General features: G+C 73.1%; 50 protein-coding genes and 3 tRNA genes (2 of these 53 cut by a window edge). 17 read left to right on the forward strand and 36 right to left on the reverse strand.

Going from position 1 to position 57,671, the window contains the following annotated elements; genetic code table 11:
* The 9 genes from DNL40_RS05960 to DNL40_RS06000 form a co-directional block, all read right to left on the reverse strand.
* Window positions 1-257, reverse strand: the start of a protein-coding gene (locus tag DNL40_RS05960) for an iron-siderophore ABC transporter substrate-binding protein (protein WP_111250557.1). 790 nt of this gene lie to the left of the window's left edge; the window shows 257 of its 1,047 coding nt (coding positions 1-257); its start codon is at window positions 255-257; the stop codon falls past the left edge of the window.
* A gap of 105 nt (window positions 258-362) precedes the next feature.
* Window positions 363-1,175 (reverse strand): ABC transporter ATP-binding protein, encoded by an 813-nt coding sequence (locus DNL40_RS05965; protein ID WP_111250343.1) that lies wholly within the window; start codon window positions 1,173-1,175, stop codon window positions 363-365.
* The gene (locus DNL40_RS05970) at window positions 1,172-2,230 is read right to left on the reverse strand and encodes a FecCD family ABC transporter permease (RefSeq protein ID WP_111250344.1); all 1,059 of its coding nucleotides are present in this window, start codon (window positions 2,228-2,230) and stop codon (window positions 1,172-1,174) included. Before DNL40_RS05970 ends, DNL40_RS05965 begins: the two co-directional genes overlap by 4 nt.
* Window position 2,231: 1 nt before the next feature.
* Window positions 2,232-3,281, reverse strand: a complete 1,050-nt coding sequence (locus DNL40_RS05975) for a FecCD family ABC transporter permease (protein ID WP_111250345.1) — start codon at window positions 3,279-3,281, stop codon at window positions 2,232-2,234.
* Between the two features lie 30 nt (window positions 3,282-3,311).
* Entirely contained in the window at window positions 3,312-3,836 is a 525-nt protein-coding gene (locus tag DNL40_RS05980; RefSeq protein WP_111250346.1) for a DedA family protein, read from the reverse strand.
* A gap of 7 nt (window positions 3,837-3,843) precedes the next feature.
* On the reverse strand, window positions 3,844-4,248 hold the full coding sequence (locus tag DNL40_RS05985) for a Fur family transcriptional regulator (RefSeq protein WP_111250347.1): 405 nt from the start codon (window positions 4,246-4,248) through the stop codon (window positions 3,844-3,846).
* Window positions 4,245-5,201 carry a metal ABC transporter permease gene (locus tag DNL40_RS05990; RefSeq protein WP_111250348.1) on the reverse strand — a complete coding sequence of 319 codons (957 nt, stop codon included), beginning with the start codon at window positions 5,199-5,201 and terminating at the stop codon, window positions 4,245-4,247. The genes DNL40_RS05985 and DNL40_RS05990 overlap by 4 nt, the downstream gene beginning before the upstream one ends.
* The gene (locus tag DNL40_RS05995; RefSeq protein ID WP_111250349.1) at window positions 5,198-6,037 is read right to left on the reverse strand and encodes a metal ABC transporter ATP-binding protein; all 840 of its coding nucleotides are present in this window, start codon (window positions 6,035-6,037) and stop codon (window positions 5,198-5,200) included. The genes DNL40_RS05990 and DNL40_RS05995 overlap by 4 nt, the downstream gene beginning before the upstream one ends.
* Entirely contained in the window at window positions 6,034-7,074 is a 1,041-nt protein-coding gene (locus tag DNL40_RS06000; RefSeq protein WP_111250350.1) for a metal ABC transporter substrate-binding protein, read from the reverse strand. The genes DNL40_RS05995 and DNL40_RS06000 overlap by 4 nt, the downstream gene beginning before the upstream one ends.
* Window positions 7,075-7,262: 188 nt before the next feature.
* On the opposite strand from DNL40_RS06000, the gene DNL40_RS06005 reads away from it, so the two are divergent.
* Complete coding sequence (locus DNL40_RS06005; RefSeq protein WP_111250351.1) at window positions 7,263-8,663, forward strand: glycine--tRNA ligase; 1,401 nt, start codon at window positions 7,263-7,265, stop codon at window positions 8,661-8,663.
* A gap of 110 nt (window positions 8,664-8,773) precedes the next feature.
* On the opposite strand, the gene DNL40_RS16380 is transcribed toward DNL40_RS06005, so the two are convergent.
* From DNL40_RS16380 to DNL40_RS06030, 5 genes are all read right to left on the reverse strand, one after another.
* Window positions 8,774-8,926 carry a hypothetical protein gene (locus DNL40_RS16380; RefSeq protein ID WP_179950967.1) on the reverse strand — a complete coding sequence of 51 codons (153 nt, stop codon included), beginning with the start codon at window positions 8,924-8,926 and terminating at the stop codon, window positions 8,774-8,776.
* Between the two features lie 103 nt (window positions 8,927-9,029).
* Entirely contained in the window at window positions 9,030-10,490 is a 1,461-nt protein-coding gene (locus tag DNL40_RS06015) for an MFS transporter (protein WP_111250353.1), read from the reverse strand.
* Between the two features lie 226 nt (window positions 10,491-10,716).
* Entirely contained in the window at window positions 10,717-11,457 is a 741-nt protein-coding gene (locus DNL40_RS06020; RefSeq protein WP_111250354.1) for an amino acid ABC transporter ATP-binding protein, read from the reverse strand.
* Window positions 11,457-12,419, reverse strand: coding sequence for an amino acid ABC transporter permease (locus DNL40_RS06025; protein ID WP_245885709.1), 963 nt, complete (start codon window positions 12,417-12,419; stop codon window positions 11,457-11,459). The genes DNL40_RS06020 and DNL40_RS06025 overlap by 1 nt, the downstream gene beginning before the upstream one ends.
* Entirely contained in the window at window positions 12,416-13,246 is an 831-nt protein-coding gene (locus DNL40_RS06030; protein WP_111250355.1) for an ABC transporter substrate-binding protein, read from the reverse strand. Before DNL40_RS06030 ends, DNL40_RS06025 begins: the two co-directional genes overlap by 4 nt.
* Before the next feature lie 84 nt (window positions 13,247-13,330).
* Here DNL40_RS06030 and DNL40_RS06035 point away from each other — a divergent pair, with 84 nt between their 5' ends.
* Together DNL40_RS06035 and dusB are read left to right on the forward strand one after the other, a co-directional pair.
* Window positions 13,331-14,821, forward strand: coding sequence for an alanine/glycine:cation symporter family protein (locus tag DNL40_RS06035; RefSeq protein WP_245885710.1), 1,491 nt, complete (start codon window positions 13,331-13,333; stop codon window positions 14,819-14,821).
* A 30-nt stretch (window positions 14,822-14,851) separates the two neighbouring features.
* The gene (gene dusB / locus DNL40_RS06040) at window positions 14,852-16,075 is read left to right on the forward strand and encodes a tRNA dihydrouridine synthase DusB (RefSeq protein WP_111250357.1); all 1,224 of its coding nucleotides are present in this window, start codon (window positions 14,852-14,854) and stop codon (window positions 16,073-16,075) included.
* Window positions 16,076-16,233: 158 nt separating this feature from the next.
* Here dusB and DNL40_RS06045 read toward each other — a convergent pair whose 3' ends face one another.
* From DNL40_RS06045 to DNL40_RS06055, 3 genes are all read right to left on the reverse strand, one after another.
* On the reverse strand, window positions 16,234-18,003 hold the full coding sequence (locus DNL40_RS06045; RefSeq protein ID WP_111250358.1) for a bifunctional metallophosphatase/5'-nucleotidase: 1,770 nt from the start codon (window positions 18,001-18,003) through the stop codon (window positions 16,234-16,236).
* A gap of 149 nt (window positions 18,004-18,152) precedes the next feature.
* Window positions 18,153-19,886 carry a glycoside hydrolase family 13 protein gene (locus DNL40_RS06050; protein ID WP_111250359.1) on the reverse strand — a complete coding sequence of 578 codons (1,734 nt, stop codon included), beginning with the start codon at window positions 19,884-19,886 and terminating at the stop codon, window positions 18,153-18,155.
* Window positions 19,887-19,950: 64 nt separating this feature from the next.
* Window positions 19,951-21,003 carry a LacI family DNA-binding transcriptional regulator gene (locus tag DNL40_RS06055; RefSeq protein ID WP_111250360.1) on the reverse strand — a complete coding sequence of 351 codons (1,053 nt, stop codon included), beginning with the start codon at window positions 21,001-21,003 and terminating at the stop codon, window positions 19,951-19,953.
* A gap of 202 nt (window positions 21,004-21,205) precedes the next feature.
* Between DNL40_RS06055 and DNL40_RS06060 the strand changes: the two genes are divergently transcribed.
* From DNL40_RS06060 to dnaG, 6 genes are all read left to right on the forward strand, one after another.
* Window positions 21,206-22,438 carry a sugar ABC transporter substrate-binding protein gene (locus tag DNL40_RS06060; RefSeq protein WP_111250361.1) on the forward strand — a complete coding sequence of 411 codons (1,233 nt, stop codon included), beginning with the start codon at window positions 21,206-21,208 and terminating at the stop codon, window positions 22,436-22,438.
* Window positions 22,439-22,514: 76 nt separating this feature from the next.
* Window positions 22,515-24,104 carry an ABC transporter permease subunit gene (locus tag DNL40_RS06065; protein WP_245885711.1) on the forward strand — a complete coding sequence of 530 codons (1,590 nt, stop codon included), beginning with the start codon at window positions 22,515-22,517 and terminating at the stop codon, window positions 24,102-24,104.
* 41 nt (window positions 24,105-24,145) lie between these two features.
* Window positions 24,146-24,994, forward strand: coding sequence for a sugar ABC transporter permease (locus DNL40_RS06070; RefSeq protein WP_111250559.1), 849 nt, complete (start codon window positions 24,146-24,148; stop codon window positions 24,992-24,994).
* A 10-nt stretch (window positions 24,995-25,004) separates the two neighbouring features.
* Window positions 25,005-26,906, forward strand: coding sequence for a glycoside hydrolase family 13 protein (locus DNL40_RS06075; RefSeq protein WP_111250362.1), 1,902 nt, complete (start codon window positions 25,005-25,007; stop codon window positions 26,904-26,906).
* Window positions 26,907-26,978: 72 nt separating this feature from the next.
* A complete protein-coding gene (locus tag DNL40_RS06080) occupies window positions 26,979-28,256 on the forward strand; it encodes a deoxyguanosinetriphosphate triphosphohydrolase (RefSeq protein WP_179950987.1) in 1,278 nt (425 codons plus the stop codon).
* A gap of 50 nt (window positions 28,257-28,306) precedes the next feature.
* Entirely contained in the window at window positions 28,307-30,253 is a 1,947-nt protein-coding gene (gene dnaG, locus DNL40_RS06085; RefSeq protein WP_111250364.1) for a DNA primase, read from the forward strand.
* An 85-nt stretch (window positions 30,254-30,338) separates the two neighbouring features.
* On the opposite strand, the gene DNL40_RS06090 is transcribed toward dnaG, so the two are convergent.
* The 8 genes from DNL40_RS06090 to DNL40_RS06125 form a co-directional block, all read right to left on the reverse strand.
* Entirely contained in the window at window positions 30,339-31,805 is a 1,467-nt protein-coding gene (locus DNL40_RS06090) for an MDR family MFS transporter (protein ID WP_425450764.1), read from the reverse strand.
* Window positions 31,806-31,834: 29 nt separating this feature from the next.
* Complete coding sequence (locus tag DNL40_RS06095) at window positions 31,835-32,725, reverse strand: CE1 family esterase (RefSeq protein WP_111250365.1); 891 nt, start codon at window positions 32,723-32,725, stop codon at window positions 31,835-31,837.
* Window positions 32,726-32,840: 115 nt separating this feature from the next.
* Window positions 32,841-34,013, reverse strand: coding sequence for a cobalamin-independent methionine synthase II family protein (locus DNL40_RS06100; RefSeq protein ID WP_111250366.1), 1,173 nt, complete (start codon window positions 34,011-34,013; stop codon window positions 32,841-32,843).
* A 70-nt stretch (window positions 34,014-34,083) separates the two neighbouring features.
* On the reverse strand, window positions 34,084-35,022 hold the full coding sequence (locus DNL40_RS06105; RefSeq protein ID WP_218926005.1) for a LysR family transcriptional regulator: 939 nt from the start codon (window positions 35,020-35,022) through the stop codon (window positions 34,084-34,086).
* Between the two features lie 31 nt (window positions 35,023-35,053).
* Window positions 35,054-35,614 carry a hypothetical protein gene (locus DNL40_RS06110; protein ID WP_146252029.1) on the reverse strand — a complete coding sequence of 187 codons (561 nt, stop codon included), beginning with the start codon at window positions 35,612-35,614 and terminating at the stop codon, window positions 35,054-35,056.
* Window positions 35,615-35,839: 225 nt separating this feature from the next.
* Window positions 35,840-35,912: transfer RNA gene (locus tag DNL40_RS06115), tRNA-Asn, on the reverse strand.
* Between the two features lie 86 nt (window positions 35,913-35,998).
* Complete coding sequence (locus DNL40_RS06120; RefSeq protein WP_111250368.1) at window positions 35,999-36,511, reverse strand: hypothetical protein; 513 nt, start codon at window positions 36,509-36,511, stop codon at window positions 35,999-36,001.
* Window positions 36,512-36,587: 76 nt separating this feature from the next.
* Window positions 36,588-36,661: transfer RNA gene (locus DNL40_RS06125), tRNA-Ile, on the reverse strand.
* A 317-nt stretch (window positions 36,662-36,978) separates the two neighbouring features.
* Here DNL40_RS06125 and def point away from each other — a divergent pair.
* Window positions 36,979-37,464, forward strand: coding sequence for a peptide deformylase (def, locus tag DNL40_RS06130; RefSeq protein WP_111250563.1), 486 nt, complete (start codon window positions 36,979-36,981; stop codon window positions 37,462-37,464).
* A gap of 196 nt (window positions 37,465-37,660) precedes the next feature.
* Window positions 37,661-38,158 carry a DUF3145 domain-containing protein gene (locus tag DNL40_RS06135; protein WP_111250369.1) on the forward strand — a complete coding sequence of 166 codons (498 nt, stop codon included), beginning with the start codon at window positions 37,661-37,663 and terminating at the stop codon, window positions 38,156-38,158.
* A 73-nt stretch (window positions 38,159-38,231) separates the two neighbouring features.
* On the opposite strand, the gene DNL40_RS06140 is transcribed toward DNL40_RS06135, so the two are convergent.
* The 6 genes from DNL40_RS06140 to DNL40_RS06165 form a co-directional block, all read right to left on the reverse strand.
* A complete protein-coding gene (locus tag DNL40_RS06140) occupies window positions 38,232-42,959 on the reverse strand; it encodes a choice-of-anchor G family protein (RefSeq protein ID WP_146252030.1) in 4,728 nt (1,575 codons plus the stop codon).
* Window positions 42,960-43,239: 280 nt separating this feature from the next.
* The gene (locus DNL40_RS06145) at window positions 43,240-44,484 is read right to left on the reverse strand and encodes a beta-ketoacyl-[acyl-carrier-protein] synthase family protein (RefSeq protein WP_111250371.1); all 1,245 of its coding nucleotides are present in this window, start codon (window positions 44,482-44,484) and stop codon (window positions 43,240-43,242) included.
* An 87-nt stretch (window positions 44,485-44,571) separates the two neighbouring features.
* On the reverse strand, window positions 44,572-44,820 hold the full coding sequence (locus DNL40_RS06150; protein ID WP_111250372.1) for an acyl carrier protein: 249 nt from the start codon (window positions 44,818-44,820) through the stop codon (window positions 44,572-44,574).
* Between the two features lie 95 nt (window positions 44,821-44,915).
* On the reverse strand, window positions 44,916-45,920 hold the full coding sequence (locus DNL40_RS06155; protein WP_111250373.1) for a beta-ketoacyl-ACP synthase III: 1,005 nt from the start codon (window positions 45,918-45,920) through the stop codon (window positions 44,916-44,918).
* 1 nt (window position 45,921) lies between these two features.
* A complete protein-coding gene (locus tag DNL40_RS06160) occupies window positions 45,922-46,932 on the reverse strand; it encodes an ACP S-malonyltransferase (protein ID WP_111250374.1) in 1,011 nt (336 codons plus the stop codon).
* A gap of 211 nt (window positions 46,933-47,143) precedes the next feature.
* Window positions 47,144-48,319, reverse strand: coding sequence for a PucR family transcriptional regulator (locus DNL40_RS06165; protein WP_111250375.1), 1,176 nt, complete (start codon window positions 48,317-48,319; stop codon window positions 47,144-47,146).
* Between the two features lie 148 nt (window positions 48,320-48,467).
* On the opposite strand from DNL40_RS06165, the gene DNL40_RS06170 reads away from it, so the two are divergent.
* Window positions 48,468-49,169: a hypothetical protein gene (locus DNL40_RS06170; protein ID WP_111250376.1), complete on the forward strand. Its 702-nt coding sequence runs from the start codon at window positions 48,468-48,470 to the stop codon at window positions 49,167-49,169.
* Between the two features lie 102 nt (window positions 49,170-49,271).
* Here DNL40_RS06170 and aceE read toward each other — a convergent pair whose 3' ends face one another.
* Entirely contained in the window at window positions 49,272-52,019 is a 2,748-nt protein-coding gene (gene aceE, locus DNL40_RS06175; RefSeq protein WP_111250377.1) for a pyruvate dehydrogenase (acetyl-transferring), homodimeric type, read from the reverse strand.
* A gap of 381 nt (window positions 52,020-52,400) precedes the next feature.
* Between aceE and DNL40_RS06180 the strand changes: the two genes are divergently transcribed.
* From DNL40_RS06180 to DNL40_RS06195, 4 genes are all read left to right on the forward strand, one after another.
* Window positions 52,401-52,811, forward strand: coding sequence for a DUF3052 domain-containing protein (locus DNL40_RS06180; RefSeq protein ID WP_111250378.1), 411 nt, complete (start codon window positions 52,401-52,403; stop codon window positions 52,809-52,811).
* A 34-nt stretch (window positions 52,812-52,845) separates the two neighbouring features.
* A complete protein-coding gene (locus DNL40_RS06185; protein WP_111250379.1) occupies window positions 52,846-53,301 on the forward strand; it encodes a peroxiredoxin in 456 nt (151 codons plus the stop codon).
* 40 nt (window positions 53,302-53,341) lie between these two features.
* Window positions 53,342-53,414, forward strand: a tRNA-Val gene (locus DNL40_RS06190).
* Between the two features lie 176 nt (window positions 53,415-53,590).
* The gene (locus tag DNL40_RS06195) at window positions 53,591-53,836 is read left to right on the forward strand and encodes a hypothetical protein (RefSeq protein WP_146252031.1); all 246 of its coding nucleotides are present in this window, start codon (window positions 53,591-53,593) and stop codon (window positions 53,834-53,836) included.
* A 41-nt stretch (window positions 53,837-53,877) separates the two neighbouring features.
* On the opposite strand, the gene DNL40_RS06200 is transcribed toward DNL40_RS06195, so the two are convergent.
* From DNL40_RS06200 to DNL40_RS06215, 4 genes are all read right to left on the reverse strand, one after another.
* Complete coding sequence (locus DNL40_RS06200) at window positions 53,878-54,708, reverse strand: helix-turn-helix transcriptional regulator (RefSeq protein ID WP_111250381.1); 831 nt, start codon at window positions 54,706-54,708, stop codon at window positions 53,878-53,880.
* A 9-nt stretch (window positions 54,709-54,717) separates the two neighbouring features.
* Window positions 54,718-55,479 carry an SDR family oxidoreductase gene (locus tag DNL40_RS06205; RefSeq protein WP_111250382.1) on the reverse strand — a complete coding sequence of 254 codons (762 nt, stop codon included), beginning with the start codon at window positions 55,477-55,479 and terminating at the stop codon, window positions 54,718-54,720.
* A 66-nt stretch (window positions 55,480-55,545) separates the two neighbouring features.
* Complete coding sequence (locus DNL40_RS06210) at window positions 55,546-55,806, reverse strand: hypothetical protein (protein ID WP_111250383.1); 261 nt, start codon at window positions 55,804-55,806, stop codon at window positions 55,546-55,548.
* 76 nt (window positions 55,807-55,882) lie between these two features.
* Window positions 55,883-56,455 carry a GNAT family N-acetyltransferase gene (locus DNL40_RS06215; RefSeq protein WP_179950968.1) on the reverse strand — a complete coding sequence of 191 codons (573 nt, stop codon included), beginning with the start codon at window positions 56,453-56,455 and terminating at the stop codon, window positions 55,883-55,885.
* 105 nt (window positions 56,456-56,560) lie between these two features.
* Between DNL40_RS06215 and DNL40_RS06220 the strand changes: the two genes are divergently transcribed.
* Window positions 56,561-57,671 carry the 5' portion of a bifunctional 3'-5' exonuclease/DNA polymerase gene (locus tag DNL40_RS06220; protein WP_111250384.1) on the forward strand. Its footprint extends 566 nt past the window's final position, so the window shows 1,111 of its 1,677 coding nt (coding positions 1-1,111); the start codon lies at window positions 56,561-56,563; the stop codon falls past the right edge of the window.

Raw genomic sequence — 57,671 nt, forward strand, 5'->3', positions numbered from 1 at the left:
TAGACGCCCACGGCGATGGCGGCCTCGGTGGACCCCCAGCCCCAGGTGGCCACGCGCTGCGGCTCGGACTCGATCGTGACGTCGCCGAGGGCGGACTCGACGGTCACGGGGAAGGAGTCGGTGGCACCGCTGGTGCTGGTCGCCGCCGCGGAGGGGGCGCCGTCGGCGGTGGAGGTGGACGACGAGCAGCCGGCGAGGGCCAGGGCAGCCGTCGCGACCAGGCCGGCCGCGACGGTGAGGGAACGGCGAAGACGCACGTGCACTCCTCGGTGAGCTCGCGGCACCGCCGCGAGACGTGAACAGTGAGGTAAGGCTAACCTGCTGCTCGCGAATTCCGAAACGGCCGTGTCACGTAATGCAGGTCACATCTCGCGGCGTGATCGACCCACCGGCACCACCATCGGGGAGCCGGCCACCGGGTCGGGCACCACCTTGGCCTCGAGCCCGAACGCGTCGAGCACGGACGACTCCGTGAGCACCTGCGCCGGGGCGCCCTGCGCCACCACGCGCCCCGCACGCATGACCACCAGGTGGTCGGCGTAGCGAGCCGCCAGGTTGAGCTCGTGCAGCACCATCACCACCGTGGTGCCGCGCTCGGCGTTGAGGTCGGAGAGCAGGTCGAGGAGCTCCACCTGGTGGGCGACGTCGAGGTACGTGGTCGGCTCGTCCAGCAGCACGACGTCGGTCTCCTGGGCCAGCACCATCGCGATCCAGACACGCTGGCGCTGCCCCCCGGAGAGCTCGGCGACGGGGCGGTCCGCCAGCTCCGCCACGCCGGTGGCCTCCATCGCGCGCGCCACGACGGCGTCGTCGTCGCTCGAGTGCCGCCCGAACCACCCCTGGTGGGGGTAGCGCCCGCGGCCCACCAGCTCGGCGACGCGGACGCCGTCGGGCGCGATCGAGGACTGCGGCAGCACCCCCACGACCTGTGCCAGCTCCTTGCGGGACAGGCTCGCCACGTCGCGCTCGCCGAGCAGCACGGTGCCGCCGTCCAGCGGGTGCAGGCGTGCCAGGCCGCGCAGCAGCGTCGACTTGCCGCAGGCGTTGGGGCCCACGATGGCGGTGACCTTGCCGGCCGGCAGGTCGAGGTCCAGGCCCTCGATGACCCGCAGGCCGTCGTAGCCGATGTGCACGCCCTGGGCGCGCAGGGCCCAGGGCGTCGCTCCGTCCGTCACGCGCGGACCTTCCTTCCGAGGTTCGAGCGGCCGCTGAGCAGCCACAGCAGGTAGGGGGCGCCCACGAGCCCCGTGACCACGCCGGCGGGGGCGGTCAGCGGTGCCAGGGCGTGCTGCCCGACGACGTCGGCCGTGAGCACCAGCAGGGCCCCGACGGCGGCGGACGCGAGCAGGTCGGCCCCGCCGTCGTCGACCAGCCGCCGCGCGATCGCGGGGGAGACCAGCGCGACGAACGCGATGGGGCCCGCGGCCGAGGTCGCGGTGGCGACGAGGGCCACGGCGAGCAGCAGCGTGGTGACGCGGGCGACGTGCACGCGCACACCGAGGGCGGTGGCGTTGTCGTCGCCCAGGGCGAGGGGCCCCTGGGTCCGTGAGACCAGCGCGACGCACGCGCCGAGGCCGAGCACCCCGACGGCGAGGAGGGTCAGCGTGGTGCCGCGGACGTCCGCGACGGAGCCGATCGTCCACAGCAGGGCCGTCTGCGCCTGCCGCACCTCGGTACGGGTCAGCAGCCAGCTCAGCAGCGAACCGCACACGTAGGAGATGCCGACGCCCACCAGCACGAACCGGATCGAGTGCAGCCCCCGGCGCCAGGCGAGCAGCCAGATCGCCAGTGCGGCGGCCAACGCACCGCCGAACGCCCAGCCGGCCACGGCGGCGCCCTGCAGCCCCAGCCCCAGCAGCGCCCACACGGCACCGAGGCTGGCACCGGTCGAGACGCCCAGGATGTCGGGGCTGGCAAGCGGGTTGCGCAGGGTGGACTGGAACAGGGCCCCGGCCAGGGCGAAGGCGGCACCGGCCAGCAGTGCCGCGAGCACCCGCGGCAGGCGCAGGCGGTGGACGACGAAGACGTCGCCCGGGTCCCCGGCTCCCACGAGAGCGGCCAGCACCCGGCCGGGCGTCAGCCCCGCCGCGCCGAGCAGGAGCGCGACGACGACGAGCGCCAGGGTCAGGGCGAGGGTCACCGTCAGCACCAGGGCATAGCGGCGGCGGCGGGCGGTGCGCACCGCCGCGACGAGGTGGACCACCGCGGCGGTGGTCGTGGTCTGGGCCATGTCAGACCCCCGCCACGGAACGGCCGCGAGCGACGGCGATCAGCACGGGGGCACCGATGAACGCGGCCACGACGCCGGCCTCGATCTCCGAGCCCGGTACGACGAGCCGCCCCACGACGTCCGCCCCCAGCAGCACCACGGGCCCGAGCAGCGCGGCGAGCGGCGTGATCCAGCGGTAGTCGGTCCCCACGAGCCGGCGGGCGGCGTGCGGCACCACGAGGCCCACGAGGGCGATGGGGCCCGCGAACGCTGTCGCCGTGCCGGCGAGGAGCACGATCGTGGCGGCGGCCATGGCGCGCGTGAGGCCCACGTTCTGGCCGAGCGCCCTGGCGACGTCGTCGCCCATCGCGAGCAGCGTGAGGCGGGGAGCCAGCACGGCGGCGAGCAGCACGCCGACCACGAGGAACGGCCACAGGGCCTCGGCCGTCTCCAGCCCGCGGCCGGTCAGGGAACCCACCGCCCAGAACCGGTACTGGTTGAACGCGTTGACGTCACGCAGCAGCACCAGGGCGATCACCGGGGTCACGAACGCCGTGAGGGCCGCACCGACGAGCGCCAGCCGCACGGGCTGGGCGCGCCCGATCGAGAAGACGACGAGCGCGGCCAGCGCGGCACCGAGGAACGCGAACCACACGAACCCCAGGGGGGTGGTCACCCCGGCGAACGACACGGCGCTGACCACGGCGAGCGAGGCGCCGGGCGTGATGCCGAGCAGCCCCGGGTCGGCGATCGGGTTGCGCGTGACGCCCTGGATCACCGTGCCGACGCAGCCGAGCGCCAGCCCGGCCAGCAGGCCCAGCACGGTGCGGGGCACGCGGAGCTGGGCGACGACGCTCTGGTCGGGGTCACCGAGATCGTGTCCAGGGGCGGACGGCACCAGCGCGGTCCACACCTTGGCCGGGTCCACGGACCGGACGCCGAGCAGCAGGCTGGCGGCCACCACGGCCGCCAGGAGCAGGAGGGCGCCGGCCAGGACGACGGTGGCGCGGCGCGAGCGGCGTGCGCGCGTCGGCGGCCGCTCCGCGACGTCGTGCGCCGGCGAGGTAAGCATTACCTAAGAATGGCACAGGCGAGGGTGTGCTCAAACACCCCGGCGCGGATCGTGCGCCGCACGGGCCTCCGCGCGCCGGGCCGCGCGCCGGGCCAGGAGCCACCAGACGAGCGTCCCCGCTGCCACGAGGAGCACCACGAGGCCGACCGGGCTGCGCGCGGCCAGCGCCAGCGCGGCGTTGACCGCCACGGTCCCGACCGTCGTCCAGATCGCTGCCCAGGCCAGGCAGCCGGGCACCATGCCCAGCAGGTAGCGGGCGAACGGCATGCGCAGGTACCCGGCGCCGAGGTTGACCGCCGTCTGCACCCCCACCGTGAAGAACGACAGGGTCACGGCCACCGGGCCCCACCGGTGCACCCGGTCGAGGGCTGCCGCAGCCCGCTCCGACGCCAGGACGGTGGCGACCCGGGTGCTCGCGGTGCCGCGGGCGACCCCGCGGCCGGCCCAGTACGTCGCCTGGGCGCGCACGATGACGACGCCGAGCGCGGCCAGGTAGACGACGGCGAACGGCACGCCCTCGATCGCGAAGACGCCGTGGCCTGCCGCGGCGCTCATGCCCGCCTCAGGCCTCGCGGCAGTCGCGGCAGGTGCCCCACAGCTCGACAGTGTGCTCGATCTCGCCGAACCCGTGCTCCGCCCCCACCATCGCGGCCCATGCCTCCACGGTGGGGCCGTCGATCTCGACCGTGCGGCCGCACCGCCGGCACACGAGGTGGTGGTGGTGCTCGCGTCGAGCGCAGCGCCGGTAGAGGCTCTCGCCGTCCTCCGTGCGCAGCACGTCGACCTCGCCGCCGTCCACCAGCGCCTGCAGCGTCCGGTACACGGTCGCGAGCCCCACGGCGTCGCCCCGGGTGCGGAGCGTCTCGTGGAGCTGCTGGGCGCTGCGGAACTCGTCGGTGCCCTCGAGGGCGTCGGCGACGGCGGCACGCTGCCGGGTCATGCGCACCGGTGCGCTGGACGTGCTCATCGTTCGCACTCCTTCCCGCCGGTGGCGCCACCGGCCAGGGCCGGGGCCGGCGCGACCGCGACGTCGTCGGGGATGTCCGGGTGGGGGTCGTGCGGGGGCCTGCGCCGGGCCAGCAGAGGCCGGGCCAGCGCCGCCACGACGTACACCCCGATGGCGAGGACCACGATCGTGGCACCCGGCGACACATTCTGCCAGTACGTGATGCTCAGGCCGGCGACGCACACCACCACGCCCACCACCGACGCGAGCGTCATCGTGCGCCGGAACGCGTGGGTGAGCTGCTGCGCCACGGCGACCGGCACGATCATCAGCGCGGACACCAGCAGCAGCCCCACCACGCGCATCGCCACCGTCACGGTCAGCGCCGCCACCACGGCCACCGCCATGTTCAGCAGCCACACCGGCAGCCCGGACGCCACCGCGAACTCCTCGTCGTGGCTCACCGCGAACAGCGCCGTGCGCAGGCCCAGGCCGATCGCGAGGATCACCACGGACAGCACCACGGTCAGCACCAGGTCCGTGGTGGTGACCGTGGAGATCGAGCCGAACAGGTAGGACATCAGGTTGCCCGAGGACCCGCCCGCGATGCCGATGAGCAGCACGCCGCCCGCGATGCCCCCGTAGAACATCAGCGCCAGCGCCAGGTCGCCCGACGTGCGGCCGCGGCGGCGCACCACCTCGATCAGCACCGAGCCCACGACGGCGGCCACCACCGCGCCGGGGATCGCCAGCGCGTCGTTGGGGGACACGCCCACCGCCGCCCCCACGAGCCAGCCGAGGGCCACGCCGGTCAGCGCCACGTGACCGATGCCGTCGCCCAGCAGGGACAGGCGCCGCTGCACCAGGTAGGTGCCCACGACGGGTGCGGCCGCACCGACCAGCAGCGCCGCCACGAGGGCGCGCTGCATGAACGGGTCGGTCAGCATGAGGGTGATCTCGTCGAAGAAGCTCATGGACGTGCCTCCGAGGCCGTCTCGTGCCAGGCCGCCACACCGCTGTCGAGCCCGAGCTCCGGCTCGCCCGGGCGGGGGGCCATGTCGTCCGCCGGGTGGGGGTGCACGTGGTCGTGCCCCGCGACGGAGTGGTCGCCACGGGGCTGCGGCGGGGCGCCGTCGTGCACCACGCGGCCGTGGCGCAGCACCACGGCGCGCGTGACCAGCGGGGCCAGCTCGCCGAGCTCGTGCAGCACCACCAGCACCGTCAGCCCGTCGGCCACCAGGGACCGCATCGTCGTGGCGAACTGCTCCTGGGACGGGTGGTCGACGCCGGCCACCGGCTCGTCCAGCACCAGGACGTCGGGGCGGCGGACCAGCGCACGGGCGATGAGCACGCGCTGCTGCTGCCCGCCGGAGAGCAGCCCCGTCGCGTCGTGCGCCCGGTCGGCCAGGCCCACCTGGTCCAGCGCCTCGTGCACGCGGGCGCGCCAGCCGCGCGGCAGGCGCAGGCGTCGCGGGTGGAGCAGGCCGGAGGCCACGACCTCCTCGGCGGTGGACGGGACGCCGCTGCCCGCGCTGACCCGCTGCGGCACGTAGCCCACACGGTGGGCCGGTGGCACCCGGACCTCGCCGGCCGACGGCGTGAGCACGCCCACCAGCGAGCGCACCAGCGTGGACTTGCCCGACCCGTTGGCGCCGAGCAGGGCGACGACCTCGCCCGGGCGCACGGCCAGGTCGACCCCGCGCAGCACGTGGCTCGAGCCCAGGCGCACGTGCACGCCGCGCGCCTCGATCAGAGGCGCGCCGGCCGGGGTGGCGCCGGTGCCGGTCGCGGTGGTCGCGGGTGCGCTCACGGGGCCACCAGGCCCTGCTCGAGCGCTTCGAGGTTGCGCTGCATCACGGTCACATAGTCCTCGCCCGAGGCCGCCGCGTCCTGCGACAGGCCCTCGAGCGGGTCGAGGACGGCGGTGGAGACGCCGAGGTCGGCCGCCAGCGTCTCGGTGACCTTGGGGCTCACGAGGGTCTCGGAGAACAGCGTGGTGACGCCGCGCTCGCGCACGACCGCGCCGATCTCGCGCAGGCGCGCCGGGGACGGCTCGGCCTCCGGGTCCAGCTCGCTGATACCGACCTGGCGCAGGCCGTACCGGTCGGCGAGGTAGCCGAACGCGGTGTGCGAGGTGACCACCGTGGCGCCCTGGAACGGGGCCAGGCCCGCGGCGAGCTCGGCGTCGAGCTCGCCGAGCCGCTCCTGGAGGGCCTGCGCCCCGGCCGCGTACTCGTCGGCGTTGTCCGGGTCGACGGCGGACAGCTCGTCGGCGACCGGCTCGGCGAGCCTCGCCAGCAGCGTGGGGTCGAGCCAGAAGTGAGGGTCGGTGCTGCCGTGGTCGTGGCCGTCGTCCGCGTGCTCGTCCGCGTGCTCGTGGTCGGCGTGGTCCTCGTCGGCGTCGTGACCGTGGTCGCCGTGGTCCTCGTCGGCGTCGTGACCGTGGTCGCCGTGGTCGCCGTCGTCGCTGCCGGTCGCGGAGGCGTGGGCGACGAGGGTGACGACGTCTGCGGCGTCGACGACGTGCTCGGGGTCGCGCGCCCGCACGCCCTCGTCGACGGCGGCCTGGAAGCCGGAGAGGTAGAGCACGAGGTCGGCGGTGCCGATCTGCCGCACCTGGGCGGGGGAGAGCTCGAGGTCGTGGGGCTCGGCCGCCGGAGGGGTCAGGTTCTCGACCCGGACGTGGTCGCCGCCGACCTCCTGCGCCACGTACTGCAGGGGGTAGAACGAGGCGAGCACGTGGACGCGGTCGTCGTCGGGGCTGCCGCCGGGGCTGCCGCAGGCGGCGAGGGCCAGGGGCAGAGCGAGCGCGGGCACGGCGAGCAGGGCGGAGCGACGACGGGGCATGAGAACGATTCTCAACCGGCTGAGAATCGTTGTCAACTTCAGGGCGGCCGGTGAAAAGGTCCGGCCGTGACCGCCCGGGGCCGCGTAGGCTGGGACGCCGACCCCGGTCCTCCCCGCGAGCCCGGTGTCGTGCCCTTCCTCCGTTCCGCAGGAGCCACCTGCGGGCCCGTCACCCCAGGAGTGATCCCGTGGCCGCTGCGCCCTCCGCCACCGCCCGTCTCGACGCCGTCGTCTCCCTCGCCAAGCGGCGAGGCTTCGTGTTCCCGTCGGGCGAGATCTACGGAGGCACGCGCTCCGCGTGGGACTACGGCCCCCTCGGCGTCGAGCTCAAGGAGAACATCAAGCGCCAGTGGTGGAAGGCCATGACCCGGCGCGACGACGTCGTGGGCCTGGACTCCTCCGTCATCCTGCCGCGCCAGGTGTGGGTCGCCTCCGGTCACGTGGGCGTGTTCACCGACCCCCTGACCGAGTGCCTCTCCTGCCACAAGCGCTTCCGCGTCGACCAGATGCAGGAGGCCGTCGCGGAGAAGAAGGGCCTGGACGACCCGGACTCCGTCACGCTCGACACCATCGCGTGCCCCAACTGCGGCACCCGCGGCCAGTGGACCGAGCCCCGCGACTTCAACATGATGCTCAAGACGTACCTCGGCCCCGTCGAGGACGAGTCCGGCCTGCACTACCTGCGCCCCGAGACGGCCCAGGGCATCTTCGTGAACTTCGCGAACGTCGCGGCGGCCAGCCGCCAGAAGCCGCCGTTCGGCATCGCCCAGATCGGCAAGTCGTTCCGCAACGAGATCACGCCGGGCAACTTCATCTTCCGCACGCGCGAGTTCGAGCAGATGGAGATGGAGTTCTTCGTCGCGCCCGGCTCGGACGCCGAGTGGCACCAGTACTGGATCGACACCCGCATGGCCTGGTACACGGGCCTCGGCATCTCCGCGGACAACCTGCGCCTGTACGAGCACCCGCAGGAGAAGCTCTCGCACTACTCGACCCGCACGGTGGACATCGAGTACCGCTTCGGCTTCCAGGGCAGCGAGTGGGGCGAGCTCGAGGGCATCGCCAACCGCACCGACTTCGACCTCAAGACCCACAGCGAGCACTCGGGCAAGGACCTGATGTACCGCGACCCGGTCACCAACGAGAAGTACTACCCGTACGTCATCGAGCCGGCCGCCGGCCTGACCCGCTCGCTCATGGCGTTCCTCGTCGAGGCGTACGACGAGGACGAGGCGCCCAACACCAAGGGCGGCGTCGACAAGCGGACCGTGCTGCACCTGGACCCGCGCCTGGCGCCCGTCAAGGCCGCGGTGCTGCCGCTGTCGAAGTCGACCGACCTGCTGCCCACCGCGGAGAAGCTGGCCGCCGAGCTGCGCGAGCACTGGAACGTCGACTACGACGTCACCCAGGCCATCGGCAAGCGCTACCGCCGCCAGGACGAGATCGGCACGCCGTTCTGCGTCACCGTGGACTTCGACACCCTCGAGGACCAGGCCGTGACCATCCGCCACCGCGACACCATGGAGCAGGAGCGCGTCGCGCTCGACCAGGTCGCCGCCTACCTCGGTGCCCGCCTGCTCGGCGCCTGACCGCCGCTCGACCGTCGCGGCCTGACCGCCAGCCCGGCGGGGCTGCACGACGACGAAGGGCCGGACCTCCGCGTGGAGGTCCGGCCCTTCGTCAGTCGTAGGTCTCGGCCCTACGTCCGGCTGCGCGTCCGGTTCACCAGGGCCAGCACGAGGCTGACCACGAGCACGGCCACACCGATCCAGATCAGGAACTCGGCGATGCCGGTGAGGCCCAGGACGAGCAGCACGGCACCGGCGATGATGAGGATGAGCCAGAGGGGCACATCGACCTCCTTCTTCGGGCGGCGCACAGGGGCTGCGCCGCTCCTACGACCATGGCGCACGTCCCGCCCGCTCGCACGTCGTGACCTGGGCAGACGTGTTCGCCTAGCGCGTGACGCGCCTCGGCAGCACGAACACGAGGGCGAAGGCGAGCAGCGCCAGGCCGGCGCTGACGGCCATCGCGAGGGCGGCCGAGTGCGTGAAGGCCTCGGCGACGTCGGCGGGGGTGGGGTGGCCTGCCGGCACGGCCAGCGTGCCGAAGAACACGGAACCGATGACGGCGATGCCCGCAGCGCTGCCGACCCGCTGGGCGGTGCCGATCACGCCTGACGCGGCGCCTGCCTCCGAGCGCTCGACCGTGGCGACGATGAACTGCGCGTTCGGTGCGACGAACATGCCCGAGCCCATACCTGCCACCAGGAGCGGCGGCAGCAGCACCCAGTGCGTGAGGTCGGCGGCGGGGACGGCTGCGAGCACGACCCACACCGCCACCAGGCCGAGGGCCACCATGCCGGTGCCCACCACGAGCACGGTGCGCCCCAGGCGCGCGGCCAGTCGGTCGCTCTGGGAAGCGCCCACGATGCTGCCGACGGCGAACGGGACGGACACGAGCCCCGAGGAGAGCGCGGAGTGGCCCAGCCCCGCCTGCCACATGATCGAGATGGTGAAGAAGATGCTCGTGAAGGCGGCGAAGTACACGGTCGCGAGGATCACGCCACCCGTGAACTGCGGGTGGCTGAAGAGGCGCGGCGGCACCAGCGGGGCGCCGCCACGACGCACCACCGAGACCTCCCACGCGCCGAACAGCGCCATGAGGACGACGCCACCCACCATCGACAGCCAGGTCCAGGCCGGCCAACCGAGGTCCTGACCCTCGATGAGCGGCACCAGCAGCGCCACGAGGGACCCGGCGAGCAGCACCAGCCCCACGACGTCGACGCCCCGGGCACCGGCTCCGGCAGCCGTCCGTGGCAGCAGCACGATCGCGGCCACCACCGCGAGCACGCCGAAGGGCAGGTTCACGAAGAAGATCGACCGCCAGCCCTCGTCGGCACCGAACGCCTCGATGAGCAGGCCGCCCACGATGGGGCCGAGCGCGGTGGAGAACCCGATCGTGGCGCCCATGACCGCGAAGGCGCGGCCCCGCACCGGACCGGGGAACATGAGCTGGACGAGCGCCGTGACGGCCGGGAAGAAGATGCCGCCCGCCAGGCCCTGCACGACGCGGGCCACGATGAGCTCGGTGGCTCCCGTGGCCAGGCCGCACCAGAGGCTGGCGAGGGTGAAGCCGGCGAGGCCGACGACGAACACCCACGTGTGGCCCACGCGGTCGCCGACCCGCCCGGCGGGGATGAGCGCGAGGCCGAACGCGAGCGCGTAGCCCGAGATGATCCACGACAGCGTGGCCTCGGAGGCACCGAGGCTCGTGCGGATGGTGGGCAGCGCGACGTTGACGATCGTGGTGTCGAGCAGGGCCATGGCGACGCCGAGCAGCAGCACGGCGAGCGACAGCCAGGTGCGGCGCGGCACCGAGGACGGTGCGGGGCTCGCGACGTGACCGGTCATGGGGGGAGTCCTTCCGGGTGGCGCCCCGGCGACCGCCGCGCCCCGTGACGGTGGACCGCGCGCCGGAGCAGGCCGGGCGCGGCGGCGCGAACGGCGGGCAGCAGATACTCTCCCACGAGAGTTGCGCCGGGCAAGCAGATGTGGCGCAGGCGCGGTGTGCGGCTGTCGCTCGTGGGTCGGCACAGAGCGACCGGCGGTCGGTGTCTTCAGGAGCCCTCAGGGGCTCTCAGGGCGCGAGCACGCGGGCGAGGAACTCGCGGGTGCGCGGCTCGCGCGGGCTCGAGAGCAGCTCGCGCGCCGGTCCCTCCTCCAGGACGCGACCTGCGTCGAGGAACACCACGCGGTCGGCCACGTCCCGGGCGAACGCCATCTCGTGGGTGGCCATGAGGATGGTCGAGCCCGACGCCTTGAGGGATCGCACCAGGTCGAGCACCTCGCCCACCAGCTCCGGGTCGAGGGCCGAGGTGATCTCGTCGAGCAGCAGCAGCTCCGGGTCGGTCGCGATGGCGCGCACGATGGCGACGCGCTGCTGCTGGCCCCCCGAGAGCGTGTCCGGGTAGGCGTCGGCCTTGGCCGCGAGCCCGATCGAGGCGAGCAGCTGCCGCCCGTGCTCCTCCGCCTCGGCGCGGGGCCGGCGGTGCACCACCCGGGCGGCGAGGGTCACGTTGTCGAGCACGGACAGGTGGGGGAACAGGTTGTAGGACTGGAAGACGGTGCCGATGCGTGCACGCACCGCGTCACCGTCCACGCGGGGATCGGTGATGTCCTGCCCGGAGAGGAATATCTGCCCGTCGTCGACGTGCTCGAGCAGGTTGGCGGTGCGCAGCAGCGTGGACTTGCCGGAGCCCGAGGCCCCGATGAGGGCGACGACCTCGTGCCGCTGCACGGTCAGGTCGATGCCGCGCAGCACCTCGTGGTCGCCGAACGCGCACCACACGTCACGCAGCTCCAGGACGGGATCGGCCATCAGACGACGCTCCCCATCTGCTCGCGGGCGCGCAGGCGCGCGGAGTACCAGTCGGTCAGCCGGATCACCGGCAGCGCCAGCAGGACGAACAGCAGCCCGGCGACGACGTAGGGCGTGAAGTCGTAGTACCGGGACGTCTCGATCTGGGCGGCCCGCACGGCGTCGACGGCGCCGAGCACGGAGATGAGGCCCACGTCCTTCTGCATGGCGACGAAGTCGTTCATGAGGGCGGGGGTCACCTTGCGCATGGCCTGCGGCAGCACCACGCGTCGCATCGTCTGCCCGTGGGAGAGGCCCAGGCCGCGGGCCGCCAGGCGCTGGGAGGGGTGCACGGCCTCGATGCCGGCGCGGAAGACCTCCGACACGTAGGCGGAGTACACGAGCACGAGGGCGAGGGTGCCCCAGAACGCCGCGTCCATCCGGGGGAACAGGCGCAGGCCGGGGATCCCGAACCCGACCAGGTACAGGACGATGATCAGCGGCATGCCGCGGAACAGGTCGGTGTAGGCGGCGGCGAGGGCGCGCAGCGGGAAGAACAGCGGTCCGCGCAGGGTGCGCAGGGTGGCGATGACCAGGGCGAGCAGCAGCACACCCACGGACGCCACGGCCAGCACGCGCACGTTGAGCCACAGGCCCTGCAGGACCAGGGGGAAGGACCGGCGGGCGGCCTCGAGGTCGAAGAACGAGTCGGCGACGCGCGGCCAGCCGGGGGTGTTGCGCAGCACGAGCACCACGACGGTCGCGAAGACGAGGGTGCTGGCCATGCTGACGGCCACCGACCGGTAGCCCTGCTTCTTGCGGAAGGCGCGGCGGTCGAGCTCGAGCGCGCTGGGACGGTGCCGTCCGGTCCCGCTCGCCCCGGTCTCGCCGTGCCCCGCGCCGTCTCGCCCGGGCCTGCCTGGGCCGCTGCCCTCGCCGGCTCCGTGCGGCTCCGGGACGCCGGGGGTGGCGGGGGCCGTCACTGCAGGACGGGGGCCTGGCCGGCACCCCCGAGCCACGTGGCGGCGAGCTCGTCGAGCGTGCCGTCCTCGCGCAGGGCGTCGACGGCGGCGCTGACCTCGGCGGTCAGCGGGGAGTCCTTCTCGAGCACGAAGGCGAGCTCGTCACCCCCGGTCGAGCCGGGGAGCTGGCCGACGATGGCCCCGCCGTCGAGCTCGGCCGCGGTCAGGTAGAACGCGGTCGGCAGGTCCACGACGATGGCGTCGACCGTGCCGTTCTGCAGGGCCAGCTTGGCGTCGTCGTTGGTGTTGAAGACCTGGACGCCGCGCTCGGGCGCGATGATCTCCTGGGCCGCCTGGAGGCTGGTGGTGCCCGTCTGGGCGCCGACGAGCAGCGGCTGGAGCCCGGCGAGCGTGGTCACGCCCGCGGCGGGCGAGCCCTCGACGGTGACGACGACCTGGGTCGTCTCGTAGTAGGGGCTCGAGAAGTCGACGGCCTGGCGGCGGTCCTCCGTGACGGAGAACTGCTGCAGGTTGAGGTCGAAGTCCTTGGGGCCGGGGGCGATGGCCTCCTCGAAGGTGGTGCGCACCCACTCGACGTCCTCGGGGGCGAAGCCCATCTCCGCGGCGACGGCGTAGGCCACGGCGGCCTCGAAGCCCTCACCTGAGGCGGGGTCGTCGCCCTCCACCCAGGGAGAGTAGGCCGGCTGGCCGGTGGCGACGGTGAGCTTGCCCTCGGTGACGTGGCCCGTACCGGTGGCCGCGCCCTGCGCGTCGCCGGAGCACGCGGACAGCGCGAGGGCGGCGACGGCGGTCGCGGCGGTGGTCAGGACGGTACGGCGCAGGTGCATGGGCACAGTGTCTCAGCCCGCTCCGAGGGTGGGGGCGAGTGTCCACGGCCCCTCTCGCATCCTGGACAGTGCTCGGGAGGCTGCATGCTTGACCCCATGGAGACGCTCAACGGATGGGTCCTGGACGCCGGGGACGTGCTGTGGACGTGGGCGGTGCTGCCCGTCGTGGCCGTGCTGGGCCTGTACTTCACCGTGCGCAGCGGTGTGGTCCAGCTGCGGATGCTGCCGGAGATGTTCCGCACCCTGCGCGACGTGGCCCCGACCGACGACGCGGGCAGGCCGCAGTCCGTGTCCTCCTTCCAGGCCTTCACGATCTCGGCGGCGTCCCGCGTGGGCGTGGGCAACATCGCGGGCGTGGGCACGGCGATCGCCCTCGGCGGTCCCGGAGCGGTCTTCTGGATGTGGGCCATGGCGTTCGTCGGCGGTGCCTCCAGCTTCGTGGAGTCCACGCTCGGCCAGCTCTACAAGGAGCGGCACCGGGACGGGTTCCGTGGCGGGCCGGCGTACTACATGCTGCACGGCCTGAAGGCTCGCTGGATGGGTGTCGTGTTCGCCGTCGTCCTGATCTGCTGCTTCCCGTTCGCCTTCTCCTCCCTGCAGGCGAACACCATCAGCGCCACGCTGTCGTCCGCCGTCGGCGGCCCGGCGTGGCTGCCCTGGGCGGTGGGCGTCGCCCTGGCCGTCCTGACCGGCCTGGTCGTCTTCGGCGGCGTGCGCCGCATCGCCCGCGTCACGCAGGCCGTGGTGCCCCTCATGGCGCTGCTCTACCTGGGCGTGGGCCTCGTCGTGGTGGCCATGCACGTGGACCAGGTGCCGCGCGTGCTGGCCAGCATCGTCACCGAGGCGTTCGGCGCGGGCCAGGTCGTGGCCGCCGCCATCGGCACGGTGATCATGCAGGGTGTCAAGCGAGGCATGTTCTCCAACGAGGCCGGCCTGGGCTCGGCGCCCAACGCCGGTGCCACGGCCGCGGTCACCCACCCGGTCAAGCAGGGCCTCGTCCAGACCCTCGGGGTGTACTTCGACACGTTCCTGGTCTGCTCGGTCACCGCGTTCATCATCCTGGTGTCCCAGCCGGACCTCGCCGGGGCGCAGGCCGGCATCGCCCTGACGCAGACGGCGCTGACGTCGACGCTCGGCGCGTGGTCGAACGGCCTGCTGAGCGTGGTCATCTTCCTGCTGGCGTTCAGCTCGATCCTCGGCAACTACTACTACGGCGAGGCCAACGTCGAGTTCATCACCGGCAACCGCACGGTGCTCACCGTGTTCCGCTCGCTGGTGGTGGTGGCGATCTTCGTGGGGTCGGTGCTCTCCAGCGACCTGGTGTGGAACACGGCCGACGGCATCATGGGCGTCATGGCGCTGGTGAACCTCGCAGCGCTCGCCCTGCTCGCCCCCGTGGCGTTCCGCCTGCTCAAGGACTACCTGCGCCAGCGTGCGGAAGGCCGCGACCCCGTCTTCACGCGGGCGCTGCTGCCCGACGTCGGCGGCATCTCCTGCTGGGAGGACGAGGCGACGGTCACCGGCCCGCTGGCGGCCGCGACGCCGGGGCGCCGCTCCGGCAGGGGCCGGGGCTGACCGGGGCTCACCGTGGGTGAGAATGGGGAGATGACCACGACCACCGAGACCGCCTCGGCGCGCACCCCGGAGCACCGCTCCTCGGGCGAGCGCGTGCTGCCGCCGCTGCAGATCGGGCCGATCACCGTGGACACGCCCGTGGTGCTGGCCCCGATGGCGGGCGTGACCAACCGCGCGTTCCGCACGCTGTGCCGTGAGGCGGGTGCGTCCACCGGGCACGACCCGGGCCTGTACGTGGCGGAGATGGTCACGAGCCGGGCCCTGGTGGAGCGTAACGTCGAGGCGCTGCGCATCGTCACGTTCGGTCCGGAGGAGACGCCCCGCTCGGCCCAGGTGTACGGCGTCGACCCCGCCACGGTGGGCGCGGCGGTGCGGATCATCGCGGGCGAGGGCCGGGCCGACCACGTGGACCTCAACTTCGGGTGCCCGGTGCCCAAGGTGACGCGCAAGGGCGGCGGCGGGGCGCTGCCGTGGAAGCGGCAGCTCTTCACGGACATCGTCCGCGAGGCCGTGCGCGCCGCCGCCCCGCACGGGGTGCCGGTGACGGTCAAGATGCGCAAGGGCATCGACGAGGAGCACCTGACCTACCTCGAGGCCGGGCAGATCGCGGAGCGGGAGGGCGCCGCCGCGGTGGCGCTGCACGCCCGCACCGTGGCCCAGCACTACTCGGGCGAGGCGGAGTGGGAGTCGATCGCGCGCCTCAAGGAGGCCGTGACCACGATCCCCGTGCTGGGCAACGGCGACATCTGGTCGGCGGACGACGCGGTGCGGATGGTGCGCGAGACGGGGGCGGACGGCGTCGTCGTCGGTCGCGGGTGCCAGGGGCGTCCGTGGCTGTTCGCGGACCTGGCGGCGGCGTTCCACGGCGAGACCGTCCGGGTGCAGCCCACGCTGCGGGAGGTCGCCGAGACGATCTACCGCCACGGCGAGCTGATGATCGACTACTTCGACGGCGACGAGGGCAAGGGCATGCGCGACCTGCGCAAGCACATGGCCTGGTACCTCAAGGGGTACGCCGTCGGGGGAGAGGCACGGCACGCGCTGGCGATGGTCTCGACGCGGGCGGAGCTGCGCGAGCGGCTCGACGCCCTGGGGGACGCGCCGTACCCCGGCGAGGCGGCCGAGGGGCAGCGGGGCCGGGCCGGCTCGCCGAAGACGCCGCACCTGCCCTACGGCTGGCTCGACTCCCGGGAGCTGGACGCGGAGTGGGAGGCGAGGCTGCGCGAGGCGGAGCTGAGCGTCAGCGGAGGCTGACCCCGCTCCCGCACACCCTCCCCCGTCCACCCGGGGAGCGCGTCGGATTGCCGCGGTGGGAGGGGGATCAGGCGCCGGGTCGTCTCCCTCCCGAAGTGGAGCGCCCCCCGGGCGCGTGAACGCGACCCGGCGCCTGATCCCCCTCCCACCGCCGACGGTCAGCCTGCGACGCGCTCCCCGTCGACCGTCAACCACCAGGACTCGTCCCAGAAGTCGGCCGGGTCGATGGTGCCGCGCTCCTGCGCCCAGTCGATGAGGAGCTGGCGGATCTCCTGCTGCTCGTCGTAGACGAGGGGCGCGTCGGCGATGTGGGGGAACCCGCCGCCGCCGGAGCGGCGGTAGTTGTTGACGGCGACGACGACGGTGGCGTCGTCGGTCAGCGGGCTGCCGTCCGCGAGGGTCAGCGCCTGGACGCGGTCTCCGACGGGGCGGGCGAGGTCGATCTCGTAGCGGAGCCCGGCGAGGATGTCGAGGTTGTAGTCGGGGGTGCCGCCGGCGCCGGTGTGGCGGGCGGGGTCGAACGTGCCGCCGGCGGGGACGGCGGCGAAGTACCGGGCGGAGTGCTCGAGGTAGTCCTTGACCTGGGCGCCGGTCATGGTGACGGCGTGCAGGGTGTTGTCGTAGACGTAGAGGCCGGCGATGTCCCTGACGGAGACGTCTCCGGCGGGGAAGACGGCGTCGCGGGAGAACGGTGCGGCGATGGAGAGCACGGGCAGGTCGGCGTACGGCGTGCCGGTGAGGGCGTCGCGGACGGTGTCGGTCTGCACCTGCTGGATGAAGTCGATGATCGGGGTGTCCTCGTAGCGGGACGTGACCGCGGAGAGCTCTTCGGTGGAGCGAGCCACGACCTGGTTCACGTAGCGCACGGTGGTCTCGTGCTGCTCGGCGACGAGGTCGAGGATGCGCTGCGACTCGGGGTAGTCCCGGGTGCGGACGGCGGTGGCCTGCGTGGTGGTCACGCCCCACCGGCCGCGGACCTTCTCCAGGCCGATCTCGACGCGGGAGACGGTGGAGCCCCAGCGGTAGGGCTGGGTGAGCAGCACGTCGCGGCCGGTGACCTCGTTGGTGATGGTCTGCGAGGGCCGGTCGAGGTGGGTGTGCCCCACGACCATGACGTCGATGCCTGGCACGGTGCGGGCGATGACGTCGGCGGGGTTCTCCGGGGCGGCGACGCTCTCGTCGTAGGAGGACTCGCCGGCTCCGGCGTGGGAGAGCACGACGACGACGTCGGCACCGGCGGCCTTGACGCGCGGTACCCAGGTGCGGGCGGCGGCGACCATGTCCTGGAACTCCAGGCGGCCCTCGACGTGGCCCTTGTCCCAGATCGCGGAGCCGGGGGTGGTGAGGCCGAGCACGCCGACCGTCACCGGCTTGTTGCCCTTCACGTGCTTGCGCACCAGGGTGTACGGCTCCAGGGCCGGCTTCCCGGTGGTCGCGTCGAGCACGTTGGCCCCCAGCAGCGGGAAGTCCAGGCTGCCCTCGTACGCGTCGAGCAGGTCGAGCCCGTAGTTGAACTCGTGGTTGCCGACGACCTGGGCGTCGTAGCCGATGGCGTTGTACGCGGCCGCCATGGGGTGGGTGGCACCGGTCTCGGTGACAGGCTCCTGGACGGCGTAGTAGTAGCTCAGCGGGGTGCCCTGGATGGCGTCCCCGTTGTCGACGACCAGCAGGCGGTCGTCGCCGACCTCGGCGCGCACCTCGTCGACGACGGAGGCGACGGAGGCGAGGCCGACGCTGTCGCCGGCGGCGTCGCTGTAGGGGGCGTCGCGGAAGTAGTCCCAGCTCGCCACGCGGCCGTGCAGGTCGGTGGTGGCGAGCAGGGTGAGGTCGAGCGAGTGGCTGCGCGGGGCGGCGGTCGCGGAGCCGGCGGGGACGGCGACGGCGCCGACCAGCAGGGCGGCGAGGGCCGCGGCGGTGCGAGTTCTCACGTGGTCTCCTCCGAGGGACGTGGGCGCCGGGCGGGAGGCCCGGGCGCGCACACGGTAACCACGGCGGATGTCACCCGGGTGAACTGCGGGCGACGGGCGGGCCGGCGTGCGCGAGCGGTGCGCGCACGCCGGCCCCTGGGGAGAGGGGGTCAGCCCTCGAGCCAAGCGGTCACGTCGGGCGGCAGCGTGCCGTCACCGGGCAGGTCGGTGGAGGCCACGAGCACCCGGGCGTCGGGCAGCGGCACGGGCTGCGTGCCCAGGTTCGCGAGCACCAGGGTGCTGCGCTCGTCCTCGAAGATGCGGAAGGCGAGCACCGTCTCCGGGTAGCCCTCCACCCACTCGAGGCCGCCGGCACCGAGCCGGCGCTCGCGGCGCAGCCGCAGGGCGGTGCGGTACAGCTCGAGCGTGGAGCCGGGGACGCCGGCCTGGGCGTCGGCGGCGTACGCGCCCCACCCGGTGGGCTGCGGCAGCCACGCCTGGCCGGTGGGGGAGAACCCGAAGGCGGGCTCCTGCGCCGACCACGGCAGGGGCACGCGGCAGCCGTCGCGGCCTGCCTCGGCGCCCTGCGTGCGGAAGAAGGCCGGGTCCTGGCGGACGTCGTCGGGCAGGGCGGTGTGCTCGGGCAGGCCGAGCTCCTCGCCCTGGTAGAGGTAGGCGGACCCGGGCAGCGCGAGCGTGAACAGCGTGGCGGCGCGGGCCCGCCGCAGGCCGAGGGCCTCGTCCGGCTGCGGGTCGTGGGCGAAGATCCCGTTGGGCCGGGAGGTCTGGTCGGCGAGGCCGAGCCGGGACGGGTGGCGCACGACGTCGTGGTTGGACAGCACCCAGGTGGTGGGGGCGCCGACGGCGTCGAGCGCCTGCAGCGAGCCGGTCACCACCGTGCGGTAGGCGGCGGCGTCCCAGCGGGTGGTGAGGAACGAGAAGTTGAACGCCTGCTGCATCTCGTCCTCGCGCACGTAGCGCGCCAGGCGGGACAGCGGCTCGACCCACGCCTCGGCGACCAGGGCGCGGGAGCGGCGCACGCCGTCGTCGAACTCGTCGAGCACCTTGCGCCAGGAGCGGTAGATGTCGTGGACCCCCTCCTGGTCGAACATGGGGCCGCTGTTGGAGGCCCCGGTGGAGCCGTCCTCCGGGGCGCCCGGGTCGCTCAGGGGGCCGGTGCCGGCGTCGCTGCCGTCGACCATCGCGACATGCCCGTCCCAGTCGGGCAGGCCCTCGGCCTTGACGAGCCCGTGGGCCACGTCGACGCGGAACCCGTCGACGCCGCGCCGGAGCCAGAACCGGAGCACGTCCTCGAGCTCCTCGCGGACCTCGGGGTTGGACCAGTCGAGGTCGGGCTGGGAGGAGTCGAACAGGTGCAGGTACCACTGGCCGGGCGTGCCGTCGGGCTCGGTGACCCGGGTCCAGGCGTCTCCGCCGAAGATCGACTGCCAGTTGTTGGGCGGCAGCTCGCCGTGCTCCCCGCGGCCGTCACGGAAGAGGTACCGCGCGCGCTCGGGCGATCCCGGGGCCGCGGCGAGGGCTGCCTGGAACCAGGCGTGGTCGGACGAGGTGTGGTTGGGCACCAGGTCGACGACGACGCGGATGCCGCGCTCGTGCGCCGCGGCGATGAGCGCGTCGGCGTCCTCGAGGGTGCCGAAGATGGGGTCCACGTCGCGGTAGTCGGCGACGTCGTAGCCGGCGTCGCGCTGCGGCGAGCGGTAGAAGGGGCTCAGCCACACGGCGTCGACGCCGAGCGCGGCCAGGTGGTCGAGGCGGGAGGTGATGCCCGGCAGGTCGCCGATGCCGTCACCGTTCCCGTCCGCGAACGAGCGGGGGTACACCTGGTAGATGACGGCGGTGCGCCACCACTCGTCGGTGCCGAACGGCTCGTGGACGACGGTCATGCTTCTCCTTGGTTCCCTCGGGGGCAGGCTGGGCTGTGGGTCTGGAGCGTGCGGCCGGGCGGACTCAGGGCGCCGGGGCGGCGCCGGTGGACCCCCGGACCACCAGCTCCGGCTCGACCAGCAGCTCGGAGCGGGGGGCGCGCTCGCCGCGGATCTCGGCCAGCAGCATCGAGACGGCGGCGCGGCACAGGCTGAGCACGGGCTGGCGCACCGTGGTCAGCGGGGGGTCGGTGAACGCCATGAGGGGGGAGTCGTCGTAGCCGACGATCGAGACGTCGTCGGGCACCCGCAGCCCCCGGCCGCGTACCGCCCGCATGGCGCCGAGGGCCATGGGGTCGGAGGCGCAGACGACGGCGGTGTGCCCGGCGTCGAGCAGCTCGGCGGCGGCCGCCTGCCCGCCCTCGACGGTGTAGAGCGAGGTGACGACGTGCGTGGCGGCGTCGTCGGTGTCGGCGGCCAGGCCGGCCTCGACGAGGGCGCTGGTGAACCCGGTCTTCTTGCGCTGGGAGGGCACGAATCGCTCGGGTCCGAGCGCCAGGCCGATGCGACGGTGGCCCTGGCTGACGAGGTGGCGCACGGCCAGGCGGATGGCCGTGACCTCGTCGGTGGAGGCCTGCGGGGCGTCGACCTCCGGTGCGTGGCCGCCGACCAGGACCAGGGGGATGCCCCGCTCGCGCAGCCGCTGGTAGCGCTCGCGGCCGGCGGTGGTGTCGGCGTGGAGGCCCGAGACGACGAGGATGCCGTCGACGCCGTGCTCGCCGAGGATCTCGATGTACTCGTCCTCGGTGGTGCCGCCGGGGGACTGGGTGCACAGGAGGGGCGTGTACCCGGCCTGGGCGAGGAGCGACTCGGTGGCCTGCGCCATCGCGGGGAAGACGGGGTTGGTGAGCTCGGGGACGACGAGGCCGACGAGACCTGCGGAGCGCACGCCGGGGGTGCGGGGGCGCTCGTAGCCCAGCACGTCGAGGGCGGCCAGCACGGACTGGCGGGTCTCGGCGGAGACGGTGCTCTTGCCGTTGAGGACGCGCGAGACGGTGGCGGTGGAGACGCCGGCGTGCGCGGCGACGTCGGCCAGGCGGGTGCGCCCGGTGGTGGACGACGTGTCGGGAGTCGGCACGGGACCTCCTCGTTCCGTGGTGGAGGGGGCCGGTGCTCGTGGCCCGGGGGTGATCCTGCCGCGCAGGACACGGTTGTGCAACGTCCGATGAAACGTTGCTGAACGTGTTGCAGAAGCGGTGTGCGACACCCTACGGTGAGCGGCGTCAGACGCCAGGGTCGGTGGCTGCCGGTCCGGCGACGTACCACTTACAGGAGCAACGATGCGACGGAGCATCCTTCTCACCGTTGCCGCTTCCGCGACGCTGGCCCTCGCCGCCTGCTCGTCCGGGAACGGCACCACCGGCGGCGACGACGCGGCCGAGACGGACGGGGGCAGCCCCGCCACGGGCGCCACCCTGACCATCTGGACCGACGAGACCCGCGAGGGCCCGGTCCGGGCCGCCGCGGAGTCGTTCACCGAGGCCACCGGCACCCAGGTCGAGGTCGTCCAGAAGAACTACGACGACATCCGCCCGGACTTCCTGGCCCAGGTGCCCACCGGAGAGGGGCCCGACATCACCGTCGGCGCGCACGACTGGCTCGGCGAGCTCACCACCAACGGCGTGGTGCAGCCCATCGAGCTCGGTGACAAGGCCGACGGCTTCGAGCCCGTCTCGATCCAGGCGTTCACCCAGGACGGCCAGGTGTACGGCCTGCCCTACGCCATCGAGAACATCGCCCTGATCCGCAACACCGACCTCGCGCCGGAGGCACCGGCCACCTGGGACGACGCGGTCGCCGCAGGTCAGGCGGCCGGTACCCGGTACCCGATCCTGGTCCAGACCGGGAACGAGGGCGACCCCTACACCTACTACCCGCTGCAGACCTCGTTCGGCGCCCCCGTGTTCGCCCAGAACGAGGACGGCTCCTACGAGCCGGAGCTGACGCTCGGCGGGGAGCCCGGCCACGCGTTCGCCCGGTGGCTGGCCGCGCAGGGCAGCGCCGGCGTGCTGAGCCCCGACGTCACCGCCGACATCGCCAGGGACGCCTTCGCCAACGGCGAGTCACCGTTCATCGTCGGCGGGCCCTGGCTCCTCGAGGACTACGCGGGCATGAACCTGGCGATCGACCCGATCCCGGCGCCGGGCCCTGAGACCGCGAAGCCCTTCGTGGGTGTGCAGGGCTTCTACGTCTCGGCGCAGAGCAAGAACGCGCTGGTCGCCAACGACTTCCTGGTCAACTACCTGTCCACCGAGGAGGCGCAGACGGCGCTCTTCGAGGCCGGAGGTCGTCCGCCGGCCCTGACGGCCGCGGCGGAGAAGGCGGCGTCGGATCCGATCGTCGAGGGCTTCCAGGCCGTCGGCGCGGACGCGCTGCCCATGCCGTCCATCCCGCAGATGGGATCCGTGTGGGCCTTCTGGGGCGTCACGGAGGCGGCGATCATCACCGGCCAGACCGACCCGGTGGCCGGCTGGGACAAGATGGTGGCGGACATCCAGGGCGCGATCGGCTGACGCACCGGTGGCCCGCGGCGTGCGCGTCGCGGGCCACCGCCTGCCAGCCCGAACCCCTGGACCGACGGAGGCGACGTTGCCCACCGCACCACCCACCCTCGACCCGCCGCGCGCGCGTACCTCGCACGCGCGCGACTTCGGACCCGGCTTCCTCGTCAAGCTCGTCCTCATGGCCGTCATCGACGCGCTCGGCGTCTTCGGCCTCCTGGCCTGCTGGCGCGAGGGCTCCATGGGCATCTTCTGGGCGCTGCTGCTGCTCCTGGTCGCTGCCAACTACGTCTACTTCTCGAAGCGGGCGCTGGCAGGCAAGTACATCTACCCCGGCCTGGCGTTCCTGCTCGTCTTCCAGATCTACGTGGTGGGTTACACCGCCTGGGTCTCGTTCACCAACTACGGCGACGGCCACAACTCCACCAAGGAACAGGCGATCGAGGCGCTGCTGCAGCAGAACGAGCGTCGCGTCGAGGGGTCGGCCGCCTACCCGCTCGCCGTCGTCACCGACGGTGACGACCTGGGCTTCGCCATCGTCGACGACGGCCGCGTCCTCGCCGGCACGGCCGAGCGTCCGCTGGAGGAGGTCGACGGCGCCACCGGCGCCGACGGACAGGCGCCCACCGTCGTCCCGGGGTGGACGGTGCTGAGCTACCAGGAGGTCATCGCTCGCCAGCAGGAGGTCACGGCGCTGCGCGTCCCCGTCTCCGACGACGCCGAGGACGGCTCGATCCGCACCCAGGACGCCCGCACGGGGTACGCGTTCACCCCGAGCCTGCACTACGAGGAGCAGGCCGACACCATGACGGACGCCCTGACCGGCGTCGTCTACCGTCCCAACGCCGAGGGACAGTTCGAGGCGGAGGACGGCACCAGGCTCCCCGTGGGGTGGCGGGTGCCGGTGGGCTTCGACAACTACGTCACCGCGTTCGGTGACGAGCGCTACTCCGGCCCGTTCCTGCGCATCCTCGCCTGGACGGTCGCGTTCGCGGTGCTGTCCGTGGTCACCACGTTCCTGCTGGGCCTGTTCCTGGCGATCACGTTCAACGACGTGCGGCTGCGCGGGCGCAAGGCGTACCGGACGCTGCTGATCCTCCCGTACGCCATCCCCGGGTTCCTCGCCGCCCTGCTGTGGGCGGGCCTGCTCAACCGCAGCTACGGGTTCGTCAACCAGGTGCTGCTGGGCGGGGCCGCGATCCCGTGGCTCACCGACCCGTGGCTGGCCAAGCTCTCCGTGCTGGGCGTGAACCTGTGGCTCGGGTTCCCGTACATGTTCCTCATCTGCACCGGCGCGCTGCAGTCGTTGCCCGGGGACGTCATGGAGGCGGCGAAGATCGACGGCGCCGGGCGCTGGCGCACCTGGCGCTCCATCACGCTCCCGCTGCTGCTGGTCTCGACCGCGCCGCTGCTCATCTCGTCGTTCGCCTTCAACTTCAACAACTTCACGCTGATCTACATGCTCACCAAGGGCGGGCCACGCTTCGAGGACGCCTCGGTGCCGCTCGGGCACACCGACATCCTCATCTCGATGGTCTACAGCGTCTCCGGCCTGGACGGCACCGCCGCCAAGGACTACGGCCTGGCGAGCGCCCTGTCGATCGTCATCTTCGTCATCGTCGGCACGATCTCCGCCCTCGCGTTCCGGCAGACCCGCAAGCTCGAGGAGGTCATGTGAGCGCCCCCGTCGCACCCGAGGCCGCGCCGCTGCGCACCCGCATGCCTGCCCGGGAGTGGGTCCGCGAGCTGGGCTGGCGCCACGTCGTCGGCGTGGTGGCCGTCGCCTACGCCGCCTTCCCGCTCGTCTACGTGGTGTCCGCGTCGCTGTCGGTCAACGGCACCCTCACCGGGTCCAACAGCCTGTTCGCCTCCGTCAGCGGCGACAACTATGCGGCCCTGGCCGACACCCGGTTCTGGACCTGGGTGGTCAACACCCTCCAGATCGCGGTCGCCACGGCGGTGGGCACGGTGCTCATGGGTGCGGCAGCCGCCTACGCGTTCTCCCGCTTCCGGTTCACCGGGCGGCGGGTGGGCCTCACGTCGCTGCTGGTGATCCAGATGTTCCCGCAGATGCTCGCCTTCGTCGCCGTGTTCCTGCTCCTGCTGGCCATCGGCGAGGTGTTCCCCGCCCTCGGGCTCAACAGCAAGCTCGGGCTGATCTGCGTGTACCTCGGCGGGGCTCTGGGAGTGAACACGTTCCTCATGTACGGGTTCTTCAACACCGTGCCCAAGGAGATCGACGAGGCCGCCAAGATCGACGGAGCCACCCACGCCCAGATCTACTGGACCATCGTGCTGCGGCTCGTGTCGCCCATCCTCGCCGTCGTCGGGCTGCTGAGCTTCATCAGCACCTTCGGCGAGTTCATCCTCGCGCGGGTGGTGCTGCAGTCACAGGGCAGCTGGACCCTCGCGGTGGGACTCTACGGGTGGGTCTCCAACCAGCTCGACGCCAACTGGGGCCTGTTCGCGGCCGGCGCCGTCATCTCGGCGCTGCCCGTCCTGGCGCTGTTCCTGTTCCTGCAGAAGTACATCGTGGGCGGCCTGACGGCCGGCTCCGTGAAGGGCTGAGAGGGATCGCATGAGCCTGCTGGACCAGCCGCACCACGACGGCTCGGCGGCCTACGTGCCGCCCGGGCCCGTCACGCCCGGCGACGCCGTGCCCGTCCGGGTGCGGGTGCCGCACGCCGCCGACGTGCAGGGGGTGTGGGTGCGCACCGTGCGCGACGGCGAGCCGCGCGTCACCGAGGCCCGCCTCGACGTGCGCGGGGAGCACGAGGACACCTACGTCGCCGACGTCGTCGTGCACAACCCGGTGACCGGCTACCGGTTCCTGCTGGGCACCCCGCGGGCTCCGGGCGGCTACCGGTGGCTCGACGGCACCGGCGTGCAGGACCACGACGTGCCCGACGCCGCCGACTTCCGGCTCACCAGCGCGCCGCTGCCGCCGAGCTGGCCGGGAGAGGGAACCGTCTACCAGGTCTTCCCCGACCGGTTCGCCCGCTCTGCCGCCGCCGACGAGCGGCCCGTCCCCGACTGGGCCGTGCCCACCGCCTGGGACACCGAGCCCGCCCCCGACGCGCCCCTCACGAGCACCCAGCTCTACGGCGGAGACCTGGCCGGCGTCGCCGAGCACCTCGACCACCTCGAGTCGCTCGGCGTCTCCACCCTCTACCTCACCCCCTTCTTCGCCGGGCGCTCCAACCACCGCTACGACGCCTCGACCTTCGACCACGTCGACCCGCTCCTCGGCGGGGACGAGGCGCTCGCGGCGCTCTCGGCCGCCGTCCACGCCCGCGGCATGCGCCTGATGGGCGACATCACCACCAACCACACCGGCGAGGGGCACGACTGGTTCACCCGCGCCGAGACCGACCCGGCATCGCCGGAGCACCGCATGTTCCTGTGGGCGGGGCAGGGCGAGATCGCCGAGGGCGGCGTCGATGTCGCCTACCCCGGCCCGGGCCGCCCAGGATACGTCTCCTGGCTGGGCCACGGCTCCCTCCCCAAGCTCGACTGGGGGAGCGAGGAGGTCTGGCGCCGCATGGTCGACGCCGACGACTCCGCCATCGCCCGCTGGCTCCAGGAGCCCTACGGCCTCGACGGCTGGCGCGTCGACGTCGCCAACATGACCGGCCGCTACGGCGCCACCGACCGCACCCTGGAGGTGGCACGCCGCCTGCGCGCCCGCCTGACCGGCCTGCGTCCGGACGCCGCCCTCGTCGCCGAGCACTTCCACGACTACACCGCCGACCTGCCCGGCGACGGCTGGCACGCCACCATGAACTACTCCGGCTTCGCCCGGCCCGTCTGGGGCTGGCTCGCCGACCCCCACGGCGCACCCCAGTACGGGCTCCCCGTGCGCACCACCCCCCGCCCGGCGGGCGCCATGGTCGCCGCCATGCGCGCCTTCGCCTCCCGCGTGCCCTGGCAGGTCGCCGCCGCCCAGTGGAACCTCCTCGGCTCCCACGACACGCCCCGCCTGCGCACCGTCGTCGGCTCCGCCGAGGCCGTCGAGCTCGCCGCCACGCTCCTGCACACCTACCCCGGCACCCCCTTCGTCTTCGCCGGGGACGAGGTGGGCGCCACCGGCACCAACGGCGAGCACGGCCGCGTCACCATGGCCTGGGACCAGGCCGCCACCGGCGGCCCCCGGTGGGACACCGCCACCCTCGACGTCTACCAGGCGCTGTCGCGCCTGCGCCGGGGCTCCACCGCCCTGCGTGACGGCGGGCTGCGCTGGGCCGTGGTCGAGGACGACGCCGTCGCCTGGCTGCGCGAGACGCCCGGCGAGCGCGTGCTCGTCGTCGTCGCCCGCGCACCCTGGTCCGGAGCCACCCTGCCCCCGGCGGTGCTCGGCGACGACGCCCCCGAGCTGCTCCACGGCGGTCGCCTCGTGGACACCCCGGCGCTCGCGGTCACGGCCGACGGTGTCCGCCTCTCGGGGGAGGGGCCTGCCGTCGGAGTCTGGCGCCTGGCCTAGGCTCTCTCCGTGCAGACCTTCGAGCCCGCTCCGTTCGAGCAGGGCGCGTTCGACCCCGACGTCGTCGGCGGCGTGCCCCGCCCCACCGAGGGCGAGCACGGCACGCTCTCCTACGGGGACGCTGACGTCGAGCGGTACGTCACCGAGCCGCCCAAGCAGAAGTCCCGCACCCCGTTCGAGCGTGACCGCGCCCGCGTGGTGCACTCCTCGGCGATGCGCCGCCTGGGTGCCAAGACGCAGGTGCTCGCCCCGGGCACCGACGACTTCGTGCGGACCCGCCTGACGCACTCGCTCGAGGTGGCCCAGGTGGGCCGCGAGATGGGGCGCGCGCTGGGCTGCGACCCCGACCTCGTGGACACCGCCTGCCTCACGCACGACCTCGGCCACCCGCCGTTCGGGCACAACGGCGAGCGGGCGCTCGCCGAGCTCGCCGCCGGCATCGGCGGCTTCGAGGGCAACGCCCAGACGCTGCGCCTGCTGACCCGCCTGGAGCCCAAGGTCTTCACGGCCGACGGCGAGCCGGCGGGCCTCAACCTGACCCGTGCGTCGCTGGACGCGAGCGTCAAGTACCCGTGGGCGCTCGGACAGGGTCCGCGCCGGCCCGACGGCTCCGTGAGCGGCAAGTTCGGCGTCTACCCCGACGACGCGCTGGTGTTCGAGTGGCTGCGCCAGGGCGCCCCGGACGGTGTGAAGTCGATGGAGGCGCAGGTCATGGACCTGGCCGACGACATCAGCTACTCGGTGCACGACGTCGAGGACGCCGTCGTCGGCGGGCGCCTGGACCTGGCGCTGCTCGACTCCGCCGAGGAGCGGGCGCGCGTGGTCGAGGCCGTGCGTGCCTGGTACGGCGACTGGCACCCTGTCGACGGGCTCGAGGAAGCGCTCGGGCGGCTGCGCGAGTCCGGCCTGCTCATGACGGACTTCGACGGCTCCCGCCGGGCCCTGGCCCACCTCAAGGACCTCACCAGCTCCCTCATCGGCCGCTTCAGCGGAGCGGCGCAGCAGGCCACACGGGAGCGGTTCGGTCCCGGCCCGCACACCCGGTACGGGGCACGGCTGCTCGTTCCCGAGGAGACGCAGCTGGAGATCCTCGCGCTCAAGGGCGTCGCCGTCGCCTATGTGATGGCGCCCCGTGAGCGGGAGCCGGTGTACCAGGCGCAGCGCGAGATCGTGGCCGACCTGGTCCACGTGCTCGCCGACCGGGCGCCCGTGGCCCTCGAGCCGTCCTTCGCCGCGGACTGGAAGGCGGCCCCCGACGACGACGCGCGGCTGCGTGTGGTGATCGACCAGGTGGCCTCGCTCACCGACGTCTCCGCGATGCAGTGGCACGGACGGCTCGTCGGTCGCTGACGCCCGGAGCCTGACGCCCGCGCCCGCCCGTGAGGCCTAGACTCGGGGCCGTGGCGGGGCTGATCAAGCGCGAGGACGTGGAAGCCGTCCGCGAGCGCGCCCGCATCGACGAGATCGTCTCCGCGCACGTGACGCTGAAGCCTGCCGGCGTCGGCTCGCTCAAGGGGCTGTGCCCCTTCCACGACGAGCGATCGCCGTCGTTCCACGTGCGGCCCGGGGTGGGGCGTTACCACTGCTTCGGGTGCGGCGAGGGCGGCGACGTCATCTCGTTCGTGCAGAAGGTCGACGGGATGAGCTTTACCGAGGCGGTCGAGTACCTGGCCGACCGGGTGGGCGTCCAGCTCCGGTACGAGGACTCGCGCGGCGGGTCGGCGACGCCCGCCCGCCGCGAGGAGCCGGGCCGCCGTCAGCGCCTGCTCGAGGCGAACCGGGTGGCCCAGGAGTTCTACGCCTCCCAGCTCTTCAGCCCGGGCGAGGCGGCAGCGGGTCGTAAGTTCCTGGCGGAGCGCAGCTTCGACCGCGCCGACGCCGAGAAGTTCGGGGTGGGTTACGCGCCCACGGGCTGGGACTCGCTCTCCCGCCACCTGCAGGGCAAGGGGTTCACGCAGGCCGAGCTGGTCGCGGCCGGTCTGGTCAGCCAGGGGCAGCGCGGGGTGTACGACAGGTTCCGCGGCCGCCTCGTGTGGCCGATCCGGGACACGACGGGTGCCGTCGTCGGCTTCGGCGCGCGCCGCCTGTACGAGGACGACCAGGGCCCCAAGTACCTCAACACCCCCGAGACCACGCTCTACAAGAAGTCCCAGGTGCTCTACGGCATCGACCTGGCCAAGAAGGCGATCGCGCAGTCCAAGCGCGTGGTGGTGGTCGAGGGGTACACGGACGTCATGGCGGCCCACCTGTCGGGGGTGGAGGTCGCGGTGGCCACGTGCGGCACGGCGTTCGGGCCGGACCACGCCAAGATCGTGCGGCGCCTGCTGGGCGACTACACGGCCGGCGGCGGCCTGCAGCTCTCCTCCGGGCAGTCGCTGGGGGGCGAGGTCATCTTCACGTTCGACGGCGACGCCGCGGGCCAGAAGGCCGCGATGCGCGCGTTCGGCGAGGACCAGCGCTTCCACGCGCAGACGTTCGTGGCGGTGGAGCCGAGCGGCATGGACCCGTGCGACCTGCGCATGGCCAAGGGCCCGCAGGCGGTCAAGGCGCTGGTGGACGGCCGGGTGCCGCTGTTCGAGTTCGTCATCCGCACCACGCTGGCCGGGTTCGACCTGGACACGGTCGAGGGCCGGGTGGGGGCGCTGCGGTCCTCGGCGCCGCTCGTCGCGGGCATCCGGGACCGCGCGATGCAGCTCGGTTACTCGCGGTCCCTGGCCCGCTGGATCGGCATCGACACCGAGGAGGTGCGGCGCGAGGTCTCGCGCGCGGCGACGGCGCCCGGTCCGGTGCAGCGCCGCGGTGCGCAGCAGGAGCGGGGCCCGGCCCGCCCGGCGACGGGGGAGCAGCCCGCCGCGCCGTCGATGCCGATGCCGGACCCGCGCGACCCGGTGGCCCGTACCGAACGGATGGCGCTGGTGACGGTGCTGCAGTACCCGCAGCACGTGCCGCCGGTGTTCGACGAGCTGGGTGAGGACGCGTTCGGGGTGCCGGCGTGGCGGGCGGTGCACGCGGCCGTGCGTGCGGCGGGCGGGGTGGCCGCGGGCCGGACGATGGCGGGCGGCGCGTGGGTCGAGGCCGTCTCGGACCAGGCGCCGGAGACGGTGGCGGGGCTCGTGGACGAGCTGGCGGTGGCACCGCTGCCCGAGGACCGTGAGGCGGTCATCGGGCGGTTCGTGGCCGACGTCGTCCGGGCCTTGCAGGACCTCGGGCTGACCCGCCGGATCGCCGACGCGAAGAGCCGGTTGCAGCGGCTGGACCCGAACGGGGACGCGGACGCCTACCGGGACGCGTTCGCGGAGCTGCTCAAGCTGGAGGCTGAGCGGCGCACCCTGCGCGAGAACGTCTGACGGCGAAGGCTCACCTCGGTGGACGTCACGCCGTCGGCCAGCCCCCGGGGGCGCTCCGACGGCGTGACGGCCGGGCTCGTGGGCGTCAGGCCGTCGCCGGCTCGCTCTCCTGAGCGGCCTGCGCCCGGCGGCGCTCGACGGCGGCGTGCCTGTCGGCGGGCATGAGGCAGGCCGCGACGAGCAGCGCCACGGCCACCACGGCGAGCGCGACGAACACCAGCCGCATCGCCGTCAGCACGCCGTCGCCCTGCGGGGTCCCGTCCGGGCCGAGCGTGGTGTGGGCGTTGACGATCGCGCCGAGCACGGCGACGCCCACGGCCGACCCGATGGAGCGGGCGAACATGTTGGCGCCGGTCACCGCCCCGCGCTCGGTGGCTCCCGCCGAGGTCTGTGCGGCGATGAGGGTGGGCACCGCCGTCAGGCCCATGCCGATGCCGACGACGAAGCAGAACGCCCCCACGAGCACGAGCGAGGAGCCCGCACCGAGCAGCAGCATGAGGCCGCTGCCGACCACCACGAGGCTGGAGCCGATGACGGCGGTGAGGCGGAAGCCGATCCGCAGGTACAGGTGCCCGGCGTTCGACGCCGAGATCGGCCAGCCGATCGTGAGCGCGGCGAGCGCGAAGCCTGCCAGCAGGGCGCCGAAGCCCAGCACCTGCTGGGCGTAGATCGGCACGTACGTCGACAGGCCGACGACGATGACGCCGACCAGCAGCGAGACCGTGGTGGAGGCGCCGACGACGCGGCGCCGCAGGATGCTCAGGTCCACGATCGGGTGGGCGGTGCGGCGCCCGTGCAGGGCGAACCACACGAGGAGGCCGACGGCGGCGGCGAAGATCGCGACGGACGGTGCGGACGCCCAGGCCCAGCTGTTGCCGCCCTCGAGGAGGCCGAGGAGCAGGAGCGTGCTGCCCCCGGTCAGCAGCGCGGCGCCCAGGTAGTCGATGGGTTCGTGCGTGGGCTGGTGCGAGGACTCGTGGTAGCGGCGGGCCAGCATGAGCGCGGCGAGGGCGGCGAGCGGCAGGTTGACCCAGAAGATCCACTGCCAGCTCACGAACTCGCTGAACACGCCGCCGAGCGTGGGGCCGACGACAGACGCGATACCCCACACGGAGGCCAGGTAGCCCTGCGTCTTGGCTCGCTCCTCGAGCGTGTAGATGTCGCTGGTGATCGTCATCGACACCGGCATGACGGCTCCGGCACCCAGGCCCTGGACCACCCGGCCGGCGATCAGCGCCGACATCGACCAGGCGGCCCCGGCCAGGGCCGAGCCGACGAAGAACAGGCCGATGCCGACGAGCATGAGGCGCTTGCGGCCCAGGATGTCGGCCAGGCGCCCGAACAGCGGGGTGCTCACGGCCTGGGCCAGGAGGTAGGTGGAGAAGAGCCAGGGGACCTGGTCGAAGCTGCCGAGCTCGCGGGCGATCGTGGACGACGCCGTGGCGATGATCGTGGCGTCGAGCGCGACCAGCGCCGTCGAGAGCATGAGGGACAGCAGGACGGGACCCCGCTCGGAGCGCAGGCCCACCGAGGAACGTGAGGTTGTCGGCACGTCAGGTGAAAGCCCCGGGCAACTGCCTGCTATTCCCGGGGCGTGAGGTCGAACAGCTCGGCGGCCACCTCGGCCACGGAGACGTCGCGGGTGGTGCGCCCCAGCACGAAAGGTGGCCTCCCCGGGCCGGGGACGGTGTGGCCGCCGCCGTGCACGGTCAGCAGCCGGACCGGCGGGCGGCCTGTCTCGACGTGATCGGTCTGCTCCACCCAGGGGCGGGTGCGCCGACCCGCCCGCGTCCGTGCGGGGTGGGCGGGTGCCGCCAGCCGACGAGAGCGCGGCGGGCGGGTGATGCCGTTGCGGCGGGCCAGGTGCTCGGCGGTCTGCGCGGCGGAGAGATTCGCCCCGCCCACCTTGAACAGGAGTCGCACCCAGCCCGGTACGGGGCCGCCGCCGTAGGGCACCACCCGGTCGCCGGTGCCGTGGACCACCAGCACCGGCAGGGGGACCGGTGCGGGGGCGGGGGAGGGCAGCAGCAGGCTGCCCGGCGCCGGGAGCGTGGCCCCGACGACGACGGCGCCGGCCAGCAGGCCGGGTGTCTCGTGGAGCAGACGGAGCACCATCTGGCCGCCGTTGGAGTACCCGACGGCGTGCACCCGGCCGGGGTCGACGCCGTGGGAGGCGGCGAGCTCGCGGACCACCGCGCGGGTGAACGCGACGTCGTCCACCCCCTCGGTGCGGGCGGGGAAGCTGCTCTCCCTCCGGGCGTCGTTCCAGTTCCCCCGGTAGCCGTCCAGGTAGGCGACGACGGCGGTCCCGGCCAGCGCGTCGAAGGCGCCGCCGGTGAAGCGGCGGAAGACGCGCCCGGTCTGCCGGGACCCGTGGAAGACGAGCACGAGGGGTCGCCCTGCCGGCCCCTCGTGCTCCCCGACCACGGTGTAGGTGCGGTGCCTGCCGTCGACTTCGATGCTGCTGCTCATGGCTGCGACGCTAGAGTCTGACATCGTGTTAAGGTCAAGCCTCGCCGTGGCGGCACGCCGATCGTCGGCGAGCTGAGGTTGTCAGCCACCGGCTCTCGCGGCACCGCCAGGCCGGTCAGCTGCCCCAGAACTCCTGCGCGATCCGCTGCCCCTGGTCCACCTTGGCCCACTGCTGCTCCTCCGAGAGCTCGTTGCCCTCGTTGGTCGAGGCGAACCCGCACTGGTGGGACAGGTGCAGCCGCTCCTTGGGGATGATGGCCGAGGCCTCGTCGAGCAGGCGTCGTGCTCGCTCCTCGTCGTCCAGGTCAGCCGACTTGCTGGACAGCAGGCCCAGCACCACCTCGGCCTCGGGCCGGTCCGCCAGGGCCTGCAGCGCCTCCAGCGACCCGGCGCGCTCGTCGTCCCACTCGAGGAAGAACCGGTCGTAGCGCTGCTGGCGCAGGAACAGCTCCGCGATCTTCGCGTAGGAGCCGCCGCCCATGTTGCGCGAGGCGTAGTTGCCGCGGCAGTTGTGCGTCCAGACCTTGAGGCCGAGCCCGTGGGCGTGGTCGATGAGGGAGTTGTTGAGCTCGATGAACTCGTGGGCGAACCCGCGCACCTGCTCGAACGGCACCGCCCCGCCGGTGAACGGAGAGCTCGGGTTGTCGTCCGCGAACATCTCCCACAGGCAGTCGTCGAGCTGCAGGATCGTGCCGCCGGCGGCCGCGTACTCGGTGACGAAGTTGCGGTACGCCTCCAGCAGCCCGGCCTTGAGGTCGTCGGCCGTGGCGTAGACGCCTTCGGCGCGGCCCGCGTTCGGGGCGCCGAACAGCTTGCCCGACAGCTCGCCGAACACGTGCGACGGCGATGGGATCGACAGCTTCGTGGGCCGGCTGCCGGCAAGCTCCGTCAGGCGTCGGAACAGCTCGATGAAGTGGTGGTCCTTGCCGCTGAGCGGGGCGACCACGCGCACACCGATGTCCCGGCGCGTCTCGTAGGTGCCCGCCTCGTCCAGGTCGCGGAAGTAGTACCCGTGGTCGGCGATGAACCGCTCCGTGCCGCCGAGGCCCCACACGAAGTCGAGGTGCCACATCGAGCGCGTCTGCTCGCCGTCCGTCAGCACCTCGACGCCGTGCGCGATCTGCTGCTCGACGACGGCGCGTGCTGCGGCGACCTCCGCCTCCAGGTAGCCGGGCAGGTCGTCGTAGAACGGGTAGGTGATGTCGTCGCGCTGCTCGATGACGGCCTTGTGCTTCAGCAGGTCCTCGGGGCGCAGGAGGCTGCCGACGAGGTGGAATCGGGTGCTCATGCGTCAACGGTGACACCGCCGAGCCCCCATAGGGTAAGACCAAAGAACTATGCAGCCACATAGCCCGGGGCTATGTGGCCTTCGGCCCGTGCCCGTATGAGGCGATGACGCGCTCCAGCTCGTCCAGGTACATGCGCGCCTGGGCGGTCAGCTGCACCGAGCCGTGCGCGATCCACCCCACCTCCATGGAGTCGTCCACGTCCAGCGGCACCGAGACGATGTTCTCCCCGTTGAGGTCCGTGCTCAGGATGCCGGTCGAGATCGTGTACCCGTTGAGCCCGATCATCAGGTTGAAGATCGTGGCCCGGTCGCTCACCCGGATCGACTTCGGGCTGAACTGCGTGCTGAGGATCTCCTCCGCGAAGTAGAACGAGTTGTGCTCGCCCTGGTCGAACGACAGGCACGGGTACGCCACCAGGTCTGCCGGCGTCACCGACGCCCGGCCGGCCAGCGGGTTGGTCCGGGACACGAACACGTGCGGCCGGGCCGTGAACAGCGGGTGGAACACCAGCCCGCGCGCCCGGAACAGCTTGTCCAGCACCTTCCGGTTGAACTCGTTGCGGTAGAGGATGCCCACCTCGCTGCGCAGCGTCGCGACGTCCTCGATGATGTCGTGCGTCCGCGTCTCCCGGAGCGTCAGCTCGTACTCGTCCGCCTCCGTGCGCTCCACCATGTTCACGAACGCGTTCACCGCGAACGCGTAGTGCTGCGTCGAGATGGAGCACAGCCGCCGTGCCGGCTTCTTGCTCAGGTACCGCTGCTCCAGCAGGTCCGCCTGCAGCACCACCTGCCGCGCATAGCCCAGGAACTCCACGCCGTCGGGCGTCAGGCTGATGCCCTGCGCCGTGCGCGTGAACAGCTCCTGGCCGACCTTCGCCTCGATCTCCTTCATCGCCTTCGACAGGCTCGGCTGTGCCACGTACAACGCTGCCGCCGCGCGGGTGATCGACCCGCTCGCGGCGACCTCGATGAAGTACTTCAGCTGCTGCAGCGTCACCAGGCCGTCCACCGGGCCAGTATGGGCCGTGCTGGCGGCAGGGTCAGGAGGGCAGGAGCACCGCGGCGGCCGCGAGTCCCGTGGTGGCTCCGGCCACCATCCCGACGGTGACCTCCAGCGGGGTGTGGTCGCGCACCGTGAGGCGGGCCACGCCGACGACCGCGGCTGCCGCGAGCAGCGCCACGGAGACCGGCCACGCGACGTGCACGAACGCGCCCGCAGGGACAGCCAGGGCGGCGACGTGGATCGAGGCGCGCACCACCGGGGTCACCAGCGCCATCACCACGACGCCCACCACGCACGAGGCGACCAGACCGAAGAGCAGCGGCGGTGCGCCGAGCAGGGCGAGCACGCTCACCGCAGCGACCTCGATCGCGACCAGCGCGGCCAGCGTCCACAGGCGCTGCCGGCGCGGGCGGGCATCGATCGACTCCAGCACGCCGGCACGGGCCAGCGCCACGACGAGGGCGACCGGCGCGCCCGCGACGAGGCCCACCGTCACCGCCACCCACCCCCATCGAGCGGGTCCCGGCGGCGCGGCGTAGACGGCGATGCCCAGCACCACCGCCGGCACGGTCACGGCGGGACCCAGCACACGTGACACGACCCTGCCCCAGGATCGGTGCGGCGATTCAGGGGTGCGGTCGGTGGCCGAGGGCACGGTGGGCCTCCTGCAGTCGCTCGGTCGGGGTGGGCCAGCACCGTCCCGCCCAGTTGCCCACCCTGGACCCCGGAGTCACCGAGGAGTCGCCGGGCGAGAGGGCAACCGGGGGGAGGCCGTCCTGTCAAGCAAGAAGGCCCGAAATCGTGGAGATTCCGGGCCTTTCGGCTCCCGCGGTAGGACTTGAACCTACGACCGTCCGATTAACAGTCGGATGCTCTGCCAGCTGAGCTACGCGGGATCGCGCGGCCCCGTGCCCGAGGCCGGGTAGAACAATACCAGGCCGGCAAGGGTGCTCCACACGCCTCGCCGCTGGCCTGGCGCACGTCACAGAGGCATGCCCGCAGCAGCGCGGACACGCCCCTCGGCCGCGTCCACCAGGAGCGCCACCTGCGGGTCGGCGAGGTCCACCCCCGGCCCGGCCAGCGCCTGCGAGAACAGGGTTCCGTCCGCGGTGCGCCGCACGGCCACGCGCGCCGACCGGTCCCCGGGCAGCGGTACGTCCTCTGCGAGCACCACCGACCACTGGACGCGCTCGCGCACCACCTGCGGGAGGGCGGCGCGCTCGGGGTCCACGGCGGCCACGTGCAGGTCCGGGGCCGCGTCGACCCACTCGACCGTCACCACCTCCCGCTGCGGGTCGTACGCGGCGCGGTCGACGTCGGCCCACGGCCGGCGCACGACGACGGCGTCCTGCGCGTCGGTGACGATCAGCTCCGCCGTCGTCGCCACCGTCCAGCCGCCCGCGCCGAGCGGGGCGGCGGCGAGCACCTTGTCGGCGCGCGAGAGGTCGAGACGGCGCAGGACGTCGTCGGGCAGGCGAGGGCGGCGCGACCACATGGCATCACCGTACCGACGTGGGGGGCGCCTGCGGAGGTGCCTCACCCGACCGCGCCGGCCCCGCCCGCGTGAACCGTGCCCCGTGCAGGACTTGAACCCGCGACCGAGAGATTATGAGTCTCCTGCTCTGACCAGCTGAGCTAACGGGGCGCGCGGCGAGCCTACTCCAGCGTGCCGGGGGTGAAGACGCGTGCCAGGGCGGTGTGGCACCGTTCTCCCCGTGTGGTGGTTTGTCGCAGGGGGCGTCCTGGTGCTGGGTGGAGCGGTGATGGGTGTGCGGGCGGCACGGCGTGCCTCCGCGGAGCGGCCGGGTGCGGCGCGGGGAGTAGCTGTCGCGCTCGGCGCGAGCCTCGCGTTCTGGGGCCTGGTCGCGGTCGTGGTCGGTTTCAACGTGACACAGCGCTGAGGCGCCGCGCGGGGCCTGGCCGGACCGGGGTGGTGCGGCTCGCCGTGAAAGAATGCCGGCCATGGCGATGCGAGAGATCCGCGTGATTCCCGATCCCGTGCTGCGCACCGTGTGCGACGAGATCACCACGATCGACGACGGCGTCCGCAACCTCGTGGCGGACCTCGTGGAGACGGTCGACGCCGAGGGGCGTGCGGGGCTCGCTGCCAACCAGATCGGCGTCAACCTGCGTGCGTTCTCGTGGAACATCGACGACGAGATCGGCTACGTGCTGAACCCGCGCATCGTGGAGCTGTCGGAGGAGGTGCAGGACGGTGACGAGGGCTGCCTCTCCGTCCCGGGTCTCTGGTATCCCACGACGCGCGCCTGGTACGCGCGGGTCGAGGGCGTCGACCTGGAGGGGGAGAAGGTCGTGGTCGAGGGCACGGGGCTGATGGCGCGCTGCCTGCAGCACGAGTGCGACCACCTCGACGGCAAGCTGTACCTGGACCGCCTGGAGCGCAGCGTGCGCAAGAAGGCGATGCGGGAGCTGCGCGAGCGCCTCTGACGTCACGGTCTGGGGTGATGTCGGCGTTTCACCTTGCGTCGGAGCGGTTTCCTCTCGCGCATGTCAGATGCGTCATGCATCATGACGCCAGAACGACATCACGAAGCGACACGAATCCACACCACTAGTGACGGACTGCTAAATCCGGCCTGATCGAGGACGTAGGGGAAGACGGACCTCGACCCAGGGAGGAACTATGTCCGCCATCACGCGTGGTGTCCTTTTCGTGCACTCCGCGCCCAGCGCGCTGTGCCCGCACGTCGAGTGGGCTGCCGGTGGCGTGCTCGGCACGCGGCTCTCGCTCGACTGGACGCCGCAGCCTGCTGCGCGCGGTCTGCACCGAGCGGAGTACTCGTGGCAGGGGCCGCAGGGGACCGGGGCGCGCCTCGCCTCTGCGCTGCGCGGGTGGGAGCACCTGCGCTACGAGGTGACGGAGGAGGCGAGCCACGGCGTCGACGGCGCCCGCTGGTCGCACACCCCGGACCTGGGCATCTTCCACGCCATGACGGACGTGCACGGCAACGTCGTCGTCCCGGAGGACCGGGTGCGTGCGGCGCTGGAGCTGGCGCACGACCCGAACGCCGTGCGTGACGCCCTCGACCTCGCGCTCGGCACGGCGTGGGACGACGAGCTCGAGCCGTTCCGCTACGCCGGTGCAGGTGCTCCGGTGCGCTGGCTGCACCGCGTGGGCTGAGCGCCACCTCCTGGGACCGACGGGGCCCCGCGAGCCGTACGGCTCGCGGGGCCCCGTCGTGCGTGGTGGCAGATCAGCCGAGCCGCCGCCGGGTGGCGTGCAGCGCCGCCGCACCGCTCAGCACGAGGAGGGTGGCCAGGGCGGCGAGTCCCCAGACGTCGGCCCCCGTGCGGGGCAGCACGCCCCAGCCGCTCGATGCGGCCCCCGCGCCGGTCTCGGGCCACGGGCCAGCGCCGGTGCCGACGCCGAAGCCGCCCGGCCCGCCGCCGAGGCCTGGGCCGCCACCCGCCTCGCCACCCAGGCCGGGTACCTCGGGCGCAGCGCCCTCGTCCGCGAGGACGACGTCGAACGTGGCGAGGACGGAGTCATTGACGGTCTCACTGGTCGCGGTGCCAGTGTGCGTGCCGGCCTCGAAGTCGGCCGGTACGACGAACACCCAGTGCGCGACGCCGTCGGCGTCTGCTTCGGTCTCCGCCAGGGTGAGCGGCTCTGAGGTGATGACGGCGGAAACCAGCTCCCCAGGCTCGAACCCGCCCGCGTGGAAGCCCTGCACGTCACCGGGGCTGGCCACAGGCTCGTCGAACCAGGCGGCCAGGACCCGCGCGACCACGGTGACCGCCGCCTCGGACGTGGCGCCGGTGGCGTCATCGGTCACCACGACGGTGTAGCCGCCCGGTGCGGTCTCGGCGGGGATGCTGACGTCGACCGAGACGCGGCCGTCGTCGTCGGCCGTGCCCGAACCGGTGGCGGCGACCTCGCCGTCAGACCCGATGACCTCGACGGTCACACCCTCGTCCGGGGCGAAGCCCTCGCCCTCGACGGTGGTGGAGCCACCGGCGGGCACCTCGTCGGGCTCGATGCTCACCACCGGGGCGACGACCCGCAGGTCCGCGCCCACAGTGACGTCGACCGCCGGGTCGTAGGCGGACACGGTGTATGCGCCACCCGGTGCGTCGTCCGGCACGACGACGGTCTCGGTGAACCCGCCGTCCTCGTCGGTGGTCACCGGGACGGCGGAGCCCACGGGCTCGTCGTCCGGGCCCACCAGCTGTACCTCGATCTCGGTCACGGGCGTGAACCCGAGCCCGGCGGCGAGGGTGGCGAACCCGGCGCGCAGGAGGCGCGGGGTGGCGGTGAGGGACGGCGGATCCGTGACGGTGAGCGGTGTGGTGGCGCTCGCCCCCGTCAGGTCGGTCGCCTCGACGGCGTGCTGGCCCGGCGTGGCGTCGTCGGGCACCGACAGGTCGGTGCTGAACGTCCCGTCTGCTCCGGTCACCACCGTCACTGGCTCGCCCACGCGCTGTCCGGCGGCGTCGGTGAGCTGTACGGTGACCGGCTCACCCGGGGTGAATCCCTCGCCGTTCACCGTGGTGGCGCCCCCGGCGGGGACCTGCGCAGGGTCGACGACGAGCGACGGTGCTGCCGTGATCTGCAGCGGTGCCTCGCTGGTGGCGCCGGTGTTGTCGGTGGCGATGACGGTGTGGTCGCCGGGGGCGGCGTCTGCGGGGACGGGCACGTCGGCGGTGAAGGAGCCGTCGGGTCCGGCGATGGCGGTGACGGGTTCGCCGACGGGGTTGCCCTCGGGGTCGGTGAGCTGGACGGTGACGCTCTCGCCGGGGGTGAAGCCGGTGCCCTCGGCGGTGGTGGTGCCACCGGCCGGGACGGTGCCCGGGTCGAGGGTCAGCGCCGGGACCGTCACGGTGAGCGCGGCCTCAGCGGAGGCGCCCGACGTGTCGGTGGCGACGACGGTGTGCTCGCCCGGCGCGGCCCCGGCGGGGACGGTGACGCTGGTGCTGATGGTGCCTCCGGCGTCCGCGGTGGTGGTCACCGGCTCGCCCACGGGCTGCCCGGCGGCGTCAGTGAGCTGCACGACGACGTCACCGTCGGGCGTGAAGCCCTCGCCTGTCACGTCGACCGTGCCGCCGGCCACCACGGTGGACGGGTCGACCGTCACGGTCGGTGCCTCCGACACGGTGAGCGGCGCGTCCCCGCTCGCGTCGGTCGAGTCGGTGACGAGCACGGTGTAAGCCCCCGGGGCTGCGTCGCCCGGGACCGTGAGCTGCGTGGCCGGCACCGTGCCGTCCTCCCCGACCGCTACGGTGACGGGCGCCCCTACCGGCTCGCCGTCCGGACCTGTGAGCTGGACGGTGGCCGTACCGGGCGTGAACCCGGCCCCGCTGACCTCGACGTCCCCGCCGGCGGGCGCGGTGCCCGGCGTGACGGTGACCTCCGGTGCGGCGGTCACGGTCAGCGGCGTCGTGGCGGTGACACCCAGCTCGACGTCGGTCGCGACCACCGTGTGCTGCCCGGGCGTAGCACCCGCCGGGACCACGACCGGCGTCGTCACGGTGCCGTCAGCCGCCGCCGTCACGGTCACCGGGGCGCCGAGCGGCTCGCCGGCGGTGTCGGTGAGCTGCACGACGACGTCTCCGCCGGCCGAGAACCCGGTGCCGGCGACGGTCGTGGTGCCGGAGGCCGGCACGGTGGCGGGGGTCGCCTCGATCGTCGGAGCGACGACGGAGACCGGTACCTGCGCCGTCGCACCGGTCGGGTCGTCCACGACGACCGTCCAGGTGCCCGGCGCGGCGTCCTCGGGGAGCGGCACGTCGGTGCTGAAGCTCCCGTCCGGCCCGGTGGGCACGGTGACCGGGTCACCGACCGGTGTACCGTCCGGGTCGGTGATCTGCACGGTCACCGTGGTGTCCGGGGAGAACCCGTCGCCGGTCACGGTGGTGGTGCCACCGGGGGCGACGGCCGACGGGTCCGCCGTGAGTCTCGCCTCGGTGATCGCCACGGGCGTCGTGGCTGCCGCACCCGTCGCGTCGGTACCCGTGACCTCGTAGGTCCCGGCCGGGGCGTCTGCCGGGACCGGAAGGTCGACGGTGAACGTGCCGTCGGGCCCGACGGAGACCTCCACGGGCTCGCCGACGGCCGCGCCGTCCGGGCCGGTCAGGGTCACGGTGGCCGTGCTGCCCGGCGTGTAGCCGTCGCCCGTCACGGTCGTGGACCCGCCGGCCGGCAGGGTGGTGGGCTCGACGCCCACGGTCGGGGCGTCGGTGACGGCGAGGGGAGCGGTCACGTCGCCCGCTGTCGGGTCCGTCGCCACCACGGTGTAGTCGCCGGGTGCGGAGCCGGCCGGGACCGTCAACGGGGTGGTGATGGTGCCCTCCGCCGTGACCGTCACGGTCACCGGGTCGCCGACGGCGGCACCGTCCGGTGCGGTGAGCTGCACCGGCACCGCGGCGCCGGGGGAGAAGCCCTGCCCGGTCACGGTGGTGGTGCCGCCGGCAGGCACGGTCGACGGCTCGGTGTCGAGCGCAGGCGCGTCCGCGAGCCGCACGGTCGCCGAGGCCAGGTTGACGGTCGCGAGGTCGCTGCCGGTGCCCAGCGAGAGCAGGCGCAGCTGCAGGGCGCGCTGCGTGAACGACTCGACGCCGCTGGGCACCTGGTCCGGCAGGTCGCCCGGCTGCTCCTGGACGTTGCCCGTGAGCGAGACGACGCCGGTCAGCACCTCGAGCACCGGGCCTACCACGCCGGTGGCCAGGGGTGTCGTGATGGCGTTCAGCGCGCTGTCGAGCACGTCGAGGGCGGTGAAGACCGCACTGACGGGAGCGAGCAGCGCGTTGACGAGCATGCTCGCCAGCGTGTCGACGGAGCCCAGGCCGAGCGCCGCGAGGAGGATGTCCACGAGCGCCGCCCCGCCGACCACGTCGACGCTGGCCGTGGCCGTGCCTGCGTCGATCTCTGCGAGGGAGGCGTCGAGGCTGAGGCTGACGACGTCCTGCCACGTCGGTGGGAGGCCCAGGCTGAGCGCCTGGAACGCGACGTCGACCGACACCGTCGTGGCCTCGACGGCTTCGCGCACCCCCGCCGCGACGTCCTCGACCACGGACGTGATGGTGGCGGTCACCGCCTCGGTGACCGCCGCGATCACCTCACCGCTGAGGATCTCGTAGTTCGCGGGGAGCTCGTTGAGGTCCGGCAGGTCGGGGTTCTCGGCGAGGAGCTGGGCGAGGTCGACGACCACCTCGCCGGTCTGGAGGTTCACCTGCACGGCGCCGTCGCCCACGAACCCGCTGGGCAGCACGGTGGTGAGGTCGGGGAGGGCCACGTCGACGGACCCGGTGGACCGGGCCGCGCCGAGGTTGACGTCGATGAGGCCGGACAGCGCCGTGGTGATCGTCGCCTGCAGGGCGTCGAGCGTGGCCTGGACGGGGGCGACGGCACCCTGGAGCTCGCTGTACACGCCTCCGACGAGGGGGCTGGTGAGCTCGAGAGTCGCACCCGCGACCTGGTAGTCACCGGTGGGCTCGCCTCCTGCCTCCCACTGCGAGGCGGCGGAGACGGCTGCGAGGGTCAGGTCGAGCTGGGACACGGTCGAGCCTCGGAGCTCTGCGGGCACCAGCGGGGTGAGGCTGAGGGTGGCGTCGGCCGGGAAGTCGGGGGAACCACCCACCTCGATCGCCCCGGAGTCGTTGACCGCGCCGGACGCTGCGCCCGCGGACGCGGGACCAGCGGCCGCGTACTGGTTGACGGCGCCCAGCTCGATGATCCCGTTCTCGCCCAGCAGGGACAGGGTGCCCGTCAGGTCGACGCCGAGCGTGTTGAGCACCTCGGCGGAGAGCGGGTTCGTGTCTAGGACGGCCCCTGACGGGTGCTCCGCGTTCGCCCCCTGGACGGCGGCGATGGCGTCGAGGTCGATGTTGCCGAGCACCACGTCGCCGCCGAGGAACTGGCCCAGGGCCTCACCGGCGTCGGTCGGTTCGGCCGCTGCGGGTGGCGCGGCGGCGAGGCCCGACATCGCGGCGACCACCCCGGCGGTGGCCGCGGCGGCCAGGCGGCGGGTGATCGCGCTCCGCGGGGTGGGCGTCGTCCGCGTCGTCGCGGAGTACGGCTCGGTGCGGCCTGGGTGTGCGGGGGCGGCTTGCTCGAGCGGCCTTATGACGACGCAAGACGCTCGGCGGATAACGATCAGGTAACGAATCGGCGTGGCGAGGTGACGAATCGGTCGCCCGGGGACTGCGAGAGGCCCGGTCGGCGTGCTGCCGACCGGGCCTCTCGGAGGCGCCGCAGGGGCCCCGTCAGGCGTTCGTGACCGTCAGTGCCACGTTGTGACCGCCGAACCCGAAGGAGTTGTTGATCGCCACGATGTCGCCGTCCGGGAGCTTCTCCGGCGTGTCTCGCACGAGCGGCACCTGCAGCTCGGGGTCCGGGTTCGCCACGTTGATCGTCGGGGGCGCCAGGCGCTCGTGGACGGCCTTCACGGTGAAGAGCGTCTCGAGCGCACCCGCCCCACCGAGGAGGTGGCCCGTCATCGACTTGGTGGCCGAGAGGAGCACGTGGTCGGTCTCGCCCCCGAGCAGCGTGCGGATCGACGCCGTCTCGGTCAGGTCGCCCACCTTGGTCGACGTCGCGTGCGCGTTGACGTGCACCACGTCACGGCCCGTCACGCCGGCGTCCTCGAGCGAGCGGCGCATGGCCGCGACCTGACCGCGACCCTCCGGGTCGGGCGACGTGATGTGGTAGGCGTCCGACGAGAGGCCCACGCCGGAGAGCTTCGCGTAGACCCGAGCCCCGCGGGCAGCGGCGTGCTCGGCCGACTCCAGCACGAGGATCGCCGCACCCTCGCCGATGACGAAGCCGTCACGGTCCACGTCGTAGGGGCGCGAGGCACCCTGCGGGTCGTCGTTGCGCAGCGAGAGCGTGCGCGAGGCGGCGAAGGCCGCGATCGGCATCGGGTGGATCGTCGCCTCGGTGCCGCCGGCGACGACGACGTCGGCACGACCGTTGCGGATCATCTCCACCGCATAGCCGATGGCCTCCGCACCTGACGCGCAGGCAGACACCAGGGCGTGCGCACCCGCACGCGCACCGATCTCCAGCTCCACGTACGCGACAGGGGAGTTCGGCATGAGCATCGGCACCGTCATCGGCAGCATGCGGCGCGCACCGCGCTCACGAAGGGTGTCCCAGCCGTCCAGCGTGGTCCAGATGCCGCCGATGCCGGACGACACCACGGCACCGAGGCGGTCGCCGTCCACCTCCGGGGAACCGGCGTCCGCCCACGCCTCGCGCGTCGCGACCATCGCGTACTGCGTGGACGGGTCCATGCGCTTGATCTCCGGGCGCGACAGCACCTCGGAGGGGTCCACCTTGATGGTGGCCGCGAACGTGACGGGCAGCTCGTACTTCTCCGCCCAGTCGTTCTCGAGCGGCCGCGCGCCCGACTCGCCGGCCAGGGCGGCCGCCCACGTGGTCGTGGCGTCGCCGCCGAGGGGCGTGGTGGCGCCGAGGCCGGTGACGACGACGTCTCGTGCTGCGCTCATGGCGTGCTCCCTGTGGGGTCGGGGTGGTGGGGTGAAGGTCGACGGCGGCGGCCCAGGGTTCCGGGCCGCCGCCGTCAGGGCCTCAGGTCAGGCCTGGGCGCCGGCGATGTAGGAGACCGCGTCGCCCACCGTCGTGAGGTTCTTGACCTCCTCGTCGGGGATGCGCACGCCGAACTTGTCCTCGGCGTGGGTCACGATCGTCATCATCGACAGCGAGTCGATGTCGAGGTCGTCGGTGAACGACTTCTCGGGGACGACGGCGTCGGTGGGCAGACCCGTCTCCTCGGCGACGATCTCGGCGAGGCCCTCGAGGATCTCCTGGTCGGTGTGAGCCATGGGTGACTTTCCTTCTCTTCGTGGGGTCCGGAGCCGGCGGCACCGGGACGGACGGTCGGGCACGGTGCGCGTGGCGACCGGTGCCCGGAGGGAGGCTACGGCAGCACCACGACCTGGGCCGCGTACACGAGCCCGGCGCCGAAGCCGATCTGGAGCGCGACGTCGCCCGACTTCGCCTGGCCCTCGGCCAGGAGACGCTCGATGGCGAGCGGCACCGAGGCAGCCGAGGTGTTGCCCGTGTCGGCGATGTCACGCCCGACGACGACGTCCTCCGGCAGCTTCAGCTGCTTCACCATCTGGTCGATGATGCGCATGTTGGCCTGGTGCGGCACGAACACGTCGATGTCCTGCGGGCCGACGCCGGCGGCGTCCATGGCCTCCTGGGCGAACTTGCCCACCTGGAAGCTGGCCCACTTGAACACCGTGGGGCCGTCCTGGCGCAGCGTCGGCCAGCCCAGCGACGGGTCCTCGCGCAGCTGCGACCACGCGTGCGTCTGGCGGATCGTCGTGGCCTTCGAGCCGTCCGAGCCCCACACGGTCGGGCCGATGCCCGGGGTGTCGGACGGGCCCACCACCGCGGCGCCCGCGCCGTCGCCCAGCAGGAACGAGATCGACCGGTCCGTCGGGTCGATGAAGTCGGACAGCTTCTCGGCGCCCACCACCAGCACGTGGCGGGCCGTGCCGGAGCGCACCAGCGCGTCGGCCTGGCCGATGGCGTAGCAGTAGCCCGCGCACGCCGCCGAGATGTCGAACGACGCGGCCGGGTTCGCGCCGATCCGGTCGGCCAGGATCGCCGCGGCGGACGGGGTCTGCGCGAAGTACGTGACCGTCGAGACGATGACCGTGTCGATCTGGTCCGGGGTCAGGCCCGCCGCAGCCAGCGCCTTGAGCGACGCAGCCTCCGCCAGGTCGATCACGTCCCGGTCAGCGCCCGCACGGCGGCGCGTCACGATGCCCGTGCGCTGGCGGATCCACTCGTCGGACGAGTCGATCGGCCCGGCGATGTCGTCGTTCGTGACGACGTTCTCGCCGCGCTCCGCACCGATCCCGAGGATGCGCGAGAAGGCGACCGGCTCGGCCTGCTTCAGCTGGACGGTCATGTCAGGCTCCGTTCTGGCGCGCGGCGTCGCCGAGGTTGACAGCGCTGTGGCGGGCGACGAGGTCGCGCGCGGCCTCGATGTCGTCGGGCGACTTGATCGCCACCAGCTCGACGCCCTTGAGCGCCCGCTTGGCGAGGCCGGACAGCACCCCGCCCGGGGCGAGCTCGATGATCGCGGTGACCCCCATCTCGGCGAGCGTGTCGCTGCACCGGTCCCAGCGCACCGGGGCCGTCACCTGAGCGGCCAGACGCGCCAGGACGTCCACGGCCGTGCCGTGCCCGTGCTCGCCCAGCGAGAGGGAGGAGTAGGGGGCGCCGTCGGCGTTCGACAGCAGGGGCAGGCGCGGGTCCGCCGCCTTCCACGCGCGGGCCACCGGCTCGAACACCTTGCGCGCCGGCTCCATGTACGGGGTGTGGAACGCGCCCGCCACCTGCAGCGGGATCACCCGGGCACGAGCCGGCGGGTTCTCCGCCAGGAGCGCGAGCTTGTCCAGCGAGCCCGCCGCCACCGTCTGGCCGGCCGCGTTCACGTTCGCCGGCCACAGGCCCAGCAGCTCGATCGCGGCCGCGACCTCGTCCGCGTCGCCACCCACCACGGCGCTCATGCCCGACGGCTCGGCAGCAGCGGCCTCCGCCATCGCCTGCGCACGGCGCGTCACCAGACCCACCGCACCGGCGTCGTCGAGCACCCCCGCGACCGCCGCGGCGGCGAGCTCTCCCACCGAGTGACCCGCGGTCACGTCCACGACCTCGGCCGCGTCACGGCCGTCCAGCACCGCTCGCAGCGCCACCAGCGACGACGCCACGATGAGCGGCTGCGCCACCGCGGTGTCACGGATCGTGTCGGCGTCCGACGTCGTCCCGTGGGCCACGAGGTCGATGCCCGCAGCGTCGGAGAACGCAGCCAGCAGATCGGCGGGGCTGGGCGATGCACCAGCGCCGGGCAGCTCGAGCCAAGGCTGGAGCATCCCGGGGGTCTGAGAGCCCTGTCCAGGGCAGACGACGGCGAGCACGTGACCACGGTGTCAGACGTAGCGGCGGCGGGGGCGTACCGACGCGTACCAAGCTCCGGAGAGGCGATTGTGGGAATCCTCAAACACCGCGCGATCGCCGCCCAGCGGTGCGCTCCGGCTCGTCCCGTGGTTCTTGTGGTCGGGATGAGCCTGCGTTCTGCTGCGGGCGTGTGCCTCGTTCCTCGGCCCTCACCCTCCGCTGCGCTCCGGCTCATCCCTCCGAGAGCTGGCCGAGGGCGAGCGCCACCTGCAGCACGAACGACTCCCGGGCGTCGAGGGGGTCCCACCCGGTGATCTCCGAGACCTTCCGCAGGCGGTAGCGCACCGTGTTCGGGTGCACGTACAGGCGCCGGGCCGCGGCCTCCAGCGAGCGGCCCGTGCCCAGGTAGGCCGAGAGCGTCTCCAGCACCGAGCCCGTGGCCTCCTGCAGCGGGCGGTACGCCTGCTCCACCAGCGTGCGCCGCGCGGTGACGTCGCCGGTCAGCACCCGCTCCGGCAGCAGGTCGTCGGCCATCACCGGCCGCGGCGCCTGCGGCCACGCGGGGGCCGCGGCCAGCCCGGCCAGCGCGGCCGCCGCCGAGCGTGACGCCTCCGCCACCGACGGCACGGTGCCGCCCACGACGACGGGTCCCGGGCCGAAGCGCGGCAGCAGGCTGCGCACCGCGCCCACCAGGTCGCCCTCGCCACCGAGCACCAGCACCACGCGGTCGCCGTGGATGCCCACCAGGGCGTCGCCGGCCACACGGCGGGCGGCGCGGCGCAGCTCGACGGCGTGCACCTCGTCCAGGCCGTCGTCGGCCGCGCCCACCACCACGAGCGCCTGGCCGCGCCCGCTCCAGCCCAGCGCGGACACGCGTGAGCGCACGGCGTCGTCGCCGTCGCCGCGCACCAGCGCGTCCACGACCAGCGCCTCCAGACGTGCGTCCCAGGCGCCACGCATCTCCGCCGCCCGGGCGTACACCTCCGCGGCCGAGAAGGCCACCTCGCGGGAGTAGCGCAGCACGGCCTCGCGCAGCTCCCGCTCCGAGCCAGGGGTGGCGATCTGGTCGGAGTGGGTCTCGACCACGTCCACCACCAGGCGCACCAGCTGCAGCGCGTGCTGCAGCGAGATGGACTGCGTCAGCTCGCGCGGGGCGGCCGCGAACATCTCGCCCACGCCGTGCGGCGGAGCGGAGGGGTCGGAGAACCACGAGACGAACGAGTTGATGCCCGACTGCGCCACCAGACCCACGTACGAGCGGTCCTCCGCCGGCAGGTCCCGGTACCAGGCCAGCTCCTCGTCGATGCGCCGCAGCGCCGCGGCGGTGAGGAACCCGGTGCCCTCCCGGACCCGCTGCACGGAGGCGGCGCGCTGCTCGGAACGGTCGGTGGAGGTGGGGGTCGGCACCGGACGAGGATACGTGCACCCGAGCCCCGAGCACCATGCGCCGTTGTCGGTAAGCCACAAATCGTCCGCGGCGCGCCCGGCGCGCTACCCACGTCCCCAGCCCGTCGCGACCATGCTTGCGAGTCCGGATTGTGGTTATGGTCATGGCATGGCCCTCATGCCCCGGCTCCGTGCCCTGCTTCGTCGGCCGTTCTCCGCCTCCACCGTCGGAGCTCGTCGGCCGTCGTCGTCCACGCGCCGCCGGGGAGACACCGTCCACGAGGACGCGCTGCGCGCCATGCTGCTCGACGACCCCAACGACATGCAGGCCTTCGACGCGCTGGCCGAGATCGTCCGCCGTCGCGCCGCGGAGTCGCCGCAGGCGGAGGACCCGCTGACCGCCACCGCGGACGAGGAGACCCAGGCAGAGCAGCGCAAGCGCGCCGCCGACCTGGCCGTGTGGGCGCTCGCCGAGGAGCTGGCCGGGCACCCCCGTGGCTGGTACCCGCTGCTCGAGCTGGGCCGGCTCTCCCTCGCGTCCGACCCCGAAGGCGCGGTGCGTCGCCTGACCACCGCCGCCGAGCGCGACCCCGAGGGCCGGGCGCTGGCGGAGGGGCTGGCCACGCTGCGCGACGCCGGGATGCCGGTCGAGGCGCTCGGCCTCGGCGTCGGGCACTGGCGGGCGCGGGAGCACAGCCCAGAGGTGGGGCGCCACCTCGTCCTCGCCGCCCTCGAGGCAGACCGCGCGTTCGAGGCGCGCCAGCACCTCGCCAGCCTCGACATGTACCCGGACGCCGCAGCGGTCGCCGCGGTCAAGGCCGAGCTGGAGCGTGCCATCGCCGAGCACGAGGCGGCCGGCGCGACCTCCTGAGACGAACCGCCGCGCCGCGGTGCTCGGCCGAGGCGCACTCAGACGACGACGGCCGGCCATCCCGCAGGATGGCCGGCCGTCGTCGTGCTCAGCGTCGCCGGGTCAGCTCTCGCCGCCCGCGTTGCCGGAGGCGCCGGCGGTCACGTCGAGCAGGCGGTACTTCTCGATCGCCTTGGCGACGACGTCGCCCGACACCTCGCCACGACGCGCCAGCGCCTGGAGCGTCTTGACCACCATCGACGGGCCGTCGATGAGGAAGTGCCGGCGGGCGGCGGCACGGGTGTCGGAGAACCCGAACCCGTCGGCGCCCAGCACCTCGTAGTCGCCCGGGACCCACTTGCGGATCTGGTCGGGCACCAGGTGGTCGTAGTCGCTCGTGGCGATGTACGGGCCGGAGCCCTGCGACAGGCGCTCGGTCACGAACGGCGTGCGAGCCTGCGCGGACGGGTCGACGAAGACCTCGCGCTCCGCGGCCAGCGCGTCGCGGCGCAGCTCGTTCCAGCTCGTCACCGACCACACGTCCGCCACGACGCCCCAGTCCTCCTTGAGGAGCTGCTGCGCCTCCAGCGCCCACGGCACACCGACGCCCGAGGCGAGGAGCTGGGCGCGGGGCCCGTCGCCCTCGGCCACGGAGATGCGGTGGATGCCACGCTTGATGCCCTCGACGTCCACGTCCTCCGGCTCGGCCGGCTGGACCATCGGCTCGTTGTACACCGTGAGGTAGTACATGACGTCCTGGTCGCGACCGTCGGACCCGTCGCCGTACATGCGCTCGATGCCGTCGCGCACGATGTGGCGGATCTCGTAGCCGAACGCCGGGTCGTACTGGACGATCGCCGAGTTGGTGCCCGCCAGCAGCGGCGAGTGGCCGTCGGCGTGCTGCAGGCCCTCACCCGTGAGGGTGGTGCGGCCCGCGGTGGCGCCGATGATGAAGCCGCGCGTCATCTGGTCGCCGGCAGCCCAGAACTGGTCGCCGGTCCGCTGGAAGCCGAACATCGAGTAGAAGATGTAGATCGGCACCATGGGCTCGCCGTGCGTGGCGTACGCCGTGCCCACCGCCTGGAACGCCGCCGCGGAACCGGCCTCGTTGATGCCGGTGTGCATGATCTGCCCGGCCTCGGACTCCTTGTAGCTCAGCATCAGGTCGCGGTCGACCGCGAGGTAGTGCTGGCCCTGGGTGTTGAAGATCTTCGCGCTCGGGAAGATCGAGTCCAGGCCGAACGTGCGCGCCTCGTCCGGGATGATCGGCACGATGCGCTTGCCGAACTCCTTGTCCTTGATGAGGTCCTTGAGCAGGCGCACGAACGCCATCGTCGAGGCGACCTCCTGCGTGCCCGAGCCCTTCTTGAGCAGCTCGTAGGACTTCTCGCCCGGCAGGCTCAGCGCCTTCGACTTCCCGCGCCGCTCGGGGACGAACCCGCCGAGCTGACGGCGGCGCTCCAGCATGTACGCGATCGCCTCGTCGTCGGACCCCGGGTGGAAGTACGGCGGCTGGTACGGGTCGGCGTCGATCTGCTCGTCCGTGATCGGGATGTGCAGCGAGTCGCGCAGGGCCTTGAGCTCGTCGGCCTTGAGCTTCTTCATCTGGTGCGTGGCGTTGCGGCCCGCGAAGCCGGAGCCCAGGCCGTAGCCCTTGACCGTCTGCGCGAGGATCACCGTCGGCTGGCCCGTGTGGGCGCGCGCCGCCGAGTACGCCGCGTAGATCTTGCGGTAGTCGTGGCCACCGCGCTTCATGTTCCAGATGTCCTCGTCGGTCATGTTCTCGACGAGGGCCTTGGTGCGCGGGTCGCGCCCGAAGAAGTGCTCGCGGATGAACGCGCCCGACTCGGCACGGTAGGTCTGGTAGTCGCCGTCCGGCGTGGTGTTCATCAGGTTGACCAGGGCGCGGTCCTTGTCCGCGTTGAGCAGGGCGTCCCACTCACGGCCCCAGATCACCTTGATGACGTTCCAGCCGGCGCCCTTGAACTGGGCCTCGAGCTCCTGGATGATCTTGCCGTTGCCGCGGACCGGCCCGTCGAGGCGCTGCAGGTTGCAGTTGACCACGAACGTCAGGTTGTCCAGGCCCTGGTGCGCCGCGAGCTGCAGCATGCCGCGCGACTCCGGCTCGTCCATCTCGCCGTCGCCGAGGAACGCCCAGACGTCCTGCTGGCTGGTGTCCTTGATGCCGCGGTTGTGCAGGTACTTGTTGGTCCACGCCTGGTAGATCGCCGATGCGGGGCCGAGACCCATCGAGACGGTCGGGAACTCCCAGAAGTCCTGCATGAGGCGCGGGTGCGGGTAGGACGGCAGGCCGCCACCCGGGTGCGACTTCTCCTGGCGGAACCCGTCGAGCTGGTCGGCCGAGAGGCGACCCTCGAGGAACGCGCGGGCGTACATGCCGGGGGAGGAGTGGCCCTGGAAGTAGACCTGGTCACCGCCACCCGGGTGGTCCTTGCCCCGGAAGAAGTGGTTCAGGCCCACCTCGGTGAGCGTGGCCACGGAGGCGTAGGAGGAGATGTGGCCGCCGACACCCAGACCCGGGCGCTGGGCACGGGTGACCATGACGGCCGCGTTCCAGCGGATCCAGGAGCGGTACTTGCGCTCGAGCGACTCGTCGCCCGGGAAGAAGGGCTCCTCGTGCACGCCGATCGTGTTGACGTACGGCGTCGCGAAGGACGCCGGGATGTGCACGTTGCGCTCACGGGCGCGACGCAGCAGGTTGAGCATGACGTAGCGGGCGCGAGGTCCGCCCTTGTCGTCGATCAGGCCGTCGAAGGACTCGACCCACTCCGCCGTCTCGGCGGGGTCGATGTCGGGGACCGAGCTGAGCAGACCGTTGATCAGCGGTCCGGTCTCGTCGTACGAAGCCACCAGCAACCTCTCTCTATTCCAGGAACGGCCGGTGGGTCGAGCACCGAGGAGCCGCGCCTGTCGTCGTCCCCGTGCGAGCGGTGCCGGCCGACGGTGGTCGGCGAGACCGTCCGTGGTCTGCATGCGTGGCTGCATGCCGCGTGCGCGCACAGGTGGTGATCCCACCCATTGTGTCCCCTCATCCTCCCGGGATGCACCACACCGAGGTCAAGAGAGCGTGATGTAGGTCATGCTGTTGCACGCTCAACAGCGCAGACGCCTCGGACCGGGACGCGCCACGCGCCGTCTTGCCGAGGCGGGGGCGTGTGGTGTGCACTACCTTGGCCAACAGCCGGACAGGTACCGGCGAACACTCGTCGACGGAAGGAACGGACAGACCACGTGGGACAGAAGACGGATCCCCAGGCGGATCGCCTCGGGTTCGCGCCCGGCCAGGTGGTGCAGGAGTTCGGCTGGGACGACGACGCCGACGAGGGCCTGCGAGAGGCGATCGAGGCGATCGTCGGCGGCGAGCTCGTCGACGAGGACTACGACGACGTCACCGACGCGGTGATCGTGTGGTGGCGCGCCGAGGACGGCGACCTCACCGACATGCTGGTCGACGCCCTGACCGTGCTCGACGACGGCGGTGCGGTCTGGCTCTTCACCCGCAAGCCCGGTCGCTCGGGTCACGTGGGCCACGACGAGATCCAGGAGGCGGCCACGACGGCCGGCCTGCATGCCATGACCACGTTCGCCGTCGCGGAGGACTGGTCGGCCACGCGCCTGTCCAACCGCGGTCGCGGGCGCTGACGCCGCGGGTGCGCCGGTGCGGCACGATGAGCGCATGACGCTGACGCCCGGCGACCCCGCGCCCGACTTCACCCTGCCCGACACGCACGGCACGCCCGTGCACCTGGCGGACCTGCGCGGCGAGAACGTGCTCGTGGTGTTCTACCCGTTCGCGTTCTCCGGCACGTGCACCGGCGAGCTCTGCGAGCTGCGGGACAACATCGAGGACTTCGAGTCCGCCGGCGTGCGCCTGCTCGCCGTCTCCACCGACGCCGTGTTCTCCCTCAAGGCGTGGCAGCAGCAGGAGGGCTTCGGGTTCGACCTGCTCAGCGACTTCTGGCCCCACGGCGAGGTGGCCCGCGCGTACGGCGTGCTCGACGAGGACAACGGGCACGCCCTGCGCGGGTCGTTCCTGATCGACGCCGACGGCGTGATCCGCTGGTCGGTGGTCAACCCGCGCGGTCAGCGACGCGACATCGAGGCATACCGGGCGGCGCTGGCGGAGATCTGAGGGCCGCTATCCTTGGCGGTCGCACGCGCGCCGTGCACCAGGGCCTGTAGCTCAGCTGGTAGAGCGCCACGCTTACACCGTGGATGTCGTCGGTTCGAACCCGGCCGGGCCCACCCAGGTGTCTTGCGGGAACACGCGACATCAGCAGATGTGGTGCGTTCCCGTTCTGCTTCCTCGCCTTCGTCGCGGCCCGCGTGCGCTTCGACCCTTCCTCACGGCCGTCCCCCGCACGTCGCTGGCGCTCTGTCGCGCAGCAGATGTTCGACGCTCCTGACGTATGGTCTGCCTCGTGACCAGCTCCCGCACGGCGCGTCGTATGTGGATGATCCTGACGGGTCTTGGCGGCCTTCTGCTGCTGGTCGCAGCCGCAGCCGCGGTGCTTGAGGGATACGCCTCAGACGCGGAACAGCGCACGGGCGACCCCACCTCTGCGATCGTCCTCGCCGCCGTCGGCGTCGTCGCGGGGGTGGTGGGCGTCATCGGCTCGGCGATGCGGCCTGGTCGCACCCCCGAAGCGCCTGTCCGAGAAGACTGACCGCCCCGCTGCTTCCGTCCCACCAGCCGTCGCCGTTCTCCTCAGGGCTCGGCGGGCGAGCCGGCCAGCGACGCGAGGAGAGCCAGCTTCTCGGCGCTGTCGCTGCCGGCGTCCGCGTAGTAGAGCACCAGGATGACGCCGTCGACGGGGAGCTTGTCCCGGTGCAGACGCAGCTCGCCGACCACGGGGTGCACCATGGTCGTGGTGCCGCCTTCGAGCACCCGGACGTCGTGGCGTGCCCAGAGCTCCCGGAAGCGTCCGCTGGCGAGCGACAGCTCACCGACCAGCTCGACGACGCGCGGGTCGTCGGCGTGAGCGCCTGCCTGCTCTCGGAACGCGGCGACGAACCCGGCGGCGGAGGCCGTCCAGTCCTTCTGGAACGCCTGCTCCTCCGGGTCGAGCAGCAGGGACCGCAGCCGGTTCTGCCCTGGCCGCAGGCGCGGGGAGAGCGCGGTGGCGAGGTCGTTGGCCGCGAGGACGTCGAAGGCGCGCCCCTCGACGAAGGCGGGTACCCCCACGGCGTCCAGCAGGTGGTGCAGCCGTGGGGGCACCCGCTCCGGGGGCGTGTGCCGACGTCGAGGCCGGGGACGTGGCTCGGCGAGGTCGTGCAGGTAGCGGCGCTCGGTCTCGTCGAGCCGGAGGACCCGGGCGAGCGCGTCGAGCACCTGGGACGAGGGGTGGGTGTCCCGGCCGCGCTCGAGGCGCAGGTAGTAGTCGCTGCTGATGCCCGCCAGCATCGCGACCTCCTCGCGGCGCAGGCCGGGCACGCGGCGCACCCCGCCGCCGGGGATGCCGGCCTGCTCGGGCGTGACGAGGCCGCGGCGGGCCTTGAGATAGGCGCCGAGCCGGTTCGTCCGTGCGTCGTCGGCCATCGCTGAACGTTAGCGCCGGGTGCGGCCGGGCAGCGCGGCCAGGCCCTGCGAGCGCTGTGCCACGAGCTCGTCGTAGGTGCCGTCCCGCTCGGCCCACCGGTGCATGAGGACGCCCTGCACGAGGAGCTCCCGGGGCGTGGGCTCCTGGGCGAGCAGGTCCATGACCTCCGCCCCGAACGCGTCCAGGGGCAGGGCGTGCGGGTTGCTGCTCCCGAGCCACGTGGCGACGGCCGGCGGGACAAGCTCGGTGACGTCGACGCCGGTGCCGGCGAGCTGTGCGCGCAGCGCCTCACTGTAGGCGTGGACCGCGGCCTTGGACGCGCCGTAGGTGGGCATGGGCGGGTAGGGGAGGAACCCGATCCCGGAGCTGACGGTCACGATCGTGCCCTCGCCCCGGGCGAGCAGGTGCGGGGTGAAGGCGTCGATGACGCGGATGGTGCCGAGCAGGTTGACGTCGACGATGGCCTGGGCGGTGGCGAAGTGGCCCGGGTCCCACAGGTCTTCCTGCGCGCCCGTGCCTGCCATCGTGACGAGGGTGTCGATGCCGGGGTGTGCTCGCAGCGCGTCGTCGCGGGCGCGGGTCACCGAGGCGCTGTCGGTGACGTCGATCTCGACGGTGCCGAACCCTTCCTCGGCGAGCTGCGCCAGCACGTCGGTGCTGCGGCCGCCGACGACCACCGTGCTGCCTGCTGCACGGAACCGGCGGGCGAGCTCGAGGCCGATGCCGGCGGTGCCGCCGACGATGATCACGGAACGAGAGGTGATGTCCATGTCACCGACGCTAGGGCGCTCGGCCGCCGGGACAGGAGGCCCTGTCAGGACCCTGTCACGGCTCGCTCACGCGGTCGTCGTGCCGGGCCGCGGCCGCCGGGCGGCGAGGGCGAGGGCGGTGACGAACGTGGCGAGGCCCAGCAGGGTCACGACGACGGCCGCGCTCATCGCGGCGGCGTCGGCGGGCAGCATCGGGCAGGCCGCGGGGACGTCGTCGTCCGGGCAGGTGCGCCAGGGCTGGAACAGGTAGACGACCGTGACCACGGCACCGACGGCGGCGGTGAGCGCTCCGGTGCGTGCCGCGACCTGTGCGCGTCGGGGTGCCATGGTGCTGACGCTAGCCGACCGTGGTGCGTGCATCGTGCGCGTCGCCAGGAGCGTTCCCGCCTCGCGCGCCGGGAGGTCAGCGCCGGGCGATCCGTCCCAGCAGCTCCGGGTCGAGCGGCCGGTCGGCGTAGACGAGCCGCACCGCGTCGGGGTCGGGGTTGCCGACGTCGGGTCCCCGCCACACCGGGGAGAGGCCGAGGCGCTCCGCCGTGGCGCGCGAGGCGGCGTTGTGCTCCAGCAGGTAGGCGATGACGGGCAGCTCGGGGCGCAGGGCCGCGGCGGCCGTGTGGCCGGCGCGCGCGACGGCGGTCGCGAACCCGTTGCCCTGCTGGTCCGGGTGCACCCGGTAGTACGTGTTCCACGCCTGCCCGTCCAGCACGAGCCGCACGCCACCCACGCCGACCAGGGTGCCGTCGTCGAGGCGGCGAGCGGTCCAGTAGCCGATGCCGTGGCGCTCCCAGTCCTCCTGGTACGCGGCGATGTCACGGGCTGTCCGTTCCCGGTCGAGGTGCCGGCCGGAGGGCAGGTGGGTCCACACCCGGGGGTCGGCGTGCAGGGCGAAGAGCTCGTCGAGGTCGGAGGGTGAGACCGGCGTGAGGCGGAGCCGGTCGGTGGTGACCTCGCGCAGGTCGCGGCGGGCGTCGTTCACGCGGCCCGATCGTAGGTGCCGCCTCCGTCAGCGTCGCGCCCTGATGCCTGGTGCTGGGGGCGTGCTGGCGAGGCGCGCCCTGGCCTGTCGGTCCCAGCGGGGAGGATGGGGGGCGTGCACGTCGTCCTCACCGGCCCCGCAGCGGAGCTGCCTGCCGTCGTCCGCGAGGGCGAGGCGGCCCCCGAGCCTCCGCGCTGGACGTGGGACGACACGAACCGCTGGTACCCGGACCTGCTGGCCGACGGCGTGCGCGTGGAGCGCGCGCACGACCTGCGCCTGGCGCGGGTGATCCTGCGGCGGTCACCGCTCGCGGCCGCCACCCCCTTCGCCAGCACGGCGCCGGACGGCTGGGACGGCCTGGAGCCTGCACCCGCCAGCCGCGCAGGTGCCGGGGGTACCCCTGCGCCCGACGCCCTCTTCGACCTCGGCGCCCTCGCCGCCCCGAGCCGCCGTGGCGGCTCCGACGCGGCCGCCCTCGACCCGGCCTCCGAGCTCGCGGCCCAGACGGCGGCCGTCGAGGCGAGCACGGACCCCGGCCGTCTCCGCTTCCTCCTCGCCGCCGAGTCCGCAGGCGCCCTGGTGGCCGCCGAGATGCACCACGCCGGCCTGCCCTGGCGTGCGGACGTGCACGACGCGATCCTCACCGAGCGGCTGGGCCCGCGCCCGCCCGAGGGCCGCCGACCCGAGAGGCTGGAGGCGCTCGCGGTCACGATCCGTGACGCGCTCGACGCCCCGCCCACCCTCAACCCGGACTCCCACCCCGACCTGCTCAAGGCCATGCAGTACGCGGGCGTCGGGGCCAGCAGCCTGCGCAAGTGGGAGCTCGAGACCATCGATCACCCGGTGATCGCGCCGCTGCTGGAGTACAAGAAGCTGGTGCGACTGGCGACGGCGAACGGCTGGCACTGGCTCGACACGTGGGTGCGTGACGGCCGGTTCCGCACCGAGTACCTGGTGGGCGGGGTGGTGACGGGCCGCTGGTCCAGCGTGGGCGGGGGAGCGCTGCAGCTGCCCAAGGACGTGCGCGGCGCTGTCGTCGCGGACCCGGGGTGGGCTCTCGTGGTCGCCGACGTCGCGCAGCTGGAGCCGCGCGTGCTCGCGGCGATGAGCCGCGACGAGGCGATGGCGGCCGCCGGCCGCGATGGTGACATGTACGCGGGCATCGTGTCCTCCGGCGTCGTCGCCACCCGTGAGCTGGCCAAGCTCGGGATGCTCG

The sequence above is a fragment of the Xylanimonas oleitrophica genome (assembly GCF_003244315.1).
Lineage (GTDB): Bacteria > Actinomycetota > Actinomycetes > Actinomycetales > Cellulomonadaceae > Xylanimonas_A > Xylanimonas_A oleitrophica.

Coding starts and splice junctions, on each gene's coding strand:
- DNL40_RS06140 (WP_146252030.1), bottom strand. CDS start 42,959: ATGTCGGGCCTCGCCGCCGCGCCACCCGCAGCGGCCGAACCGACCGAC.
- DNL40_RS05990 (WP_111250348.1), bottom strand. CDS start 5,201: ATGAGCTTCTTCGACGAGATCACCCTCATGCTGACCGACCCGTTCATG.
- DNL40_RS06170 (WP_111250376.1), top strand. CDS start 48,468: ATGGCCCTCATGCCCCGGCTCCGTGCCCTGCTTCGTCGGCCGTTCTCC.
- DNL40_RS06120 (WP_111250368.1), bottom strand. CDS start 36,511: ATGTGGTCGCGCCGCCCTCGCCTGCCCGACGACGTCCTGCGCCGTCTC.
- DNL40_RS06200 (WP_111250381.1), bottom strand. CDS start 54,708: ATGGCCGACGACGCACGGACGAACCGGCTCGGCGCCTATCTCAAGGCC.
- DNL40_RS06205 (WP_111250382.1), bottom strand. CDS start 55,479: ATGGACATCACCTCTCGTTCCGTGATCATCGTCGGCGGCACCGCCGGC.
- DNL40_RS06135 (WP_111250369.1), top strand. CDS start 37,661: ATGTCCGCCATCACGCGTGGTGTCCTTTTCGTGCACTCCGCGCCCAGC.
- DNL40_RS05985 (WP_111250347.1), bottom strand. CDS start 4,248: ATGAGCACGTCCAGCGCACCGGTGCGCATGACCCGGCAGCGTGCCGCC.
- DNL40_RS05980 (WP_111250346.1), bottom strand. CDS start 3,836: ATGAGCGCCGCGGCAGGCCACGGCGTCTTCGCGATCGAGGGCGTGCCG.
- DNL40_RS06155 (WP_111250373.1), bottom strand. CDS start 45,920: ATGACCGTCCAGCTGAAGCAGGCCGAGCCGGTCGCCTTCTCGCGCATC.
- DNL40_RS06100 (WP_111250366.1), bottom strand. CDS start 34,013: ATGAGCACCCGATTCCACCTCGTCGGCAGCCTCCTGCGCCCCGAGGAC.
- DNL40_RS06075 (WP_111250362.1), top strand. CDS start 25,005: ATGAGCCTGCTGGACCAGCCGCACCACGACGGCTCGGCGGCCTACGTG.
- def (WP_111250563.1), top strand. CDS start 36,979: ATGGCGATGCGAGAGATCCGCGTGATTCCCGATCCCGTGCTGCGCACC.
- DNL40_RS06150 (WP_111250372.1), bottom strand. CDS start 44,820: ATGGCTCACACCGACCAGGAGATCCTCGAGGGCCTCGCCGAGATCGTC.
- DNL40_RS06000 (WP_111250350.1), bottom strand. CDS start 7,074: ATGCCCCGTCGTCGCTCCGCCCTGCTCGCCGTGCCCGCGCTCGCTCTG.
- DNL40_RS06015 (WP_111250353.1), bottom strand. CDS start 10,490: ATGACCGGTCACGTCGCGAGCCCCGCACCGTCCTCGGTGCCGCGCCGC.
- DNL40_RS06035 (WP_245885710.1), top strand. CDS start 13,331: ATGCTTGACCCCATGGAGACGCTCAACGGATGGGTCCTGGACGCCGGG.
- DNL40_RS06030 (WP_111250355.1), bottom strand. CDS start 13,246: ATGCACCTGCGCCGTACCGTCCTGACCACCGCCGCGACCGCCGTCGCC.
- DNL40_RS06095 (WP_111250365.1), bottom strand. CDS start 32,725: ATGAGCAGCAGCATCGAAGTCGACGGCAGGCACCGCACCTACACCGTG.
- DNL40_RS05975 (WP_111250345.1), bottom strand. CDS start 3,281: ATGCTTACCTCGCCGGCGCACGACGTCGCGGAGCGGCCGCCGACGCGC.
- dusB (WP_111250357.1), top strand. CDS start 14,852: ATGACCACGACCACCGAGACCGCCTCGGCGCGCACCCCGGAGCACCGC.
- DNL40_RS06020 (WP_111250354.1), bottom strand. CDS start 11,457: ATGGCCGATCCCGTCCTGGAGCTGCGTGACGTGTGGTGCGCGTTCGGC.
- DNL40_RS06210 (WP_111250383.1), bottom strand. CDS start 55,806: ATGGCACCCCGACGCGCACAGGTCGCGGCACGCACCGGAGCGCTCACC.
- DNL40_RS06145 (WP_111250371.1), bottom strand. CDS start 44,484: ATGAGCGCAGCACGAGACGTCGTCGTCACCGGCCTCGGCGCCACCACG.
- DNL40_RS06060 (WP_111250361.1), top strand. CDS start 21,206: ATGCGACGGAGCATCCTTCTCACCGTTGCCGCTTCCGCGACGCTGGCC.
- DNL40_RS05970 (WP_111250344.1), bottom strand. CDS start 2,230: ATGGCCCAGACCACGACCACCGCCGCGGTGGTCCACCTCGTCGCGGCG.
- DNL40_RS06050 (WP_111250359.1), bottom strand. CDS start 19,886: ATGACCGTCGTCCACGAGCCGTTCGGCACCGACGAGTGGTGGCGCACC.
- DNL40_RS06185 (WP_111250379.1), top strand. CDS start 52,846: ATGACGCTGACGCCCGGCGACCCCGCGCCCGACTTCACCCTGCCCGAC.
- DNL40_RS06070 (WP_111250559.1), top strand. CDS start 24,146: ATGCCTGCCCGGGAGTGGGTCCGCGAGCTGGGCTGGCGCCACGTCGTC.